A 41836-nucleotide genomic window follows, 5' to 3' on the forward strand; every position below is an offset into this window, starting at 1 on the left:
TTATCCGATAGAACCTTCCATCTCGAACTTGATAAATGACCGTTTTCATTGCGCTTCACCATTTCCTCGAAATGCTGTTATATCAATGTTTTGCTTATCATTCTTTTCATATCATTTCATATCATGTCTATCCATGTCGGCACGAAATCGGCACGTCTATTAGAGGGAGTTCACGCTCCCTCTTTTTACGTTCTAACCTTTTTCTAAACTTTTTTTATTCGGACAGGCATTTTTCGGGATGGTCGCCCATAGGATATACCAAGAAGGTTAGAAACACGTTAGAAAGGAGGAGGCTCACGATGACACTAAAAAAAGAACCAATCCCACAAATCGCTGCCAAATTAAACAGGAAGCATCACGCAGATTTAATCGAAATAATTGAGTCCATCCCAAGTACTGAACGATCCGAAGCTTACCGTGAAGCCGTTCGATTTTACCACAAGTACAAAGAGATAATCGACACTTTGCAAACCTTGTTCAGGTCCTGATTAATGTCCTGGTCGATGTCCTGATGTTGCCTGTTGTACGTTAAATATCCATGAAATTTTACGTCCTGATGGTGGTCCAGATCAATGTCCACCCCGTCCACACATCGGGACATAGCAAATTTAATCGTCACAAGGGGTTAGCTGCTGTTTTCGAAGTCCCGATAAGAACAACTCATACTTCGTATGATAACCCTCTGTGGCGTAACCGACTAAGGAGGATTGATAAAAATGTTGCTCGAAATTTCAACTTCAATTTTGTTTGGAAGTTTGGCGTTAAAAGCTCACATGAGCAGGAAAGGGAATACCTCGAACGATTCCGGAAAGATACAAAAAATAATCAGTCTTAGTGGTCTGAATGTGAAGGACGGGAAAAGGACTCTCACGACTCAACTCATTAGAAAGAAGCGGCATGATTGGGGATGGGAGTACAAATACCGCATTCCGCTTGGACGAAGCTTTAACGACTATCTAAACAAACAACAGATTCTGCAGGACGGTTTGAACAATCGTCGTCACAAGATTACGCTCGCAGACCTCAAAGAACTTTCATGGTCCTGGGATGGCAATATTATTGAAGACATCCAAAATTTGAGGACGAACAAATTACAAGACGAGCGCGAGATCGAACTTTCTTTTGACGGGTTGCTTATTATTCGCGTCTACAACGATCCAATGCCAAAGGAAATTCCATTCAAGCCAGGCAACGCTTGGAGAATACCTGTGGGAGTCGTTAGGGGAAATAATGAATTTAGATACCACGACTTTGAGAAAGTGCCCCACATGGTCTTGGGAGGTTCAAGCGGGTATGGTAAATCAGTGTTTCTAAACTCCATGATTGTCAGCCTTTTGCAAAGCAAACCGGAACACGTCCACTTTTACCTGATCGATTTAAAAGGTGGAGTGGAACTGTGTGACTATGAAAACATTAAACAGACTGTATCGATTGCTTATGAGCCTGAAGAGGCTTTGCAAACATTGCAGGTAGCCTATCAGAAAATGAGAGACATACAGACCAAATTAAGGATGATGGGTAAGAAGAATGTGGTAGAAGGAGGAATTAAGGAAAGACACTTTGTCATCATAGATGAAGCGGGAGAACTCAATCCGAAGGAAGCTGTCACCAGGGAAGAAAGACAATTAAAAGAAGAGTGTCAAAAAATAATGAGCCAAATTGCCAGGATTGGACGCTCTAATGGTTTCCGACAAGTATTGGCCACTCAATATCCTGTGGGTGACTGCCTACCGCGTCAAGTTAAGCAAAATTCAGATGCCAAGCTTTGCTTCCGTGTCCAGTCAGAAACGGCATCAAGGGTTGTATTGGATAACGAAGGGGCCGAACAACTTCCACAGATTAAAGGCAGAGCTATTTTTCAAAACGCTGATCAAAGGGAAATCTTGCAAACTCCACTCATAACTACGGAAATTATTGAGGAAACCATCTCCCGACATGTCGTTAAACCAGTAACGGAAAAAGCTGACCCCAAGAATGTCATCCGCTTTACCCCTTCAAAGGGAGGCGATAAGGTTGTTGAACGAAAGGCAAGAGAGAATCTTGTTACTTTTGAAGAAGTTTGATTTTATGACGCGCGATCAACTCAACCTGTATTTTAGATTCGGCACCAATCGTCACACCAACAGAGTCCTCCACAGTTTGTCAGATTACCTTTCTTCTATTAGAGAGGGCTATCAGTCCATCTACTATCTAAACAGCAAAGGCAAGGCTTATATAGGTTGTGACAAGGTGCGAAAAAAAGGTGGCCATGTAAAACATGTGATAATGCGAAATGACATGTGGGCATTTCATGATTACCCGAAAGACTGGCGAAATGAAGTAAAGGTTTCAGACGGTTCCGCTACCGTCATTGTGGATGCAATGTTCACGGATGGATGGGACAGAAAGCACTTCCTTGAAATCGATCATACGCAAACAATGCAAGAAAACAAGAACAAGATTTATAGGTATAAAAAGTTATTTGAAAATGGTTTAGTGGAAGAAAAGCTCGGCCATTTCCCGACGTTGGTCTGGTTAACTACTTCAGAACACCGAAGAAAGGAGTTAAAGAAAGCGTGTGAGGGGTTGCCGGTTGTCATGGTGTTTACCACGAACGACATTAAATGAATGGAGGAAAATAAGTGTTTAAAAGAAAACCACGTCTTGAAGTTGTTCCGGAAAGTCAGTACACGGATTTTTCAGATCGTTATGAAGAAAAGGAAAAGAAAGGCCCGTCAAATGCTGTACTCATCACTGCTGCCACAGGGGCTACAGCAAGCCTTACGACTATGGCCGTTACAAAATACACTAATCCATACATCAATCACACCCCACCTATCCCACTACCGACCGAAGTAGTAATTGAACCTGCTAACGTTATAACCCTCCCACCTGAACTTAACCCTGTATTTATGCAAGGAATAGCCGGAACGCCTGAAATAATACAAACCAGTTTTATTGGCGATGCAACACTCGCCGCAATGGCAACTGTATTTGATCCAGTCGTTGAGATGATTGTAGCTATAAGCCTCCCCCTTGCATCTGTGGTTGTTGCGGGTGCTGGCTTGCTTATGATATTAGGCAACTCCGATAAAGCGCAATCCATGATTGTCAAGGCGGGAATCGGATATGTAGTAATACAATTATTACCGTTAATAATTACCATCTTTAAGACAATGGGTAAGGCAGTTGCGGTTGGATAAAAAGGAGGAATGACATTGAGGCTTAATCTGACAATTGGAGAATGCTCACTTATCTATTCATCACTAAAATCAGAACATCGTCACCTTATCGGTTTGCAAAGCGAGGAAAAGTGGGTTGTTGAGCGTATCACGGAGATTGAAGATTTGATTGGCAAGTTAGATTCTGTGTAACGACTGCTTCTGCGGTCGTTTATAAAGGGGGGAATATAAGTGACACCATTAATGGCGAATGTTATAGATACGATTGGATGGCTACTTGTCGGTGTGATTGCCTTTTATACGGTGAAAAGGATTTGGCTAAGATCAAGGAGGGGGAATTGACGACTGCTAACGCGGTCGTTTTTCTTTCGCTTGAATGGGGGCTTTTGCATCATTTCATTAAAATGCATATATAACCGTTGACGGTTACAGTTGGTGGTGATATATTAAATTTAACAAATAACCGTTACAGGTTATAAAGGAGGAAGAAATGAACGTACTCGATCAAATTATTAGTGTTCAAGAGGCAGCGGAACTTTGGGGGCTATCACCTGACCACGTGAAGCGTTTATGTAGAGACGGCGATATCATCGCAAAGAAGGTCGGTAACTCGTGGGTCGTATTGAAAGACCAGGACAATCCAAAACAAAGGGAGAGGAAAACCAGTGGAAGTGAACGTATCGGAATTAAAGGTGAATGATAAAGTGTTAGTTGTATACGGAGATGATTTTGTGGATTACGTGGGCTTTGTTAGTTCCATTACCGACAAACATTTAGTGCTACACGAATATGTGCCTGATATTTATAGGACGTTATGTATTGATAATATCGTCGAACTATCAAAACGGTAATGAGATAACAAAAAGCACCCCATCCACAATGGATAGGGTGCTTTTACAGTCATCTTGCTTTTTGGATTTTCATCATATCATTATTTCTGCTGACTATTCAAGTAACGGTCATATCGCTCCAACATCGCCCAAAATTCTTGACGAGTAATTTGTCGGCGTGGGTATGTCCCGTCTGATATCTTAGCGGCCTTAACAAAGTCTTGGCCAGCTTGAAACGATGCATCCGCTCTTGCATTCTTTTCTTTATCTTCACTTGCCACTTTGACATCCTCCTTTTTGGGCACCAATTTAAAATGGAGTGCCAAACCTTCTGCAATTGCCTCGCCTTGTTTCTTTAATAGAACGTCAGACCGCAGAGAATGTATATCAACAGTCGAGTCCATAAATCCGCCCTCAGTTAATACAGCAGGCATCTGACTCTCCCTCAGCATGTGGAAGTCAGCTGTCTTGATACCACGATCACGCAATCCCATCGCGTTTACAATCCGCGGATGAATGCGTTTCGCAATATCTTTCGCTGTTGTGGATGCAGATGGGAATACATACGTTTCCACGCCTCCCCCGCCGTGCCATTTACCTGTCGAAGCGTTATGATGGATAGAAACTAATACGTCAGCCTTCCACTCGTTAGCACGGTCTGTGCGGTCTTTTAACAGGACATCGGCTTTCCCGCTTGAATCGTCAAGGCGTAAAACTTCCACATCCTGATATGTTTGCAGCTTAGCGGCGCAAGCGCGTAGCACCTTGTCATTAAAGGACCATTCACGCTCATCGTCCGGGGTTCGCTTGCCGGGAGTATGCTTTCCATGTCCTGCATCCAGTGCTATTTTGACCATCTACTTCAGCCCCTTTTTGCCTTCCAACTCATCATCAACTTTACTCCCCGTTAACTCTTCGCGTATTTCTTCGTGGATTGATTGCTTTGTCTCAATAACTTTCAATTTCTCTGCCAAATTAGCAGGCACCAGGACACCTAATTCAGCCATGTTTTCCAAGATGCTTAAACCTTCATTTGCAATATAAAAAAGCACCGTAGCAAACGTCAGGGTGCCCTGCAGGTTTAGAATTTGATCAATGACGTTAGCAAGGATGATCATAACCAGCACTAACAGTTTTCTCGCATAACCAAATAGGCTTTTTCGACTCCACAAGTTTTCATTCTTGGCAGCCTTGAAAAGTCCGGTGACGATATCCAACAGCATCAACAACAGCAATAAATGCAAAAACTTTACTCCCCCGAATAGATACATGTGCACTATCTCTAAATTGGTCAAATTAACGCCCTCCATTTTGGCTCACTCCTTGTATTTTGGATAAATAAAAAGAACGCCCGTGTGGACGTTCTAATATGCTTATAGCAACTTCGTAATAACAAGTTTCACAAGGAATAATATCAGGATAAAAACAATAGAGGCAATCCAAGCAATCAACTTTTTTTTAACGCCCGAATAGACACCAGTGCCAATGTCATTTACCTCGGTTAGTATTTTACCCGATATCGTTTCTCTATCCTTTTGAATTAACTTTATTCCTTTATCTTCAATTACAATGTGTTCAGTATAATTAACTATGACATTATTTTTGTATTTTTCATTACGCCATCCGCCTTTTAGAAAGACTTTACTATCTTGGAATGAGATATATCCCAAATTTTTCAGCTTAATTAGATAGCTGGCGAATTCCATCTGCATTATTTTGGGATCTGAATTATCTTTCTCGATCAATTCATAATCTATTGCTTTAGGCGGACTTTTGTGGTTTATACACATTTCGTAAATGTCCGTTAATATCTTTTTTTCAAGTTTATTCAACACATTCTTACCTCCCTCTATCTTCCACAATTCGACAAAGGGGGTAGGAAGTCCTTCTCACAAATGCCTATCCTTCAATCTCTTCAAATTCAGCAGCATAGTTTCAACGATTTCAAGGCTTTCTTCGTCGTCGGTTAGCTTCTTGAAGTTTTCTAACACCGTTTCTGTCATTGCGCAGTTTAACTCGAATTCTCTATCCATGATAATCCCCTCCAGTCATTATGATACGACGAAGGGGATGGATAGTCTTATATTAAAGTTGGGTAGATGGCACAGATTTAATGTCGTATTCGTCACCTTGTGGTGTAGCGAGAATCATATCCGCTTCATGCCTGGTCAAAATTTTAGGCACATAAGACTCAACCTTCTCTTCATCAATCTTCCTCATAATCCACATGTTTAATAGAAATCCGTACATTTTACATTCCTCCCATTAGTGTCATATCAATCAACATCAGTACAGCGTTTTCTGTTTCATCTTGTCGCTTTTTCAGAGATGCTAATTCATCCTGTGTCTTTGGCTGATTCTCTTTCGCTTCCTCAACATCCCGTTCAAAATCTTCAGGTGTCTTTCCCGCATCACGAATAATTTTTTCCTGCAATTCTTTACTAATGTCCATTACAAGCCACCAGCTTTCATTCGAACTAATATTTCATATTGGATTTTCGCCATGACACTAACATCAGTCGCTACATCAGATAACCTTGTAACCGTATCATCCAAAGCTCCTCTGATGTTTTTCGCATATGTTGCTTTGGCTTCTGTGATGTTAGTTGTGAATGCGTGTTTATCAAGGACTTCGTAGGTTACTGTGTATTCGGCTGTTGGGTCATAGTTTGCAGGTGGAATTGAAGCGAATTTACCACCGTATGCATTAGAACTGTTGTCGGATGAAAACGTCCAGTAATCATCCTTTACGCCATTTTTATAGATTGCAATTATCTTATTCGTTTTTTGACTAAGTTGATTTCCGTTAGGAACAGTTGATAGTGCACCATCTCTGATATTTATATAATATAGATTGCCCGAATCGGTTCTTTGTTTAGGGTTAGCTTTCTCCCTCACAATTACCCCACTGCCCACTTCAACCTGCGTAGCACCACTCACAACTAAATCACCTTCAACCGTCACAGGCTCGATAACAGGCTTAGCAAGCTGATAAGTCAATTTATAATGAGAAATCTTACCTTCTGCAATGGTAGGTGCTGGAGCAGTTGGTAGTGTGGAAGTAATCCGTGCATCGTCTGTATCACCAATCGGTCTCCACTTATGAGTCGTACCATCACCACGATAAAACCACCCGTAAAAGTAAGATTTTATTAGGTCAACGGAAGGTGTCATACTCTCCGTCCATCCACTATCTGTATCAGTGATTGAAATATAAAAATAGGTATTTCCATTAGAGCCAATCATAAATTCATCAGCAATTAATGTTGGATTTCCATTAGTCAATAATTTACCATCATGTTTAACTACATTACCTTTTGCACTTGTGTAATTTGTCTCAAGTATATTTGCGTGTACACGTTTAAAACCAGTGTAATCAGTTGTAAAAGCCCAAGTTAACGACCCATCAAGTGTTTTTTGTTCAAACCACTTCGTCTTCTCCCATCTGCCAACCGATTCATTAAAAGATAAAATATCTTTTTTATCGTTATTTCCGGCAAGTGTCGTTTCTGCATAGAGATACGACGGATTTCGTGGGACATATGGCTTTGTTTTATCACCTAATGTAAACATTATCCAATACTTGCCACTCATAAAATCATCATAAGATGATGTTGTATGTCTAATACCTAAATAGATGTTGCCGCTTGAATCAGTTGTGAATGTTCTCGGCTGTCCATCGTGAACTCCGTTTGTGGCTGATACACCGCCTCCGAAATAAAGGTTAGCAGTTGTACCCGGATATGGCATATTTGTAATAACGGTGTATTTAGTGTTAGGAATTAGTTTATAAGTTACGTCATAAGAATTTGATGATTTAGTTGATTTACTTGCAAAATCAACAGGATTGAACAAGTTCTGCCCCTCTACACTCACCACAGGATTCTTAACATGCTGTACGGAATCAACATACGGGAACATTTTTTCCACATCTGCATCAGTCAATGAAACGCCTATTTTATCGTAGGTGGCTTTAGAGATTTCATAGAAACGAACACCACCGAAATAAGCATATTGATTTTCTTCACCCAAAACACGGAGATAAATGTGGTTTTTTTCACCGATATCTGATGGCGATATTTTTACATAGGTAAATCTAAAGTTAACAGTATCACTCGTATTTTCTAAAACGTCTTTGTACGTACTACCATTGTAAAATCTAACTCTTGCACCTGATGTTGCATTACCATTTTTAACATCACCTAATAAAATATAATGCTTAGTTGGATCTAAGGTTAGTTCTTTTCTAATATTCCCATTTGTATCCCCAGTAGGTATCGTTACTTTAATGGAACCTGTACCATACTTGAAATTTGTGTTATCCACCGTTCTTGAAGTTCCGGCTACAGAAGTCCAAACACTTGCGTTTTTGGGATTCCCATCTGTCCCTAATAAATTCACCAACGTATTCCCATAAAATTCAACTTTTAATGGACTATTTCCGTCAGCATTGATTACTTGTGTACCATGTGTGAGAGTTTGGGTTTGTCGTGCTGTGTTATCAATCTGACTTGTAATTTCATTAATAACAGTAGGGTTGTATTCGTCAGTCTTAACCCATCCAGTACCGCTCACGAATCGATACATAGTAGCAGTAGACGTGACCCTTACCGTATCGCCATGCTTTGGATTCGGATATGTGCTATCACGCAGAGCAACAGTTTCGACTGCATTTAAGAAGCGTGTCTTGTTTTCAGATGCCACTTGCAATGCTTCAGCAGTCGCCTTATTTGTTTCTGTGGTTGCAGTTCGTGCCTGTTGGATAACAACAGGACCATCCCCTAAAACTTGTTCAACAATATCCCATTGAGCTGATGCTTTTATCGCCTCGTGCTTATTAATGCTCCTTTGCACGGTAATGGATAGCGTTGTGGTTGTCGTTCGGTCGCCATTTTTATAAATCGTGAATTCGACTTTCACTGTAGAAGCGATGCTTAATATATTCGCATCCAATGTAGCAATGGCGATTCCATCTTCGATTTTACAAGTTTTTTGGATGACAGTCTGATCAGCAAGTTCAAAAAACGCCAGGACTGTCTCATCTTTCAATTGAATCTTTTCACCGTCTTGATAAAACTCAAAACCCAATTTATCCCCATTGTCATATTGCTTATAGACAACCGGTTGTATGGCTTTCGCTTGTACTAAATCAGATGCAATCGTGTATTGTCTCAACTATTTCGCCCTCCTTTTTTGTAATAAAAAAACGGCCTTCTTGGCACGTTAGTTTTGCATTACTAAGCTATAATCATCGCGATTAATGATAGTGTCACCAATTCGGATGAACAGATTGCGATCATTTACCTGCTTTGTTGTTTGTGCTGCATCGTAGTCTTCCACATGAGCTATATAAGGCTCTGGTTCCCTTGGTGAATACACCAACACTTTTTCACCGACAGGTGACTCGCCTTCTTCATAAACGGGTCGAATCCTTTGAATGTTCCTCTTGAGCATCGACACCGTGCCGATTGCTACAGATTCAATTTGTGGATTCAGTAGCGTGCTTAAATACTTGTCTAATTCGAAACCCTCATTCAAAGTGATGTTGACGCCTTGATACGTTTTAATTTGATAATGCATGATAACCCTCCTATGTGATATTGTTTAATGCCCTGACAAGTTCGTTCAATTGTGAAGCTGAAATTATCGTGTTTGATGTAACGAGCGATGGAACGCTTGGATTCATATCCAATATTGCATTTCGTGCCATATTAAAACTGGATGCTAATGGAACCACATAGTTATTTATGATTCCGGATGTTGTTGATCTGTTGAAATCACGAGTAACAAGCCCTTTATATGCTCTAAACTCATTTATCCGATCTAACAATGCACCCCATTCAGCAGCCGTTAGATTGTAAGCAGCTCCCGATGTTTTCGAGTTTGTCCACGTAAAATCCGCCGGTCTTGGTTTAGTATATTTTGCGCTGTCGGATGTTCCAGAGGATGCGCCTGACGTGTTGTAAGCAAAAACCCATATAGTATAGGTAGCGCCCACAACAAGAGGAGAACCTGCTCCATCGCGTGAGCCACTCCAGTACCTTGAACTGCTACTTAAATAACCCTGGAAATGCTGCGTTGTATTATTCGCTCCGGATAAGTAAACGGCTATGCTATTCGAATTTCTTAAATATGCCGAATTACCAACCGAAAACGATACTTCAAGTAGATTATTTGCCGTAAACGATAGACCATGAATATACGGTTCTGGATCAGGTGGAGCAGCAATCGTAAAGCTCCTTGAAACCCAGCTTGATGCTGTGCTGTCAATCCTGGCACGAACATAGATTGTGTAAGTTCCCGGGGTTGATGGAACTGTGAACGATACGGTAATCGTTGAACCACTGGGACAGTATTCTTCCCGGTCATTAGATCCCCCGCCGTTATCAACCCAACTTCTATCAAACTGAATGTGTGAGGTGTTTTGCCCGGCTGTGACGTTAATATTTACGGATGTAGAAGTAACATCAATCCAGTTTATATTAGGAGTGGACGGATTCCCGGCATTCGCATCGTAATCCTCATCAAAAGCTGTCAATCCTATACCCCCTATCCGAACCTTGCATATAAACCGCTGATTGCAGCATTAGAAAAATCAACCTTACCATTGAAGTTCACATCATCCATGAAAAAGGAGCCGCCGTGGAAGAACGTACTCAAAGCATCGATTTTTATCCAATCGCCCGAGGGTGAAGATATGGTAGCTCCCCCATTGGAGCCTCTAAATTGAATAGTCTTCTCCGTACTGCTATCCTGCCAGTTCCCACCGATATACAGTGTATTGGCCACCTCAGTAATCCCTAACATTTCAATCTTGGAGGCCTGTAATTTAATAGTAGTGGCCGTTTGGTTGAACAGAGATGCAATGGTGTTTCCGTTATAATCGGTATAGCTGACCTTGTTGCTAATTTGCCCACTGATACCGTCAATGCTTTGTTCAGCAGTTGTAACCCTTGTACCTAAACTGGACACTGTGGTGGACTCCGCTTTTGCATCGATGCGGCCACTTAAAATATTGAAGTTGGACTCCGCTGTGCTTTCAACTGTATTTTTTACACTATCCGTGTAAGTCTTGGATGTGCTTACAGCCGCCTCAATGCTTCCGCTTAATATATTGAAGTTCGCGGTTGCGGTCTCGTTAACAGATACAATAGAACCTTGTAGTGTTTCAATTTCTGTAGTTAATGTGCCGATGTTATCTGCAAATCGACCTTCGACAGAGGTTAAATCTGCCCTGACACCATCAATTGAAGCGTTAACCAAATCAATCTTAGAATCGGAATACTCCTTGCTTGTAGATACAGCTGCTACAATTTGACCGGCGAGGATACTAAAATTCGAGGACGCTTCTTCGCGTATTACCCCTAAGTCAGCATCCACACGCTCAATCTTCGCATCTACTCCTAAATTAATTGAAATAGCCGTTTGATCAATGTAGCTGCGAGCGTCAGCAATGCCGCCTTCCAATTCGAGCTTAATACTTCCGACAGTCTGATAGATGCCATCAGCCGTTTGCTCGATATGGGAATATGCTTCCACAATATCGCCATCAAGTCTTTCGACTTCTAAATTAATACGTTCATTTGTCCTCTCAAATCTGGATTGAGTTCTTTTCCTGTGGTCATCAATTGCAACTTTTTGAGCAGTCATAACAGCCGCCATTGTCCGTTGAATCGCATTTCCGATTACTACAGATGCTGTGATGAATTTCCCGTTTCGGATGGTCGTCTTCTTCGCCATGACGCGCACTTGAAACTCGATTCCCATAGGTTCATAAATCAACCAGACGCGCTCGCCAATTTCCTTATCCGACAATTCGACTACGTCAAGTTCAAAATTAACTTCTGGATAGTCAATCAAATCCCGTTTGATCTTCGCAAGCAGGTTATCACTAATTGAAAACCTTTCATCAATGATTGGTTCTGCATCCCTAATACCAAATTTGTCAGCATTAGGAGACATGTAGGTCACTTCCAAACCATCTGCACCATAACCTTTTATACGCGTCCTCAGTTTTGACGTATCAACATTTCTTGATAGTGTTTTTACGTTATGCCCGAAACGATATTGGGCATCCTTATCGGGTCCAATTTGTTCCGAGAAATGGATATGATTATTCGGCAATATTTGATATTCACATTCGAATACTGAGCACATTTCCTGTGTCAGCTTAACGATATTGTCATTACCTACGCCGGGGATCAGTTCGCTACCAGTTACTTCAGAAGAATACGTCCATCCCGTTCCTAAAAAGATGAATGAAGCAAATTCATCAAAAGACTTTGTGCCACCCTGAGTATCTTCACGACGCACACCAACCAAATCATAAAAAGTGGAAACGGCAACAATTCTTTTTTGTTTATGGCTCTCCCTAAATTGCTTTATACGGAAATCGTAGCCTTCCACAGTGATGATAGCTTCTTCTTCTAAAAGATCATGCCCCGGGTTGTTCTTACTTGGAAGTGAGATAAATGAAACGACAAAGTTTCCACTCACTTCCTCATTCATCTCGAAATTCCGAATGTCATTTAAAGGTTCAGTATGACCGGATAAGTTTGTAACACTTATCATCCTCATCACCTACCCTCACAAAAAATAAAAGCGTGTGGAAATGGATAGAGTGAACTCCCCACTTACACCGCTTATTTCAAATTCGTTATTACCGACTGTAAAAGAAATGAGTCGTTTATTCGTTTGACCGAATATCGATTGATTGTTTTTTAACGAACGGACACCTTTTAACAATATGACGTCATTTACTGTTGTGCTGCCGTTGTAGATCCACGTATCACCAGTAGTAAGATTTTTAATAGTAAGCCCGTTTGATGCGCCACTGAACAAGATTTCTGTTTCATCCTGCTTCCTCATATCAATCGGCACATCACCGGTATTCCTATAAACAAATGACGGTGTAGAATAAACCCTTTTTTGCGGTAAAACGGATTCAGACAATCCATTTGGAGCTAATAAGGGGATCTCGAACTCCAACGTTCTCGGATTAATTCTGTCAGGACTCCACCCTTCCGGATGTACACGCCACTGTTTGCCCGAATTCTTCGATTCAACTACAAATATTTCTTCACCATCCGAAAACAGACGGTACAATTCGTCTCTCAGCCGCAAAGAATCTTCGTAGCTTCCCGATTTCGTGAAAAAGCGAGCTGAGAGTTGTCTTGGATTAAGTGTTTTGTCAGTGACAACAATCCCACCCCGACCATCCACTTTTTCGGTGATCAAGTCATAGGAGGGAGAAGGTATGCTTAGTTTAAGCCCAAATAAGTTCAGCACTTCCGCTGTTAACCCATAGCCTTCCGAGTTATAGACGTTTATTAATCCACTCATAAGCTTACCCCCCTGATTGTAGCGTTTATGGATTGTCGGTCATACTGCATGGTATCCACAGTATCAAAGACAACTTCACCAATGACGCGCCCGTCAAGGATAACAGGAGCAGGCTTAATGTGAATCATTGTTGGCGGTTGATTTAATCGCCCGATCGTTCTTTCCGCTTCTCCGTTACTACGCGCACCATCTGCATAACCAGGAATCTTATTCATGGCATTCAAAATCTGCTTAGACTCATCATGCGTGAAAACTTCGTAACCTGCAGGACGGTTGTACAATCCGAAATTCAACATTTCCCAACGGTTACCCATACGCCCGAGTTCCCAACCTTCTTCCCCGGCAATAAATGGTCCCCCATCGTGACCACCCAGTGGAGTACCAACCGAGTATCCAATCGGAACTGGACCCGTATTGATGTTAACCGTCTTCCAGACAGGATCGCTCAACTGACTATTCAAAGAGGCGATACTCGGATTTGTCTTGACGTTGACATCCTTATAAACAGTCTTTCCGGCGACAACATTCATTTCTTCGAGCTTTCTACGTGCTTGATCAATCTTTGTCTGTTGCTCGTCCAACTTTCGGTTCTGCTCGTCATATTCCCCACCAACAAGAGCACCAGACTTCCGCATTTCTTCTAACTTTTTACGGGATTCGTCAATGTTTCGTTGTTCTTCCTGGAGTTTTTCGACGCCTTTTCCGCGCTCCGATGTAATGCCAGCTTGATAAAGAATCATCTGTTCATATTCATCAATCAGCAGTCCAAAAGCTTCGAGTTCTTTATTTGTTTCCGCGAGAGATTCTTTTTTCGTGTCGATTTGTTTAGTGATGGTATCGACAAGTTTTTCCGACAAACCAACAGAGCTCTCAATTGCGGATTTGCTCCGTTCTTCACTCTTGATTTTCTTTTCGAGTTCCTTCAGTTCGGCGCCGGTCGCTGTCTTAGCTCGCTCTTTCAAATCGGCGATATTCAGATTTATTTCTCGAATTCTGTCAGTATCATCCGAAATAAATTTGAGTTGCTTGGAGCGACTCTCTTCCCTCTCGATGATTTCCTCATTAATTTTCCGCTGTTTTTCGAGAATCTTTTCTTGCTTGTTCATTTCATCAGTGAGTGCACGATACGTCTTGTCCACAAGTCGCTGACGTTCTTCGGCGTTGAGTTTCTTGAGTTCGCCCGTAACAGCAGCATAGGCGTTACCTTGTTCGGAAATTGCTTTTGCTGTGGAAGGCGCCTTTTCTACAAGCTTCTCATTCATTTCAAGGAAGCGTTCCATTTCTTCGTTTGTTAATCCTGATTTTTCACGAAGTTTTTCCTGTTCCTCGGTTAACGCCAGAATAGCTTCTTCGGTTTTGGCTTTTTTGATTTCGTCAGATATGTCCAAGTAACGAAGCATTTCGTCAGTAGATAGTTTATTTTTCAACTTTAACAATTCAAACGACGCGATTAATTCATCCATTGAATCAAGTTCTTTTTTACGCGACTCAACAAACTGCAATGCTTTTTGTGCGCTATCGTCACTGGCTTTGTTAAATTCATAAATACCGTAGGCAAGTAATCCAACTCCTGCAATCGCCAAACCGACAGGAGTGGCCGCCGCTGGTCCCATCAACCCAATTCGACCAAGTAGACCGGCTCCACCTGCGCCGCCAAGCGTGGACATCAGCTTACCACCGATGCTCGCCACTCCACCCACAGTTGTGGTTAATCCACCAAGAGCGACAGATGCAGGTCCTACAGCCGCGACAAGAGCGATCAACTTGAGAATTGTTTGTTGCTGACTCTCGTCCATATCGGCAAATGCCTTGGCTCCTGATTCGATTTGTTTTATCAACGGCATTGCCGCATCAATAGTAGCCAAGAGGGCAGGGATAAGAGCATCGCCCAACGTGATACCGACATCTTTCACGCGATTCCACAACATTTTCAGTTGGGATTCGGTAGTCTTATAGCGCTCTTCCGCTTCCTTAGTAAGTGCAATATTCTCATCCCAGGCATTGGATGATAAATCGACAGCGTTAGCAAATAGCTCCGCCGCTCCACCTGCACGTAAGAGCGAGTCACGTAACCGGATTTCCGTGATCCCCATTTCTTGCAACATTTCAATTGCTGTCGTCCCGGCTTCTTCAGCATTACCCAATCCATTGATAAAGGCACCAATTGCACCGATAGCATCTTCCTGAAAAGCCTTTTTAAATTGTTCGCCGGTCATTCCGGCTATCTTGGCAAAGTTTTCAAGATCTGATTGAGTTTTTATGACACTATTCAACTCTTTTTTCGTCATACCTAAACTCTCGGCAAACATTCCGAATGCCTTTCCGCCGCTTCCTGCTGCAAGCTGTAATTCTCTCAAGGTCATTCCAGTTGCTTCCGATACCATCCTGAATTTTTCGGTTCCTGTTGAAGCGACTTGCATGTTGACCATAACGCGCGAGATTGCGGACCCACCCATTTCCGCCTGGATACCAACGGATGATAGAGCCGTCGAAAGAGCCAGAATATCCGCTTCGCTCATACCAACCTGGGCGCCGGCACCTGCTAAGCGTAACGCCATATCGACGATTTCGCGCTCGGTTGTAGCGAAGTTGTTTCCGAGATTTACCACGACCGAACCGAGCCGGCCAAAATCCTTTTGGGACATTTGCGTGATGTTAGCAAACCTTGCAAGGGCAGTGGCCGCCTCATCAGAACTCATATTTGTTGCAACACCAAGGTCAATCATCGTTCGTGTGAATCCTTGGATTGCCTCATTTTTAATGCCCAACTGTCCGGCCGCTTCTGCGACTCTTGCAATTTCGGTAGCAGCAGCAGGGATTTCTTTTGACATGTCACGGATAGCACGGGAGAGTTGTTGGAATTCCTCCTCTTGCATGTCTACGGTTTTTCTGACCCCTGCGAACGCACTTTCATAATCCACAGCCGCCTTGAATGCCGCAGCCCCAATGCCCATGATTGGAGCAGTAACTTTCATGGAATATTCTTTTCCGAAATCAGTCATACTCCGCCCGATGGACTGCATTTTGTCGCCGGTTTCCTGCCATTCCTTACCGAGTCGCTTCAATGGGTTGACTTGTTCTTCGATCGCCGCATTGACTTTGCCGAGTTGTTGTTCCGTTCGGTTCATCGCCGCTACAGCACGGTTGTAATCATCGGATAGTTTACGTGTCTGGTCGGAATCCTCACCTTTCACACGTTTCGATTCTTCGTAGCGTTTACGGAGTTCGGCGACTTGTTCTTTTTGAGTCTTTAGAGTGCGGGTTAATATATCAGATTGCTCGCGAAGTCCTTTTAAACTTTGGGAGTATTCCTTCCCGCTTGATTTGGCGACTCCCATTTCAGTCCGGAGGCTTTTTAAGTCGTCACGGAAGCCCTTCAGCGACCTGTCAGCACCTTCGTCCTCCCACGACAACCGCGTTCGGAGCGTCCCTATATCCTTTGATGACATTAATCTCACCTGCCTTCATATAAAGAAAAAGCCGCGTTAACGGACGCGACTAAACCGAGATGTGTGGATCACCGCCTGGCCTATCCCCAAACAGAAGAAAGATAGACCTCTTGTTCTTGTGGAGCATCATCATCAACCTCCATAAGTTCACTGAAAAAGTGGACATCTAACTGGTCGATTTCAGTCATTGTCCACTCTCTTTTTGTAATCATCCTTCCGTCAGGCAGGAAATCTACCTTCGGGAACATCATTTGCTTGTATAATTGTTTAAGGGAAGTGTACGCTTCTGCAAACGTCACTCCCCCGGTTGGTTTCCCTCATTGCTTTCGGCTTCTCTTTTGACACCAAACACGGCTTCATCGAGTTTTTTTCTTACATATTCGCCACTTGCGCCTGCGTACACATCCATGACGGTAAATTGCCCTTGAAATACTACGTCAGCAAGAATCGAAAGGTAAGCATCATCCTCTTCAATGACTTCCGCCCATGTGGATGCATCCTCCGCCGCCTTCAGCTCAAGATACTTCCTTTTTGCCAACATCGGCACGAAGGGAGCCGTAAAAAGCTTTTTCTCACCATCTATGAATAACTCAATTTGCATGATTAACTCCCCTTTACGGCGTTGCTACCCAGTCTTTGTCGATGACAGATTTGAACCATTCGTCAAAGATGCTCTTATCAACGACAGTAGGATCCTTATCCCACAGTTTGAACTTTTCTTCTCCGTCATGTAGACGTGGAATAGCTTCACCAGTCAAGTTAGGAGTTTGATAGTTCGGAGTTTCTTGTTTCGTTTCTTTATTTTCATCGGCAGGGCCAAACTTGATTCGATAAACTACAAAGTATTCATAGCCGCCACGTGCACTTTCTGCGCGCCCGGAAACTGCAACATATGGAGGATCATCGTTAACATTGTCGGAAATGCCGCCATTAGGATGGATTGTTTTTCCTAACAAATCCGCTTCGACTTCTTTTTCCAAATACGCAGTGTTTAACGTTACTGCAATCGGTCCTTTTGACATGTCGGAAAACAACACGCCATCATCAGCTCGAAGATTCCCACGGCTTACAGACGGAACCAAGTTAAACGCCATAGCAGGTCCTAACGGTTTCCAGTCGCCATATACTGTTTCCGTCTTATCCTCTTTCGTGATGACGGCATAGTGTAAATCTTTTAATCCTTTAATCGCCATTTATATCTCTCCAATCGTATTTTCATAATTAAATCGAATTATTTTTCTAAACATTTTCATATCCGTATCATAGGTTTCCGACTCAAACATGCGACCGAATCCAGCTTCTTTCATAAGGCTTTTAACATCCTTTACGAGTTGCAAATAGTTTCCAGTAGAAAAAACGTCCATTTGGAAAAAGTGCTTGGTGATGAGTTCATCATCATCCGCATTCATCCTGGACGCCTGGTTGTATTCCACAAAAACAATGTAGGTATTTGCTGTTTGATTATAGTTTCCGAAAGCCACTGGAACACCGAGAGGTTTAAGGGTATCCATGATTTTACGATTCAGATTCACGACATACCCAGCCCCTTTCTAAATTCCTCCACATACGCAGTAAGGATGTCATCCTTGCTGTTTTCGTAAGCGATAGAGGCAAACGGACGAGGGGCAATGAATCGCCTTGCACGGACGTTGTAGAAGCCAAATTCATGCATGTATAAGTAGAATCCCGGTTGCTTCTTTCCACCTTGAGTTCCTACGAACAATTCATGATTCTTCGGGTCTGTCCTTATGAGTGATTCACGACCTTCTCCTGTCAATTCACGAAGACCGTGCGCATAAACTTCTTCTTTCATTCGATCGCGCAACAAATCTCCGCCTGCAATCAGGGCCTTGTCCTTTAAATCATCAGTTAGACCTTCAATGCGGTCGATTTCTTTGATCAACTCATCGATTCCGCTGAATTCAAGTTCCATGGTCATCACCCTTTCGGTGACAGATCAATTCAGTCAATTCTCCTTTGTTATACGTCCGGGCAATCTCGTATTCAATGTTTTCATACAGCATTCTTTCTTCACCTTCATATTCAAAGGAATGCACCTCGAAAACACAGGATAGGTCTACACCACTTTGCTTTGCTTGCCAATACTCGTTCGAACGAACACTTAATCGATTTGCGAAAATCGGTGTTTTTGGTCGTATTTCATTTACCGGAAATCCATCATCGTCCAACCCTTCAACCAAACCAATTAATTGGATTTGATAATCAAACGTCCTGGTCATTGCTACCACCCTTTTGATGGATGATTAAATTGTGTAATCTGAATTGCAGATGCCGCGGTATGGATAAAGGACGACTTGTGGAGGTCGTTTGCGTTTCGAAAGCTGACTGATAACGCCAAACCGCATAATCTTTTACAAAATCGAGGTGGAGAGGGCTATCGTATTTCAACGTCAGGCCCTTTTCGTCCTCCAGTTCCTCTATGATTGATTCCACGGCATTACGCAAAAGCGCATCCCGGACAGTCGTACTAATTCCGAGACGCGCTTTTGTCAATTCTAATGCAGTTGTGATAAATTCAATCTTGTCCATTTTCTTCAACTTCTTCAATTTCTTCAATCTCTTCAATGAACGGATAACCGTATTTGTTTGATGTGCCGGCCAGTGTTTCGGCGCGCTCTTTATTCAACCGGCCTTTGCGGGGATATTTATCCCCCACTTCATAAATATGGCCCTTGTCCTTCGTGTCTCTGAATCTATTGATCACTTGAAATTTCATGCAATACCATTCCTTTCATTATGGTGTTGGAACATCGTCTGGAGTGAAAGTGACATAGAAGCCTGCATCTGTATCAGTTGCCACAACATCAAAGCGAATAAATCCAGCAAGTAATTGACCATAGATATTGTGGTCAACCCACTTAACAGATGCCTGCTTTCGGTTGAAGAATGTAGCGAATGCTTTCGGGTCTCCAACGAACCCAACCAGATCGCCATCACTTGTTCCGATCATATCGTCATCTAATACAACAACCTCTTTGCCGAATAGGCGTTTGCCTGATGCGACCGTAATATCGTCCTGCAACAAGTAACGACCGTTTGCATCTTTCATCGTATCGAGCTCGTTATACAACGATGCGGAAATGACTGCCTTCGCGTTGTAGACTTTCTTAATATCCTTGTTGAATACTTTTTTGAATCCATCCAGTCCTGTGACAGCTTTTGCAGGCGCGGATTTTAATACAGCTGCAATAGCCGTGTTCGTTGTATTAAGTTCTTGGTCAGCGATTTCATCAGCGATCATTCCTGCAATGTCATAATCTGCATCGTCAATCGCCTCCTGAGAAATCGGGATGTAACCACGGTATGTTTCGATGTCATAGCCAACTTCCGAGATTGTCGGCTTTGCCAATTCTGGATTCTTTTCAAGTTCTGCGACAGAGACCATTTTACTTCCTGACTTCTTGATAACTGGATACTTACCAGAGCCCCTGTTTACCGGACGGACGTTAATAAACTTTTTCAAGTCAACCGTATCTTCTGGAGCCTTTTTCGCTGGAATCAATTCTTCCGGGATAAGCGCACCACCGTCAACTACCTTAAATCCAACCATGTCCCTTACTTGTCCTTTTGAGCGGACGAAAGCGTTAATAGCTTCACGCGCTTCTGTTTGTTTTGGCATATTTTTTCCTCCTGCTTTTGGTTTTTTACGATTGGAAGCTTCAAGTTCACTTTCAAGTCCTTCAATTTCTTCTTCAAGGGTAGACTTTTCTTCTTCTGCAACTGTAATTGCATCATCATTTTCTTTTACACTTGCCTCAATAGCGGTCAAATCTTCTTCTGATTCAACACCATCGATAGATGCTTCAAGTTCAGAGCGTTTCGCTAACAATTCTGCAATTTTATCCTCCACAGATTTGAGTGAAGAACGTTTTAAATTCAACTTTGCTCCGATTAATACTGGATTAGCCAATTTTCATCTTCTCCTTTAACGCTTTTTTGCGTTGTTCTAATTTTTGTTTTTTCATTGTTTCCACATCTCGTTTTCTTGCCTGGACACCAGTATCTGAATATGCGGGAAAAGTCACTACGGAAACCTCATGTAAATCAACCTCCCTTAGTGTCCATTTGATTGAGCCGTCATCACGTTGTTCGGCTGTTTCACCACCCACGGGTATGTTGAAACCAAATGAACACTGGTCAACGTCACCCCGCTTAACACGTTCGTATAAGTTCACAGCATCGCTATCATTCTCATTAATTTTGATAGAACCCCACAAACCACGTTCATCAACCTTTAATTGGAGCGTTCCGGCTTTGGTGCGACCCAACACAAATGCGGAATCATGATTCATAAGTGCGCGAATGTCATTCCCGAGTGTTTTGTTAAAGGCGCTTGAGTTTATTTCTTCGTAAGCCCCCGGCCATAATTCCGTTTCAGAATTAAAGACAGCGAAATAACCTTCGATTACCTTTTCTCCATCATCCTTGTTACGCGTTTTCAAATCGGCAGTAAGGCTTCGGATTTGCCTTTCTTTTTCTCTATTAATCGTCCTCACCACCCTTCAATTTATTTTGACTACCAAGCATTCCGGCAGGGATATAGTTTTCAAGGATGATAAGTTCATTCATTTCCTCGTCCGGATCCAAACCTACCCAATCTCGTAACTCGTTTCTCCGCATTGCGTTTCGGTCAACCATCTGCGTTCCGGCGCCCACCAACTCTTCGAGATTGTAACTGAAAAGGCTTCGAGGATTTAAACGGAAAAACCAATCAGGGTTATACAGTAAGTCCCTTGTCAATGTTTGCGCTATAACTTGACCAATCGAATGGATACGCCCATTTACAAAGTTGTTGTAAGTTTCCTTGTCGAACTCTCCGACACCAAGAAAAAACGCCGGGATATCCAACAGTCCGGCTACCGTCTTTTTATCCAATTCAACGCCTTCATTAATCGCAATATCCTTCAACGATAACGGTTTAACCTGTTCAACTTTCAATAGATCGGCAGGCAACACCCACGGCATAGAACCGTCTTCAGTTTCAGAGACGTACTTGTCGAGAATCTTTTTACGCCCTTCCGGACTGGACAATTCTTCTGTCAACGCATCCACAGAGAGGATGAGAGATGGCATATATTTTCCGCTCATGAATCGATTCTTTGTCTTGTTGGCTTGTGCAAGATTTTTCACGATGTCACGTAAAGCCACACGGTATCCTGTGCCTTTGTATGGATAATTCGGATTGGGATTTATCACGAAATGAATGACTTCATCAGGATGATAATTTTTGCCGTTGTAGCTGATGGAATAACCATCTTCCGAGTCGTCATATCCTACTGCACCCATTTGAAAGGGCGTTAAATCGTCAATCAATCCTGTAGCCGGATCTACTCCGATGTGGACGACGGAATTTCCGTCACCATGCAATAGTAAATCCGAAACGATTTTATAAAGCCAACCTTTTCGAGTCATGTTTTTATGCGGTTCAATGTCAATTTTTCTTGAAAGTCCATTTTTAACGCGCTTATCCCCCTGGTCCGTATTTTCCATCAGGTGGATTGTCATATTAGATACCAAGTCTGCTATTTTGTTGACAGCAATCACGACATCGGGATGTTCCGAGAGCCTGACATACCCAACTGAATCGACATCACCGAACACAAATGGCATATTGACTTGTGAGCGCGTCCTTTTCCTTTTCCAAAATCTCAATTAATTCACCACCTTCAACTGTTCAGCCACTTGGTCGCTGACGTGGATTTTTCCATGTTCTTCAACATTTGCATGCAAGAAAAAACAGCAGCATCAAATACGTCAATGCGCTGTGTTTCTAATACTTTTTCATATTTAATTGCATCGTCTGTTTGCTCAATCGCGCGGACGTTTTGCAGACAATATAAAAAGGCCTCAGAGCCGAGATAATAAAAATTCCCCTCTTTTGCCTTTGTTTCAATGCGCCTAAAGCCTTCTGATTTTAGATAGAAAAGCTGTGGAGTATCCTCAATACGGAAGCCTTCTTTTTTCATCGTAAGGAAGAACTCTCTCCCGAACTTCCGGTCAAAGCCAGTTTGTTTGATTTTGAAATTTCTCTTTTTCATCTTCATAAACCATTTGACGACTTCTTGATATTCCACTATCGGGCTATTTGTCATAGTTAGCCAACCGTCATCCTTCCATCCGAAGAGAGGGATATTATCCACATCTGCTTTTTCGTGTGCTGCCACAAGCGGGAAAAATGCATGTGGAATGACGATATCAATATCTTTGTAGCTCCCATATAATCCAGTTGCGGTCAGGTCATGACGTTTCGATAAATCCGCTCCACCAAACCAATCAATAGGAAGCTTAGAAAGTGCTTTTAACTTATCTCCCAACGACAGTCCGCTAAGCTTTAATTTTTCTTCCACAAGGTCGTTTGATGTCTTAAATTCATCTGGATTGAAATACGCACGCATTGCCGAAGTATAAATATTCAACGACTTCGCCAAAAATGATTTTCTTTGTTGCGGATCGCCTTGTGCTTGCATTGCATCGTTCATCAATTCATCGCCAGACACCGATACGTTATAATTAGGATTCGCTTTTTCATGTTCAATAGGATTTGTGTAATCCACATCGCCGTTTTCATCCTGGTCAGCTTTCGCAATAAATACAAAATACTGTTCATCCTTAACAGTTCCATCAAGTATCTTTTGGCAATAGACCATCCGGTTATAACAAAACGAGTTCATATTGTCGCCGGCTGTAGTGATTCCGATACACAGACTGTTTCGGTAGGCCTTACCAGATTCTTTTATCGTGTTGTACTGACTGGCGCTCTTGTATAGGTGCAACTCATCCAGAATTTGTATAAGTGTATTCAGGGAGTCCATGCGGTCACTGTTACCAGCAATCGTTTCGATGCGCATGTAGCCATTTCCAAGCTCTCCACTGATACTGTGCTCTTGGTTATTATCAAGGATACGGAAACTCTTTTCCTCGCCCATGTTCTTGAGGTTGTAGAGAAGGAAATTAAAACTTTGCATAGCCTGTTTTAGTTGGGCACCTACAATAACAATTTCAGCACCGGATTTCCTTTCCAGCAACCCCAACCCCCACGAGAGAGCAGACATAAATGGTGTTTTCCCTTGCTTACGGGGCAGCATCATGAATGCTTCTTTGTATTTCCGTAGGATTGTCCCTTTATGGAAAAAGCCTAAAATGCTATAAACAACAAATTTCTGCCACGGTTGCAACAAAAAGGGCTTGCCGCGTAATGGGTAGCCCTCCATGTCTTCACCTTTTTGATGGACGAACGTCTTTTCAATTATTTGTATGACGAATTCCGCATCTTTCGGATTAAATTCATACCTTGGATTCTTCAAGTCACGGAAAAACCGCTTACACATTTGAATGGTTTCTTTGTTAGCAACCTTCCGTTTTTCTATGACACTATTGGCATACTCGAAAACAATGTCATAGTTTTTAAACTCTTTATTCAAGGCCGCTCAGCACACTCGCCAACACTGATTTCTTATTGTCCTCCACAGTGACCGACTCCAACGACTTCGGATTCAGACATAGACGATCTGAGTATGCCAGGATGTCTTTTCTCAAATTTTCGAGCGTGGCAACAATAGCCGACTTTTTCGTACCACCTGCCGCCGTCTCCGTTTCATATTTATAGTTGGATGCAACGAATTCCTGCGTAGCTTTATGATATTGAGTAAGCAAATCGCAATATATGCTGATTACAATGTCGTATTCTTTCTTATAGGTGCCGAGTTTCTTCATATCTGCGACAACATTCTTTCTCAAATCAACCGTTTTATGCTCAATGATTTCCGCTTTCTTTTTCACCATGTCCTCACCTCCGATCGTCAAAGCAGGCCAAAAAAAGTTTTCTGGAAGGTCGTTCTATTGGAAACGCCTCCCCTCTTCGCTCCCATTGTGTTAAAATTTCAGATAACTCAAAGGGGGGGAGTCAGTTTTTCCTTTGTTTCGCCGAACAATTGTTTCTTGATGCGCTCGCACCACTGCTTGCCCTTGGCTGTCAGCTCCCCCGTCAACCTATTGTGCATACCTTCATGGCATCCATTGCATAGACTCAATAGGTTAATGTTTGTCAGGCCGAACTCAGGATATAACTCAAGCGGGAATATATGATGGACAGTCGTGGCTGGCGTTGTATTGCCGTACCGTCTACACTCCCTACACCGGTATTCGTCCCGTCTAAAGATAGTCTTCCTTTTTCCGTCCCAAGTTTTTGTGCGGTAGAATTTATCATCGCTTTTATAGCGTCCGTATTTCATAGGTCCGCACGTCCATAGTTGACGAGATTGTATTTAAGTAAAGACATTCGTTCTCCAATTTGTTCAAACAGTAAAACTCGTTCTTCAACAACAGTTGACTTGGCCCGTTTGCGCTGAAGCTGACGAACCTTCTTGTCCGTCACAAACGATGTGTAATGGTAGTAACAGTGTTCGCATGTGAAATACGTCTCACGAATCTCGTTCGGATGTGATTTCTCTTTGAATTCCACATCATTAATCTTCCCGCAGTGGTCGCAGAGTGCTGTTACCATATCCATCCCTCCCCAATAAAAAAGACACCCGCTATGGATGTCTCATTCCCCGGTAACATTCCCGGACTTTATTATATTCTTGATTCCATTGCGTATTTCTTCGTAGTCCTTCTTGTCGCTTTCGAGATAGTCAGTGCCATCGAATGATAGAATGAGCCCACTTGTGTATGAATACACCCTGTCTTCTTCTTCGGTCATTTCGGCCCTGGCATACTTATCAATGTATCGATCAAGTGTCTCTTGCTCTTTTGCGTTGGCTGCTGATTCTTCTTTAACCATTCTGTCCAAGATTGACAGAACCTGTTGAGTATCCTTAGCAATGCCTTCGCCGATGTTTTCATGTGTTTTTGCCTTACTTGAGCAAGCTACGAGTAGCATTGCCATCACTCCGATGATTAGTAGTTTCTTCATCCCATCCCCTCCTGTTATCATCATATCCGAATAAACAGGAAAATAACACCATAAAAAGATAACCACCCACACGCAGAACTAACACAACATGCCGTTGCTGTTTCCGCAGCTGTTCGACAAGTCCGTGCAGGTGGTTAAATTGGGGGAATGGAATCACTACACGGCTCATATGTCCGCAGGTTTTATGCCGCTCTTATGTCGGCAAGCAGGATAAACTCCCGCTAACTTCATTTTCCCCTTGTTAGCACATCAAGTAAACAAATGACCAATGTGGCTAATGTGGTGAAAAGTGTCGGGATTTAAAGTCTGGCGAATTCCCCTTTCAATTCGGTCAGCTTTTCCCTTAATACATCAAGTACCCTATTCTTCATATCTGTATCCATCTCATACTCGCTGCTACCAATCGCACCATAAGCGGTCGATTTGAATATATACGTAGTAGTCCTTTTTATAATCTTTCCCGTCCACACCTTTTCTGCGGAAAGGATGAACCTTTCCAATTTCCTAATTTCCCTTTGGATTTCATTCGCCCGATTCAGTTCTTCGTGAGTCATTAGCTACCCTCCTCATTCATCCAACTTCACCACGATGATATCCCTAATCTGATTCGCCGTATGTCGACTTATATTCAAATGATCCGCAATGGCGCTCATCTTCATTCCATCGAGAATACAGTCTAATATGACCTTTTCCCGTTCATCTGTGATATTTTTCGACTGCCGATTGATATAGTCCACACGAGCAAGGTATTTCGCCATCCTGTCATACTTTTTGTCACGGCGTTCGACTTCTGCCTGGACTGGATTGGAAGGCCCCGAGTTACCCCGAGGCTCGTCCGAATAGGAAGCAACGCCGACTGATTCCGTGATATTCAAATCCGACTTGATGCGGCTAATCTCTCTCACAAGCCAGTGATAGTCCCGTAGTATGCCATATATTTCATGGCGCGAGAACGGTTTTGTTTTAGTCATGCTGCCCCCTCCTTACTGAAAAGCTACTGATTCATACAAATCCAACAACCCAGGTAAAGTTTCTTCATGTCGTAATTTATCGTACACATCCCCCGAAAATGTGATTTCATAGGTCTTTGTTCGAAAGGTTAACAGGCGCGCACTTGGCGAATGGTCAACTTGATAGACCTCTTCCTGTTTATTCATGAAAATCATGGAACTAATCATTTCGATTTTAAACTTTAACCGTGTCAACTTTCTCATCCTCCTTGCGTAGCACATCCCTGATCGCCTTTTCGAAGCACGTATAGCATAAATGTTTCCCCCGTTGCCTCACCGGATTAGAATTGCATTCCACACACTTTACTTTTGTTCCAAACATATCGCGTTTCCCCCTTTTGAATAGTTTGATTGTAAAGCCCCCTGTCATCCCTTGGTGTTAAATAGAGTCATCGTACTGTTGATTATTTTTTATTAATCGTTAACTCCTTTTATTTTTACGCCAAGGATAGCAAGCGTCGTTAAGATTCCTCCACGCTCTCCTTTCGAATATTCTCGGTAATTTTCGCCATATGCGACTTCATCATTTCCCCTTTCGGAAACGCGGTCAAAGTAGGCACGAATTTTTTCTTCTTTTTCAATTTCCAAAGTATTCCCTCCTCATAAACAGTTTGTGTCTACTCCCAAGCCAAACTTCCATTCATCGCCCGTTCGAATTCTGCCTTGAGTTCGCTATCGCTCATAGCCTCATACATTGATTCCGGATACGGCGTCCATATTGCGAGTAAACCGATAATTTGATCGCGTTCGTGGTCGGGTAGTTTATACTTTTCGGTTGATGCTGTCATGAGCAGAAAAGCCTTTCGGATATCTTTGCCGTAACTTCTCGATGTTTGCAGTCGCTATGGATTCAAGTGACAGTCCGAGCATAGTGGTGATACCTGCGATATAATGCAACACGTCACCAAGTTCTTCTTCCACAGCATATAAATCAAGATTGTGGTCGTGATGGAATGACTTTTTGAGAATGTCGATGACTTCCCCTGATTCTCCTGCCAACCCCATTGAATAATTCGAGACGGATCCTTTCAAGTCACCTACGTAGTCTGGCAAGGTGCGTTCGGATAGTTTCTGGTATTCGGATATGTTCAATTCGACTCCTCCAATTCAATCAATTCTTCGAGGAACCTTTCCGCTTTTCGCAAGTCCTCGACACCGTTCTTTTTATTGAACCGAGTAATATATTTGATGATGTTGCCCTTGAAGTAACCACGCAATTCTTCTTTTGAGAAGTTTGCTTTCCCATACTTGAAAACATCAATTCCACCTTCGAGGTAATGGGCAGGACGGATAGGATCGTCGATATATTCTTCAGTTCTCGCATGAACCGTCCCGAATTCGTCTTTGAGTTCAGTTACTATCTTTTCCGTAACCGGTCTTGACGGCTTAGTGGTGAAACTTGGCTTTTCAAAAGGACTCACGCCATCACCTCATCCACTTGTTTATGCAGTCCAACATACTGCTCCATCATCCACAGATTCATGCGTTCCGTATTCTTCAGACGACTCAACATGCGTTTCAGACGTTCATTCTCGCTGTTTAGGTTACGGTAATCTATTTCAAGATTGCGATAGTCAGCTTCGTAATTTTTGAGACGGTTGTTTTCGACTTGTAAGGCTGTGATTTCGGAAACTGCATCGGAAGCGACAAGGCTTTCTTCAAGTTCAGCAACTTTATTTTCCAATCGTGTAATTTCATCGTCTTTACGACCGATTTCTTCCCGATGTTTGTCTTGATAGCTGCCAAAATCTTTCACAGCAGTTTCGAACTTAGACTTTACAGACTTGTATTTTGCCTTGTAATCTATCGTACTGGCGTTCTGTGCATTCGACATAGATTTACCCTCCTTATTCTCTTTCGGCTGTTCAGCATCTTGCAACGGCTTGGTAAGCCCATTGTCACGCTTCCATTGTTGCAACCTGTGCGAACCGATACGTAAATCGGCAGCAATCAGCGCGTCCGAATGCTTCTTATTCTTCCGTGCCTGGTAGTCAGCGAGTGTCATGCCCTTCAGTGGCTTTCCATCATGGGATTCCCTTTCAGGAACGGTTGACGGGCGTGTAGTCAATCCCATCTCCTTTTTCCAATCATAAAAACGGACCGTGGACCAACGAATCTTTTTCATGATATCTTTGTCAATCATGCCCTTGGCTTTCATGGCGTTGTATTCGTCCACAGTTAGGGTGCCTTTCACGTTAGGGGTTTTCTTGATTATTCGTTCAGGTTTTCCATCGGACAGTTTCAACAATCGTTCCCCGAGTGTGCGTATCGCTTGCGCAGCGGAACAATCACATTGAATCGTATTGACATCCTGTTTATTACATTTATCAAAACGTTGCTCTTCCAGTACGTCCAATCTCGCCATGATCGCAAGGCGTTCCTTTTGCTTCCGTTTACGATTGGCCCGAAGTTTTTCCTTATCTGTCTTACTTAATGCCCGTAAAAGTTTTTCTGCGGCGTAATCGTCTGCGTAATTGATTGTCACATTACTCCCTCCGTTCGCAATTTGTTACGTATATCTATCAAAATATGTCCGACCCTTGTCCTGGATATGCCCAAGGTAGGCGCTATTTCCGACTGTGAGTACCCTTCATATAATTTCTGAATGATGTACATTTCACGTGGGTTTAACTTCTTGGTGAATTCCTCGATGAATACGGAAGACAAGTCTTCGTTATATTGCAAAGTGTCAAGAATCGTTAGTCCTCCATCGTCCCCAAGTGGATTTTCAATATTGACGGCGTGCCGGGTATCGAAGTATTTCCTCGCCCCGGCCACCGCGAATTCAGTAGCTTCAAAATGCTTTGCAATCACATCATCAGTTTCTGTCCACATGATCGACCTCTCAATTTGCCAAGCAAGACGAATCACGTGGATTGGCACACGTACAAAATGCGATTTGTCGTGCAGGCGCAGCATATAGCCCCGAATGTACTGTTGAGCAAATGTCACAAACTTGAATCCGCTGTCAGGATCGTATCGGTCGAAAGCGTACAGCAGGCCGATAAACCCTTCTTGCGCCAAGTCATGCATGTAATATTCATAATCGCTCCGACATAAGTTGCGAGCGTGTTTATAAACAAGCGGCGTGTATTGCTTGACGATGGATTCCCGTGTGTGTAGTGTGTCATCGATTAGTTTAGTCATCGGGATCATTCGTGATCGAAATGAAGGATTCGGCAGGGTAGAAACCTTTTAAGGTTCCTCCGTCATAACATTCTTTTATATAGTCTTTTCTAATAACCGAAGTTCCGCTTGCATGTATACCTCTATCCCCATCACGAAACTCCCCAACCTCACGTCCAATCTCCTTCCACACTCTGCGTTCCTTTTCGGCTTTGATCTCTTCGGGAGTTGCATGTCGGAAGAAGCCAAAACTCGGAACCATCCCGTTGTCAACTTCAACAAAATCGTTACCTACTCGCACGACCTTTCCAATCTTCGAAACGTTCAGGATGAATACCCAATCCCCAACCTTGTATTCTTCCTCGACTTCGTAACCTATACGCAAGGCATCTACAAATGTTAGGAGTGGAATCCCATTCAGTTTACTGGCTTGCATTCCTGACCACTCCATCCCCCTTGCATGTTTTTCAATGAGCTGTTCATGCGTCCAATTACCGCTACGCAACATCGCCTCGATTCCCTCCGATTGCTTCTGCGTCAACTTAACCTTCCCACTCATTTCACATTCTCCCTTCTCATAACTACCGAAAACCTTTGATAATCTTCTCGCCTATCAAATGCAGCCTTAGAGCGTCCGATGGATTTAGTTCTTTTATAGATTGCTTTTGTCTCAACAGATTCCGAACGGGAGTGGACTTCAAACCCTCTCCCGATTAGATCGTCAACACGCTTGTCCACTTCCGATTGATTAATGTCTTTGACTTCGATGTAAAAGTACCGCATATATACACCCCTTATATGTCTGTCTGGATACGCAATATTGACTGCAATGCATTGATTTCCACTTTAATCGCATCCATTGCTGAAAATCCGGAACGAAACCTGTTAGCTGCCTTATCCCGCTCGAACTTTAAGCCAGCAACATTGCCGCGGGAAATGTCGCCGATAATCGTAACTGGCATACCTTCCGTTTTTAATATCAGGTGTTCCTTTGATAACGCTTCGCGATATGCATATTCAGCTCTTGCCGCTTCGTCGCCCAATCGATAAACTTCTTTTTCCGCGGCCTTCAATCTGTTTCTTGTTTCATAAAGCTCACTGACGATTGACTGTAATTCCATATCGCCACCTCACAATGTTTGTATTTCCACTACTATTCTTGGATTTTCTTTATCAACCGCAAAGCTGTGGGCGATTTCACCGACTTCGTTCCATCCATCATTTTTCAAAACTCCGCATTCGACTAATCCGTCAAAAATGAATTTTTGCCCTGCGACGATATTATCTTTGTCTTTCCTTCTGTTTACGCAGTGCCAGGTGATGCGGAAGTCTGCCGACTCTATTGACGGCAAACCTTCCGCACATCCCATGACTTTCTGTGTATACTTCTTTTTCATTTTTGAATATGTTCCATAATGACTCTTGGAAGCAGCTACAATTTCGTTCATTGTGGGCAATTGACCAGGTATTTCAAATCTGACTACCTGCATCAAATCGTTTTCCCCGCTTCAATGAATATCGTATAATCGTCAATTTCCGTTTTGCCTTTTTTCAATACGCCTGACACGTACCCGGAGTTGCGACCTAAGAACTCACTTGCCTTTGCCATACTTCTGAACAAGTGCGTTTCCTTTGTACCGTTGTGTAAAAGGACTATTTTTGTGTGGCTGGTCATTAAATCAGTGTCGAAAGCATGGTTATTGTTTTCTGTGTGGTCACACCATTCGAGATTATCAACGTTATTGTTCAGGCGACTCCCGTCAATGTGGTTGATGTATTCCTTGCCTTCTACCCTCGGAATAAATGCTTTGGCAACAATCCGATGAACGAGCCAAGTTCTGTCTTTCCCGTCCTTCCACAACGCCACTCTGCATGAATTATCCTTGCCGACCTTCTGCTTCAAAACACGCTGCTTCCACTTCCTGACGCCATGCCTTTCTGTATACGTGGTCTTTCCTTCCTTAGTTCGAACTTCGCCAGTGTCACTAACTTCGTAAATGCCCTCGTAACCGACAACATCTCTCCATTCCATGTGAATCACCTCGCATTTTTATTTCAAAACGGCAACATATCGTCATCAACTTCAATTGGTCCCGAGTTATTAGAGAACGGATCATTGGATTGTTGCTGATAGTTTTGCTGAGGAGCTTGCCCTGGCTCCCGTTTCTTGTCCGGGAAGTCGAATCCGCTTACTACCACCTCAGTGAAATACTGTCGCTGCCCCTGGTCGTTTTCCCATGTCCGAATTTGGAGCCTGCCATTGATACCGAATTTGTCGCCTTTGCGGATATGGTTCGCCATGACTTCTGCTTGCTTTCCGAAAGTTGTAAAGTTGATGAAATCCGTTTCATATTCGTCCGTTTGCTTGTTTTTAAAATCCCTTCGGACTGCAATAGTGCCGCTACCAATCGCCGTTCCACCTTGGTTATATTTCAGCTCAACGTCCCTTACTGCGTTGCCAGTGAGTGCGATAATGTTCATTTTCTCTCCTCTTTCTGCATGAATGCCTCAAATTTTTGTTCAGTCGGTTCGTCAATCAGGCCCATGTCGTACAAATCGTGCATGTCATGGAAAAAGTGATCTCCGTATGCTTCTTGGCGCATTTCTCTTAGGTGATCAGCGAATTGTCGGTCTGCGTGTGCTTTTGCGTGGCAGGATTTGCACAGTGGCATCAGATTTCGATAGCCGTTTCTCCCTCCTGCGCTTCGAAAGATTACATGGTGCATTTCAATCGGTTTGTTGTTGCAGATTGTGCAGCTATCTCCGAACCAGTCCAGTGCATCCTTGTAGTCTGTTTTGGTAATTCTTCCACGTTGCCCTCTTTTGGGCTTTCGGCGTTTATGATTAGGCTTAGGAAACATCAATCTATATCACCCCTTGCATACCACCCTAAATAAAGCGGGAATTTCAGTGACGTATCTTTGATTTTGCGGATGTACACCATTTCTCCGTTTCGCCAAAGAAACTTGTCCATACCATGGGATACATCATGAACCGGTTCCGGCACCCACCCCAACTCATTCAGCAGTTCGATTTTTGCTTCCCTCACGGATTTGGCGAGAACAAAGTGAAACCCGTCACCCTCTTTGTAGGAATAGAGCCTTATCGCACTGATATTGAGTGGATTGGATTTAATCAGCCCATCTACCGCCACCCAATCTATCTCAATGGTTTTCAATGTTTCATAGCTTTGCGATGAATTATGGCCGTTTTGCGTTGCCCAATATATCGAATAAGCTAACCGAGGCTCGTCATACTGAATAGCATCCGCGAACACTTCACCGAGCTTCATCCCGTCATGACTCCCGTGGTCTTGTCGTAATAAGTCATAACCGTTCCAGTCGCCCCGTTTCGGTGTTTGGCGAATATCATTTCGAGTACCTTGTCATCATCGTTTTTCGAGTAGTAGGAATCCCGATATAGAAACAGAACAACATCGGCATCCTCTTCGATACTCCCCGACTCCCTCAAATCAGACAGCATAGGTCGTTTATCTTGCCGCTGTTCGACTTGGCGAGATAACTGAGCCAAACATATAACAGGGCACTCAAACTCTTTGGCGATCTCTTTAAGTCCCTTGGACGTGGCGCTTACTTGTAAGTGCATATTGCCGCCCATGTGGTCAGCAGGTTTGATTAATGTTAGATAATCGATAAAGATGACTGGACGCTTACCCGGAAACTCGCTCATAGCTTTGCGGATCTTCATCCGCATTTCGGAAAGGGTTTGTCCGGCTCTGTCGAAAATCTGCAAATTTGTGTTATCGGCCTTTCCAACGACAGCAGTCCATCGATTCTTTTCTTCTACCGTCAGGAATCGTTCAAGATTCTTGAATTTCCCGCGGTTGTACATTCCTATCGAACCAAGTAGCCTATCTCTCAATCTTTCGGCTGCCATTTCGAGCGAAAATACGATTGGTAGGAAATCATGCCATCCTGCGTGTTTTGCGAAACTCAACATCACATCGGTTTTCCCCATACTTGGGCGAGCCGCTAATATGATTAGGTCTGACTTTTGCCAACCGCCAACCAACTTGTCTACTTGTTCAATTCCGGACGGAACGCCAGATTGTTTTTCAACCTTTATCCATGGAGCTTCGTACACGGAACCCAGCAAGGAATTTATAGGTTGGTAGTCGCTTGTTTTGTCGTCAATCAATCTATCGAGTTCAGACTTGACTTTATCGATTGACCAGTTTTCATGACTTGCCATGTTCAGCAAGTTTTGCTTTTCTCTCTCCCGCCAGTGATCCATGACCAAATCAACGTGTTCATCGAACTTCTTGGGATTGGCAGCAGCTTGAACCTCTTGCAAATAAGCCGCCGCGCCCCAAGAGTCAGGACTTCCCGATGATAGGAGAGTAATCATATCCACCGACTTTCCCTCGCGCTCAAGATTTCTCATGGCAGTCAAGAGGGCTTTGTTTTGTGATCCAGTTAAGTGGATAGGCTGTAAGTCTGTTTCTTGCAACAAATACGGCTCTTTGACGATCGAGCCAAGAACTGCTTTTTCAGCAATCAATAATCTCCACTCCATTCTTTATAAATGGGTTGCAATGGTGATGAATCGTATTCGTCATTAAAGTGTTCGCCATTCAAAAAGGTGAGAGGATTTTTTTGTTGTGGACAAAATTCATTCCTTGCCAGCAAACCCTTCCGATGTTCCATATACTTCTTGGTTCCAGTCATGATTTGTTCATGTGGGTATTTTTTCAAAAGCGTACGGTATTTCGGAAGGCATTTCGCTCTCCCCTTTTTGTTTGCATACAGCTCCCACCACTGCTCGAAAAGTTCATCCTGATGAACAATGTTTTCTTTCTTATCGTTCTTATCATTCTTTACATTCTTGTTTGTGTTCACTTGTTGTTCATCTGTTGTTCGTTTGTTGTTCACTTGTTGTTCATCTTGTTGATGTTCACACCAGTTGGTTATTGTCACAACGCTGTATTTCGTTGTTTTTTTGATGTTCAACATTCCCCACTTTTCGAAATTGTTCAGCCATCTCCAAAGCGTTATTGGTGAAATGGCTTTTGCTTTGCTGACACCTCTGTTGAACTCTTCTGCAAGTGATTCTCTGCCAGTTACAAACTCGCCTGGCTTCAATTCGACCATCTGATTTCCGATCAATTGATTACGTTCTTTGTGGGAAGCTTTTAAGAGACAGTGAATCCAAAGTTTCAACATGTTGGAATCAGCATACAGTCCGTTATCTTGTATCTTACGGTGCAGCTTGATCCACCCGTTTTGCATTCACCTCACCCCTCTTGAGTGCTTAGGTAATCAATGAACTTGCTTGCTTCCGCCTTAGTCAATTCTCCCGACCGCTTGAAGATGCCGAGTGCCTTTTGAGCGTTCTCCCACACCGCTCCCTGGCCGATAGCATCACGTTGAGCAATGGAATTAGTCTTGGCTTGAATGGCGTTCTTTTGACCCTGTGTAATTCCGTTGCCGCTTTGCGGTTTCGGAGGAGATGCATTGCCTTGCCTCTGGCTTCTCCCCGTGGTGTCTTTTGCGTCTGGATCATCTGAATCTGTTGGCAGATTAAAAAACTTGATAATGAAATATCGTTCGGAATACGTCAGGCCAGAACCAAAAGCTTTTGAAATGTCATCTTGTTGGCCTGTGTAATAGAATGGAATTTCCATAGAATCATTTGGGTTGTCTGCATTCACCCATGTGTAAGCCATCGAACCATGGACGATGAAGTCGAGCTTGTCCTTGTTGTTTTTATCCTTGTACGCATGTTCCTGAAAGTCTTGTGTAATGATTTTGGGAACAAGCAGCACGCCCAACTCATTCATTTTGTCCTGTATTTTAGAGAGGACTTGCGAACCCGATACATATGAATAGTTGAAGCTCTTGGCATCTTTAGTAAATCCACCGATGGACTTCCTGACTTCAACTAACTTCTGGTGGAGATTCAACTTTTCAGTCACTCCGACACCTCCACGCTATAAGTGATGGATTCCGGCTTGATGATGACTCCAGGAACGATCATGCCGTTTTCATCCACCGCAACCCTACCGCCGTCCATTTCGGAGATTTGGAGAGTCTTTTTTAAATCAGCCCATCGGACGTCTTTCTTGATGAAGTCCTGCATATCATTAGTTAGGACATGCTCCAGTAAGGCTTGCTTGTCCACTTGTTCGGGTTGTTCCGCGCTTCTACGGCTTTTCGATTTACCGTATGGAGTGGAAAGTGTTTTTCGTTTCGGATCTCTTAGCAATTCTTCGAAGTGATATTTCTGAATGAGCGATTCCCAATATTCGATATCTGACTTAGGACTTTTCAATTCTGATTCCTTCCATTTGTTCACTCTATCGATTTCAACAGCAGCCATTTCCTCGATTCTCGCTACTTCCTTTTTAAGAGGAGCGAGGATTTCGCGGAATACCCAATTGAGTGCCTGGTCGTCCTTTATTTCAAAGCGTTCTTTTTCTTGAAGTGGCATGTATATTTCCTCCCATTTCGTGATAAGATAGTAGTAGATAGATTTTTTAAGCGTCCTGTTCCAGCAGGGCGTTTTTTCCATTAGTACGATTTTTCATGGCGACATCACATATTTGAGCAATTTCCTCAGCCATATCCATTACCTTAGAAAGTCGGGTGCTTTGAAGTACCGCGTGTTCCATAAAACCTTTGACATTGATAATTCCTTTGATGCCTATGTCTCCTATCAAAGGCAATTCTTTCCCTACAGCCGAACCGGGTTTAATCGGTTCACTGGTTACGGTGATTTTTCCAACTCGTTCCGATTTCCCGAGACATGCATCCACAGCAACCACCAAATGATTTGGGTATTCCCTCTCAATACGCTCGATAGTTTCATGCAAGTTCAGCGCGTGAAGTGGATTGTGCAGTGTCCCTATAACGGTGTAACCTTTCTTGTAAAGCATCGTTCCTACCAACGGGCCTAATGAATCTCCCGTAGAGCGATCCGTACCGATACAGGCGAACAATACTTTCTTATTGATAGGAATTAAGCTTTCTAAAGTTTTCCTGTTAATCTCTATTTCTCTCACCCCTTTCAAAGAATCCCTTTATCAACAAAATGCTTACGGAACGCTTCCACAAACTTTGCTTTTCGATAAGCTTTCACGCGGGCTTTCATCCAACGTTTGCGCCTTTTCCGCTTACTCACCACTGCACCCCCTCACGACTCGTACAGTGTCATCCCCTGCCACCTTGACCTCCGCGTGACCCTCATCAATCATTTGATCGATTAAGCATTCAGCGTTACAGTGTGGCAATCCCGCGTGTTCGATATAATCGGCACCTTCGTGGATTTCGGCGTCACAGCTTACACAGCGGTCAAATACTTTCGGCTCATCGTGGGCGTATGCTTGTCCGATTTGTGGATGTTGAATCATTTGACTCCCTCCATCTGAATCGCTCGGCTGATGTAGTCGAACTTATCAGGGTGTGTATCCCCTAATGCCACAACTTCGGCAGCTGACATGATGGTGAAGATTTTAACGCCGCCGGCTACTGTAGATACTTCGTAAGGGTAGACATCACACTCACGAGAACTGACAGCGAACACTTCAAATGTTTCGAGGAACGTTTCATGCATCATTTGTACACCGTGTTTATGAATTGTCATGTAGTCGAATTCTTCACCGACTGCGACAACCCGCTTTTGCAGTTCTACTATTCTTTGAACTTGTTCGGTTGATAGTTTCACTTTGCAGTCCTCCTACTCATTAATTTGAGATTTATAGAACGAGTTAATCGATTCCCCCGTTCCGTACACCGCCAACACAATTCCTTATGAGTTGGCTCATGACAGATTCCACAGAGACGAATTGACCGCTTACGCATAACTTCCAACGTCCCCACGATAACGATGACCAACTGGCAATAAACGATTGATACCCCGGCTCAACTTGCTTGTCCAGACGATTACTGGACTGATTAACAAAGGCACTTCGAAATATTCTTGTTCAATCCAAAAGTAAATTCCGAAGTGGTCGTAACGTGTAGTTACTTTCCGTTTAAGCAAATCATTTCACCCCTTAGCGTTTTAAGACGCATAAATTTTTACCGGCTTATGATTATTTGGATTTTTTGTTGATTGGTTGCCAACCGTATTCTTCTAACAACCATTCATAGAATTCTTGTTCTTCCACAGTGATTCCCTCCTTATCATTTTTGTGATTTCAAACGCCTTTCCCGCTCCGCCAGGAATTGAATTGTGTGCGGATGTGATTTTGGTCCCGGCACATCTGGTTCCTTGCCTAACGATATCCACAAGGCTGTCATACTGCCTCCCATGATTGCGGCTGTCGGAATTCCGAATACAGCGATCAGTCCCCATTCCGTCATGCTTGTCCCTCCTCCAAGAATTTATTGATGAAGTAAATCTGCCCTTTGCCCGTAACTTTGGTAGTTCGTGTTACCCGCGAACTTCCGTCGGCATTATTTATGACCCGCTTTTTAATGTCCATCAAATCAAGATCAACACTGTATTGGGTGGGAAGATTGTAAAGCTCACCCTTCTTTTTAATCAGGAAGCCGTTCTCCCGCAGCCAATCAAATAAACGATTTTGTCCAATGTCCACGCCGTTCTGCGAAATCAATTTAGCAAGCTCTCCGGCCAGGATTGATGAGTCGCTGGATTCAACCGCATTCGCGAACAAGACTTGTCCTTTTTGTGATTCAATAATTTGTTCGGCCTGCAGCCGTTTCAATCTTTCTTCTTTGAGATTAGTAGCCAGTTTGATTAATGTGTCAGGATTGAGTAGTGCTTCCTCGATTTTTTCCGGCGTTAGATAGCCGCCGTGCTTCCGGATGGACGGAAGAACCTCGCTTGTTATCCACTTGCGAAACTTCTTCGCTTCCGGTTTGCGGCTGTCCAAGATGACGTCATACAGACCGTCTTCATTCACAAAAGAAGCAGTTTGCAGTCTACCCATGCTGTCCAGGATGACCTCATTAGTAATGACCCCATCTTCGATCCTGGCTTTAACCTGCGAAGGATTTCCCAAGCCTAAAATTTTGCAAACATCACTTAGCAAGAATGTAGGTTTAGATGCGTCCCCGCCAATTCGAAGCTCTTGTCCGTCAAACAGCTTCGTCAGTCGATTCATTGTGTTTCCTCCTTTTTTTAGTTTCCTTGTCTTTGCAGCCACTTAATTAAAAATTCTTCGGTTTCCCTTGCCGGAAAATACCACTTTCCTCCAACTTTCATTTTCGGAAAGGCCTTATGGTGAAAAAATGTATCTTGAATGGTATTCCAGCTCATACACGTGCGCCGCTTTAACTCAGCAGAATCCCAGAAAACTTTTTCGGCATCTACAGATTGAATTTTTTTGCCGATTGCTTCCAAATACATTTGCTCCACTTTTGCTTCATCGATAGTTACTGAAATCATTTTGTGTTCACCTCACTTTCCCCGACTGCAATATTATTGCAATCTATAGGTAAAAAAATTTCTTCCATTCTTCTTCCAAAGTAGTTTGCCAGAATGAACATTTCATTCGAATCAAACAGCGTTATACCTCTTTCCTTTTTAGAGTAAGTAGTTAGGCTAACATCTAAGACTTTTGCTACGTCCGCTTGAAATAGTCCCGCTTCTTTGCGCAGTCTGTACAAATTCCACTGCATCTTGATTCACCACCTTCCAAAACTATTAATCTATTAGCTTGTAAATCAATATTAATGCAATTAAATTGCATTGTCAACATTTATTGCAATATAAATGCATATAATATTTAATAAATTGCTTTATTACAATTGAAAATGCATTATAATTAGAGATGAAAGGGTGAAGTGGATGCTGACAAAAAAAGAATTACAGAAATATGTAGGAAAGAAAATAAGGGAGTACAGGGTTAAAAACAAACTTACTCAAGAACAAGTGGGAGAAAAGATAGGGGTAAAGAACAACATGGTGTCAGCTTATGAGAGGGGCGCATCCTCTCCACATTCTGATACATTCTTTGCGCTGGCGGCATTGTTTGGAGTTCGAGTGGATGACTTTTTTCCACCAGTCGAATATAACGAGCCGCACCTTCATTTGGAGAAAACATTAGAGCGTGAGTCGATGAATGTGGAAGAAATGAGGTTTCTTCAAAAATTAATAGAAAAAACCCTTTCTCTTGAAGGAGAGGAAAGGGAAAAGTTTCTTGAAAGCATCAAGCTTTCCGTTGATTTTTACAATCGCTTGTATAAGGATTGATTTTTTGATCTCGCTTTTCAGTGTTGGATTTAGGTTTGTCGCAGTTAATTAATCTCACAAAACTCATCAGTAGCATCATCACATCTTCTGTCATTTCACCGCCGCCTTTAATATGTGATTGAGGGGTGTTTCCTTGGCTTACAAAGTCGGAAAATGCCTACTTCAAGATTTGTTAGATCTCCGCGGAATGGACCAAACGCAATTAGCCTTGAAAATGGGCAGAAAACCTCAACAAATCAATAAGTACATCACCAACAGACAAAGAATGTCTCTTGAGGTCGCCAAAAACATTGCAAGTTTGCTCCATTGTCAAATGGAAGATTTATACGAATGGATTGAAGTAGGCGATAACGAGTAGATTTAGGTCTACTCGCCGACCGAGAACAGCCGAACAGCTTAAATTCATTATAGAACTTTTAAAGAATATTTGCAGTATTATTTATTTCTTGTATATAATATAACATAAGTGGGAACGCATGTTCCACTATTCTTAGAATAATTGCAGAAAGTAGGTTTTACGGATGGCCACATACAGAAAATTAAAAAGCGGCAAGTGGCAAGCGAGGGTTTCAAAAGATGGAAAAGAATTTAGCATTGGCACATTTCGAACAAAAAAAGAAGCTGAAATCGAAGCAGGTAAAGTCGAAGAAAGAATTTATTACGGTCAAACGTTGAATGACCGGAATATGATGTTTGATGAAGTCGTGGATGAGTGGCTGAACGAACACAAAAAATCAAATGTGAAGGAATCTACATTTGAGCAGTTAGAGGTTATTGTGAGACTGCATATCCTGCCGTACTTTGAAAATAAAAAAATTATGCGGATCCGTAGGTCGGATATTAATCGATGGATGAAACTGTATGCTGAAATGAAAAACGAGGATGGCAGCGATAAGTATTCATACGGATCAAGAGTCAAATATCTCTCTGTAATGAAGAGTATATTCCACTACGCTGTTCATGAACTCGAAGTATTGGAGAAGAATCCTACCGATCGATTGACGGTGCCCATACAGGATTCTGTTGCCGCACATGAAAAGGTTAAATATTACTCCTTGGAAGAATTGAACAAACTACTCAGTTTCATGAAATCTTACAAGCACCAACGGTTTGAAGGGTACCAATTATATTATATGCTTATGTACTTTTTAAGTGAGACAGGACTACGGATCAGTGAAGCTCTTGCGTTGAAATGGACAGATATAAAGGATGGGAAAGTGACCGTTGAACGACAGACGAGTAGAAATAACAATAACGGTTTGAAATTAACCACGCTAAAAAATACGTCGTCATATCGGACAATTGGATTAAATGAGGATTTGTTACATGAACTGAAGAAATTTAAGTTAAAACAAAATGAAATGATTTTAGGAATGAAATCCTTTCATAAAAGTGGGGATGGCATCATATTTCAAAATTATATGGGGAACTACCTTACACCGTCCACAGTTCGGGACATGATTCAGAAATATTGTGAGCAAGCTGAAGTCGAGTACAAAGGAACACACGGTTTCAGGCATACGCACGCTGTTCTTTTGTTAGAGTCGGGTGCAAGTATCAAATTTGTAGCGGATCGTCTTGGTCATAAAACAATCAAAACGACATCTGACACGTATCTTGATATCACCGAAAAAATAGAAGAAGACGAACTAAAAAAGTTCGCCTCCTACACCTCGCGGAAAATCTGAATCGGCACGAAATCGGCACGTCCGGTTTTCCGCTCTTTTTTTATCGCCAATAAACGTTGTTGTATCAGTGTTTAAAGGTACTTATCCGATAGAACCTTCCATCTCGAACTTGATAA

At 42.7% G+C, this 41836-nt stretch carries 67 protein-coding genes; 10 read left to right on the plus strand and 57 right to left on the minus strand.

Features of this window, described 5'->3' with window-relative positions:
• Window positions 1-299: 299 nt before the first annotated feature.
• The 7 genes from P5G49_RS16710 to P5G49_RS16740 all read left to right on the plus strand — a co-directional run bounded on the left by P5G49_RS16710 (window position 300) and on the right by P5G49_RS16740 (window position 4012).
• A complete protein-coding gene (locus tag P5G49_RS16710) occupies window positions 300-488 on the plus strand; it encodes a hypothetical protein (protein ID WP_301245672.1) in 189 nt (62 codons plus the stop codon).
• Window positions 489-716: 228 nt separating this feature from the next.
• Entirely contained in the window at window positions 717-2063 is a 1347-nt protein-coding gene (locus P5G49_RS16715) for an FtsK/SpoIIIE domain-containing protein (protein ID WP_301245673.1), read from the plus strand.
• A gap of 4 nt (window positions 2064-2067) precedes the next feature.
• Window positions 2068-2607 (plus strand): replication-relaxation family protein, encoded by a 540-nt coding sequence (locus tag P5G49_RS16720; protein ID WP_301245675.1) that lies wholly within the window; start codon window positions 2068-2070, stop codon window positions 2605-2607.
• Between the two features lie 14 nt (window positions 2608-2621).
• Window positions 2622-3182 carry a hypothetical protein gene (locus P5G49_RS16725; protein ID WP_301245677.1) on the plus strand — a complete coding sequence of 187 codons (561 nt, stop codon included), beginning with the start codon at window positions 2622-2624 and terminating at the stop codon, window positions 3180-3182.
• A 15-nt stretch (window positions 3183-3197) separates the two neighbouring features.
• A complete protein-coding gene (locus P5G49_RS16730) occupies window positions 3198-3353 on the plus strand; it encodes a hypothetical protein (RefSeq protein ID WP_301245679.1) in 156 nt (51 codons plus the stop codon).
• Between the two features lie 298 nt (window positions 3354-3651).
• Window positions 3652-3861 carry a helix-turn-helix domain-containing protein gene (locus tag P5G49_RS16735; RefSeq protein WP_301245681.1) on the plus strand — a complete coding sequence of 70 codons (210 nt, stop codon included), beginning with the start codon at window positions 3652-3654 and terminating at the stop codon, window positions 3859-3861.
• On the plus strand, window positions 3827-4012 hold the full coding sequence (locus P5G49_RS16740; protein WP_301245682.1) for a hypothetical protein: 186 nt from the start codon (window positions 3827-3829) through the stop codon (window positions 4010-4012). The genes P5G49_RS16735 and P5G49_RS16740 overlap by 35 nt, the downstream gene beginning before the upstream one ends.
• 80 nt (window positions 4013-4092) lie before the next feature.
• Here P5G49_RS16740 and P5G49_RS16745 read toward each other — a convergent pair whose 3' ends face one another.
• From P5G49_RS16745 to P5G49_RS17025, 57 genes are all read right to left on the minus strand, one after another.
• Entirely contained in the window at window positions 4093-4848 is a 756-nt protein-coding gene (locus P5G49_RS16745) for an N-acetylmuramoyl-L-alanine amidase (protein ID WP_301245684.1), read from the minus strand.
• Window positions 4849-5301: a phage holin family protein gene (locus P5G49_RS16750; protein ID WP_301245686.1), complete on the minus strand. Its 453-nt coding sequence runs from the start codon at window positions 5299-5301 to the stop codon at window positions 4849-4851.
• 63 nt (window positions 5302-5364) lie between these two features.
• A complete protein-coding gene (locus P5G49_RS16755) occupies window positions 5365-5826 on the minus strand; it encodes a hypothetical protein (protein WP_301245687.1) in 462 nt (153 codons plus the stop codon).
• 54 nt (window positions 5827-5880) lie between these two features.
• Window positions 5881-6024 (minus strand): hypothetical protein, encoded by a 144-nt coding sequence (locus tag P5G49_RS16760; RefSeq protein WP_301245689.1) that lies wholly within the window; start codon window positions 6022-6024, stop codon window positions 5881-5883.
• Between the two features lie 52 nt (window positions 6025-6076).
• Entirely contained in the window at window positions 6077-6241 is a 165-nt protein-coding gene (locus P5G49_RS16765; protein WP_301245690.1) for a hypothetical protein, read from the minus strand.
• A gap of 1 nt (window position 6242) precedes the next feature.
• On the minus strand, window positions 6243-6443 hold the full coding sequence (locus P5G49_RS16770) for a hypothetical protein (protein WP_301245691.1): 201 nt from the start codon (window positions 6441-6443) through the stop codon (window positions 6243-6245).
• Window positions 6443-9166: a hypothetical protein gene (locus P5G49_RS16775; protein WP_301245693.1), complete on the minus strand. Its 2724-nt coding sequence runs from the start codon at window positions 9164-9166 to the stop codon at window positions 6443-6445. The genes P5G49_RS16770 and P5G49_RS16775 overlap by 1 nt, the downstream gene beginning before the upstream one ends.
• 48 nt (window positions 9167-9214) lie before the next feature.
• The gene (locus P5G49_RS16780; protein WP_301245695.1) at window positions 9215-9571 is read right to left on the minus strand and encodes a hypothetical protein; all 357 of its coding nucleotides are present in this window, start codon (window positions 9569-9571) and stop codon (window positions 9215-9217) included.
• A gap of 10 nt (window positions 9572-9581) precedes the next feature.
• The gene (locus P5G49_RS16785) at window positions 9582-10529 is read right to left on the minus strand and encodes a hypothetical protein (RefSeq protein WP_301245696.1); all 948 of its coding nucleotides are present in this window, start codon (window positions 10527-10529) and stop codon (window positions 9582-9584) included.
• Between the two features lie 11 nt (window positions 10530-10540).
• A complete protein-coding gene (locus P5G49_RS16790; protein WP_301245698.1) occupies window positions 10541-12568 on the minus strand; it encodes a phage tail protein in 2028 nt (675 codons plus the stop codon).
• Window positions 12569-12577: 9 nt separating this feature from the next.
• Complete coding sequence (locus P5G49_RS16795; protein ID WP_301245699.1) at window positions 12578-13333, minus strand: phage tail domain-containing protein; 756 nt, start codon at window positions 13331-13333, stop codon at window positions 12578-12580.
• The gene (locus P5G49_RS16800) at window positions 13330-16782 is read right to left on the minus strand and encodes a phage tail tape measure protein (RefSeq protein WP_301245701.1); all 3453 of its coding nucleotides are present in this window, start codon (window positions 16780-16782) and stop codon (window positions 13330-13332) included. Before P5G49_RS16800 ends, P5G49_RS16795 begins: the two co-directional genes overlap by 4 nt.
• A gap of 80 nt (window positions 16783-16862) precedes the next feature.
• Window positions 16863-17081, minus strand: a complete 219-nt coding sequence (locus P5G49_RS16805; RefSeq protein ID WP_301245703.1) for a hypothetical protein — start codon at window positions 17079-17081, stop codon at window positions 16863-16865.
• Window positions 17078-17383 (minus strand): phage tail assembly chaperone G, encoded by a 306-nt coding sequence (gene gpG / locus P5G49_RS16810; RefSeq protein WP_301245705.1) that lies wholly within the window; start codon window positions 17381-17383, stop codon window positions 17078-17080. Before gpG ends, P5G49_RS16805 begins: the two co-directional genes overlap by 4 nt.
• Before the next feature lie 13 nt (window positions 17384-17396).
• Window positions 17397-17975 (minus strand): major tail protein, encoded by a 579-nt coding sequence (locus P5G49_RS16815; protein WP_301245707.1) that lies wholly within the window; start codon window positions 17973-17975, stop codon window positions 17397-17399.
• A complete protein-coding gene (locus P5G49_RS16820) occupies window positions 17976-18314 on the minus strand; it encodes a hypothetical protein (RefSeq protein ID WP_301245709.1) in 339 nt (112 codons plus the stop codon).
• Complete coding sequence (locus tag P5G49_RS16825) at window positions 18311-18715, minus strand: HK97-gp10 family putative phage morphogenesis protein (protein WP_301245711.1); 405 nt, start codon at window positions 18713-18715, stop codon at window positions 18311-18313. Before P5G49_RS16825 ends, P5G49_RS16820 begins: the two co-directional genes overlap by 4 nt.
• Window positions 18705-19022: a phage head closure protein gene (locus P5G49_RS16830; protein WP_301245713.1), complete on the minus strand. Its 318-nt coding sequence runs from the start codon at window positions 19020-19022 to the stop codon at window positions 18705-18707. Before P5G49_RS16830 ends, P5G49_RS16825 begins: the two co-directional genes overlap by 11 nt.
• Window positions 19006-19332, minus strand: coding sequence for a phage head-tail connector protein (locus P5G49_RS16835; protein WP_301245714.1), 327 nt, complete (start codon window positions 19330-19332; stop codon window positions 19006-19008). The genes P5G49_RS16830 and P5G49_RS16835 overlap by 17 nt, the downstream gene beginning before the upstream one ends.
• Window positions 19319-19519, minus strand: coding sequence for a hypothetical protein (locus P5G49_RS16840; RefSeq protein ID WP_301245716.1), 201 nt, complete (start codon window positions 19517-19519; stop codon window positions 19319-19321). The genes P5G49_RS16835 and P5G49_RS16840 overlap by 14 nt, the downstream gene beginning before the upstream one ends.
• Window positions 19520-19537: 18 nt before the next feature.
• Window positions 19538-20713: a phage major capsid protein gene (locus tag P5G49_RS16845; protein WP_301245717.1), complete on the minus strand. Its 1176-nt coding sequence runs from the start codon at window positions 20711-20713 to the stop codon at window positions 19538-19540.
• Entirely contained in the window at window positions 20706-21299 is a 594-nt protein-coding gene (locus tag P5G49_RS16850; RefSeq protein ID WP_363322194.1) for an HK97 family phage prohead protease, read from the minus strand. Before P5G49_RS16850 ends, P5G49_RS16845 begins: the two co-directional genes overlap by 8 nt.
• Window positions 21286-22455, minus strand: coding sequence for a phage portal protein (locus P5G49_RS16855; RefSeq protein ID WP_301245718.1), 1170 nt, complete (start codon window positions 22453-22455; stop codon window positions 21286-21288). The genes P5G49_RS16850 and P5G49_RS16855 overlap by 14 nt, the downstream gene beginning before the upstream one ends.
• Window positions 22456-22469: 14 nt before the next feature.
• Window positions 22470-24224 (minus strand): terminase large subunit, encoded by a 1755-nt coding sequence (locus P5G49_RS16860; protein ID WP_301245720.1) that lies wholly within the window; start codon window positions 24222-24224, stop codon window positions 22470-22472.
• Window positions 24217-24585, minus strand: coding sequence for a P27 family phage terminase small subunit (locus P5G49_RS16865; RefSeq protein ID WP_301245721.1), 369 nt, complete (start codon window positions 24583-24585; stop codon window positions 24217-24219). Before P5G49_RS16865 ends, P5G49_RS16860 begins: the two co-directional genes overlap by 8 nt.
• 107 nt (window positions 24586-24692) lie before the next feature.
• Entirely contained in the window at window positions 24693-25034 is a 342-nt protein-coding gene (locus P5G49_RS16870) for an HNH endonuclease (RefSeq protein WP_301245723.1), read from the minus strand.
• Window positions 25031-25306, minus strand: a complete 276-nt coding sequence (locus P5G49_RS16875; RefSeq protein ID WP_301245726.1) for a hypothetical protein — start codon at window positions 25304-25306, stop codon at window positions 25031-25033. The genes P5G49_RS16870 and P5G49_RS16875 overlap by 4 nt, the downstream gene beginning before the upstream one ends.
• Before the next feature lie 42 nt (window positions 25307-25348).
• Window positions 25349-25717, minus strand: a complete 369-nt coding sequence (locus P5G49_RS16880; protein WP_301245728.1) for a hypothetical protein — start codon at window positions 25715-25717, stop codon at window positions 25349-25351.
• A gap of 299 nt (window positions 25718-26016) precedes the next feature.
• Window positions 26017-26271 carry a hypothetical protein gene (locus P5G49_RS16885; RefSeq protein WP_301245730.1) on the minus strand — a complete coding sequence of 85 codons (255 nt, stop codon included), beginning with the start codon at window positions 26269-26271 and terminating at the stop codon, window positions 26017-26019.
• A 12-nt stretch (window positions 26272-26283) separates the two neighbouring features.
• Window positions 26284-26688, minus strand: coding sequence for a helix-turn-helix domain-containing protein (locus tag P5G49_RS16890; protein WP_301245732.1), 405 nt, complete (start codon window positions 26686-26688; stop codon window positions 26284-26286).
• 12 nt (window positions 26689-26700) lie between these two features.
• Entirely contained in the window at window positions 26701-26922 is a 222-nt protein-coding gene (locus P5G49_RS16895) for a hypothetical protein (protein WP_301245733.1), read from the minus strand.
• Between the two features lie 219 nt (window positions 26923-27141).
• On the minus strand, window positions 27142-27315 hold the full coding sequence (locus P5G49_RS16900) for a hypothetical protein (RefSeq protein WP_301245734.1): 174 nt from the start codon (window positions 27313-27315) through the stop codon (window positions 27142-27144).
• A gap of 29 nt (window positions 27316-27344) precedes the next feature.
• Window positions 27345-27515 (minus strand): hypothetical protein, encoded by a 171-nt coding sequence (locus P5G49_RS16905; RefSeq protein ID WP_301245735.1) that lies wholly within the window; start codon window positions 27513-27515, stop codon window positions 27345-27347.
• Window positions 27490-27819 carry a nucleoside triphosphate pyrophosphohydrolase family protein gene (locus P5G49_RS16910; protein WP_301245737.1) on the minus strand — a complete coding sequence of 110 codons (330 nt, stop codon included), beginning with the start codon at window positions 27817-27819 and terminating at the stop codon, window positions 27490-27492. Before P5G49_RS16910 ends, P5G49_RS16905 begins: the two co-directional genes overlap by 26 nt.
• Window positions 27816-28148 (minus strand): DUF3310 domain-containing protein, encoded by a 333-nt coding sequence (locus tag P5G49_RS16915; protein ID WP_301245739.1) that lies wholly within the window; start codon window positions 28146-28148, stop codon window positions 27816-27818. The genes P5G49_RS16910 and P5G49_RS16915 overlap by 4 nt, the downstream gene beginning before the upstream one ends.
• Window positions 28145-29212 (minus strand): hypothetical protein, encoded by a 1068-nt coding sequence (locus tag P5G49_RS16920; RefSeq protein ID WP_301245741.1) that lies wholly within the window; start codon window positions 29210-29212, stop codon window positions 28145-28147. Before P5G49_RS16920 ends, P5G49_RS16915 begins: the two co-directional genes overlap by 4 nt.
• The gene (locus P5G49_RS16925) at window positions 29209-29874 is read right to left on the minus strand and encodes a sigma-70 family RNA polymerase sigma factor (protein ID WP_301245743.1); all 666 of its coding nucleotides are present in this window, start codon (window positions 29872-29874) and stop codon (window positions 29209-29211) included. The genes P5G49_RS16920 and P5G49_RS16925 overlap by 4 nt, the downstream gene beginning before the upstream one ends.
• A complete protein-coding gene (locus P5G49_RS16930; protein WP_301245745.1) occupies window positions 29867-30412 on the minus strand; it encodes a hypothetical protein in 546 nt (181 codons plus the stop codon). Before P5G49_RS16930 ends, P5G49_RS16925 begins: the two co-directional genes overlap by 8 nt.
• Window positions 30409-30636 carry a hypothetical protein gene (locus P5G49_RS16935; protein ID WP_301245747.1) on the minus strand — a complete coding sequence of 76 codons (228 nt, stop codon included), beginning with the start codon at window positions 30634-30636 and terminating at the stop codon, window positions 30409-30411. Before P5G49_RS16935 ends, P5G49_RS16930 begins: the two co-directional genes overlap by 4 nt.
• Before the next feature lie 11 nt (window positions 30637-30647).
• Window positions 30648-30974, minus strand: coding sequence for a hypothetical protein (locus P5G49_RS16940; protein ID WP_301245749.1), 327 nt, complete (start codon window positions 30972-30974; stop codon window positions 30648-30650).
• Window positions 30975-30983: 9 nt separating this feature from the next.
• On the minus strand, window positions 30984-31343 hold the full coding sequence (locus tag P5G49_RS16945) for a RusA family crossover junction endodeoxyribonuclease (RefSeq protein ID WP_301245785.1): 360 nt from the start codon (window positions 31341-31343) through the stop codon (window positions 30984-30986).
• On the minus strand, window positions 31343-31885 hold the full coding sequence (locus P5G49_RS16950; RefSeq protein WP_301245751.1) for an NUMOD4 motif-containing HNH endonuclease: 543 nt from the start codon (window positions 31883-31885) through the stop codon (window positions 31343-31345). The genes P5G49_RS16945 and P5G49_RS16950 overlap by 1 nt, the downstream gene beginning before the upstream one ends.
• A 23-nt stretch (window positions 31886-31908) precedes the next feature.
• Window positions 31909-32334 carry a single-stranded DNA-binding protein gene (locus P5G49_RS16955; protein ID WP_301245753.1) on the minus strand — a complete coding sequence of 142 codons (426 nt, stop codon included), beginning with the start codon at window positions 32332-32334 and terminating at the stop codon, window positions 31909-31911.
• Window positions 32331-32714 carry an HNH endonuclease gene (locus P5G49_RS16960; protein ID WP_301245787.1) on the minus strand — a complete coding sequence of 128 codons (384 nt, stop codon included), beginning with the start codon at window positions 32712-32714 and terminating at the stop codon, window positions 32331-32333. Before P5G49_RS16960 ends, P5G49_RS16955 begins: the two co-directional genes overlap by 4 nt.
• Window positions 32714-33145 (minus strand): hypothetical protein, encoded by a 432-nt coding sequence (locus P5G49_RS16965; protein ID WP_301245755.1) that lies wholly within the window; start codon window positions 33143-33145, stop codon window positions 32714-32716. Before P5G49_RS16965 ends, P5G49_RS16960 begins: the two co-directional genes overlap by 1 nt.
• The gene (locus P5G49_RS16970) at window positions 33142-34374 is read right to left on the minus strand and encodes a replicative DNA helicase (RefSeq protein ID WP_301245757.1); all 1233 of its coding nucleotides are present in this window, start codon (window positions 34372-34374) and stop codon (window positions 33142-33144) included. The genes P5G49_RS16965 and P5G49_RS16970 overlap by 4 nt, the downstream gene beginning before the upstream one ends.
• Window positions 34371-35102 carry a hypothetical protein gene (locus P5G49_RS16975; RefSeq protein ID WP_301245759.1) on the minus strand — a complete coding sequence of 244 codons (732 nt, stop codon included), beginning with the start codon at window positions 35100-35102 and terminating at the stop codon, window positions 34371-34373. Before P5G49_RS16975 ends, P5G49_RS16970 begins: the two co-directional genes overlap by 4 nt.
• A 5-nt stretch (window positions 35103-35107) precedes the next feature.
• The gene (locus P5G49_RS16980; RefSeq protein ID WP_301245761.1) at window positions 35108-35788 is read right to left on the minus strand and encodes an ERF family protein; all 681 of its coding nucleotides are present in this window, start codon (window positions 35786-35788) and stop codon (window positions 35108-35110) included.
• Window positions 35785-36303, minus strand: a complete 519-nt coding sequence (locus P5G49_RS16985; RefSeq protein WP_301245763.1) for a host-nuclease inhibitor Gam family protein — start codon at window positions 36301-36303, stop codon at window positions 35785-35787. The genes P5G49_RS16980 and P5G49_RS16985 overlap by 4 nt, the downstream gene beginning before the upstream one ends.
• Before the next feature lie 46 nt (window positions 36304-36349).
• Window positions 36350-36874: a spore protease YyaC gene (gene yyaC / locus P5G49_RS16990; RefSeq protein WP_301245765.1), complete on the minus strand. Its 525-nt coding sequence runs from the start codon at window positions 36872-36874 to the stop codon at window positions 36350-36352.
• Window positions 36875-36985: 111 nt separating this feature from the next.
• Window positions 36986-37222 carry a hypothetical protein gene (locus tag P5G49_RS16995; RefSeq protein WP_301245768.1) on the minus strand — a complete coding sequence of 79 codons (237 nt, stop codon included), beginning with the start codon at window positions 37220-37222 and terminating at the stop codon, window positions 36986-36988.
• Window positions 37219-37536 carry a hypothetical protein gene (locus tag P5G49_RS17000; protein WP_301245770.1) on the minus strand — a complete coding sequence of 106 codons (318 nt, stop codon included), beginning with the start codon at window positions 37534-37536 and terminating at the stop codon, window positions 37219-37221. Before P5G49_RS17000 ends, P5G49_RS16995 begins: the two co-directional genes overlap by 4 nt.
• Window positions 37537-37665: 129 nt before the next feature.
• The gene (locus P5G49_RS17005) at window positions 37666-37854 is read right to left on the minus strand and encodes a hypothetical protein (protein WP_301245772.1); all 189 of its coding nucleotides are present in this window, start codon (window positions 37852-37854) and stop codon (window positions 37666-37668) included.
• 143 nt (window positions 37855-37997) lie between these two features.
• Window positions 37998-38177, minus strand: coding sequence for a hypothetical protein (locus P5G49_RS17010; protein WP_301245774.1), 180 nt, complete (start codon window positions 38175-38177; stop codon window positions 37998-38000).
• A complete protein-coding gene (locus P5G49_RS17015; RefSeq protein ID WP_301245775.1) occupies window positions 38174-38941 on the minus strand; it encodes a phage antirepressor in 768 nt (255 codons plus the stop codon). The genes P5G49_RS17010 and P5G49_RS17015 overlap by 4 nt, the downstream gene beginning before the upstream one ends.
• A gap of 17 nt (window positions 38942-38958) precedes the next feature.
• The gene (locus P5G49_RS17020; RefSeq protein WP_301245776.1) at window positions 38959-39225 is read right to left on the minus strand and encodes a group-specific protein; all 267 of its coding nucleotides are present in this window, start codon (window positions 39223-39225) and stop codon (window positions 38959-38961) included.
• Entirely contained in the window at window positions 39222-39458 is a 237-nt protein-coding gene (locus P5G49_RS17025) for a helix-turn-helix transcriptional regulator (RefSeq protein ID WP_301245777.1), read from the minus strand. The genes P5G49_RS17020 and P5G49_RS17025 overlap by 4 nt, the downstream gene beginning before the upstream one ends.
• A gap of 169 nt (window positions 39459-39627) precedes the next feature.
• Between P5G49_RS17025 and P5G49_RS17030 the strand changes: the two genes are divergently transcribed.
• The 3 genes from P5G49_RS17030 to P5G49_RS17040 all read left to right on the plus strand — a co-directional run bounded on the left by P5G49_RS17030 (window position 39628) and on the right by P5G49_RS17040 (window position 41720).
• Window positions 39628-40032, plus strand: coding sequence for a helix-turn-helix domain-containing protein (locus P5G49_RS17030; protein ID WP_301245778.1), 405 nt, complete (start codon window positions 39628-39630; stop codon window positions 40030-40032).
• 133 nt (window positions 40033-40165) lie between these two features.
• Window positions 40166-40390 carry a helix-turn-helix domain-containing protein gene (locus tag P5G49_RS17035; RefSeq protein WP_301245780.1) on the plus strand — a complete coding sequence of 75 codons (225 nt, stop codon included), beginning with the start codon at window positions 40166-40168 and terminating at the stop codon, window positions 40388-40390.
• A 163-nt stretch (window positions 40391-40553) separates the two neighbouring features.
• Window positions 40554-41720 (plus strand): tyrosine-type recombinase/integrase, encoded by a 1167-nt coding sequence (locus tag P5G49_RS17040; RefSeq protein ID WP_301245782.1) that lies wholly within the window; start codon window positions 40554-40556, stop codon window positions 41718-41720.
• Window positions 41721-41836 lie beyond the last annotated feature (116 nt).

The sequence above is a fragment of the Sporosarcina highlanderae genome, assembly GCF_030433715.1.
GTDB classification, from domain to species: Bacteria; Bacillota; Bacilli; order Bacillales_A; family Planococcaceae; genus Sporosarcina; species Sporosarcina highlanderae.

Bases quoted from the DNA above. Each gene is read 5' to 3' on its own strand.
- P5G49_RS16885 (WP_301245730.1), bottom strand. From the start codon at position 26,271: ATGACTCACGAAGAACTGAATCGGGCGAATGAAATCCAAAGGGAAATT.
- P5G49_RS16800 (WP_301245701.1), bottom strand. From the start codon at position 16,782: ATGTCATCAAAGGATATAGGGACGCTCCGAACGCGGTTGTCGTGGGAG.
- P5G49_RS16770 (WP_301245691.1), bottom strand. From the start codon at position 6,443: ATGGACATTAGTAAAGAATTGCAGGAAAAAATTATTCGTGATGCGGGA.
- P5G49_RS16865 (WP_301245721.1), bottom strand. From the start codon at position 24,585: ATGGTGAAAAAGAAAGCGGAAATCATTGAGCATAAAACGGTTGATTTG.
- P5G49_RS16815 (WP_301245707.1), bottom strand. From the start codon at position 17,975: ATGGCGATTAAAGGATTAAAAGATTTACACTATGCCGTCATCACGAAA.
- P5G49_RS16790 (WP_301245698.1), bottom strand. From the start codon at position 12,568: ATGAGGATGATAAGTGTTACAAACTTATCCGGTCATACTGAACCTTTA.
- P5G49_RS16955 (WP_301245753.1), bottom strand. From the start codon at position 32,334: ATGAACATTATCGCACTCACTGGCAACGCAGTAAGGGACGTTGAGCTG.
- P5G49_RS16975 (WP_301245759.1), bottom strand. From the start codon at position 35,102: ATGCAAAACGGGTGGATCAAGCTGCACCGTAAGATACAAGATAACGGA.
- P5G49_RS16935 (WP_301245747.1), bottom strand. From the start codon at position 30,636: ATGCGGTACTTTTACATCGAAGTCAAAGACATTAATCAATCGGAAGTG.
- P5G49_RS16925 (WP_301245743.1), bottom strand. From the start codon at position 29,874: ATGACTAAACTAATCGATGACACACTACACACACGGGAATCCATCGTC.
- P5G49_RS16965 (WP_301245755.1), bottom strand. From the start codon at position 33,145: ATGAAGCTCGGTGAAGTGTTCGCGGATGCTATTCAGTATGACGAGCCT.
- P5G49_RS16765 (WP_301245690.1), bottom strand. From the start codon at position 6,241: ATGTACGGATTTCTATTAAACATGTGGATTATGAGGAAGATTGATGAA.
- P5G49_RS16715 (WP_301245673.1), top strand. From the start codon at position 717: ATGTTGCTCGAAATTTCAACTTCAATTTTGTTTGGAAGTTTGGCGTTA.
- P5G49_RS16870 (WP_301245723.1), bottom strand. From the start codon at position 25,034: ATGAAATACGGACGCTATAAAAGCGATGATAAATTCTACCGCACAAAA.
- gpG (WP_301245705.1), bottom strand. From the start codon at position 17,383: ATGCAAATTGAGTTATTCATAGATGGTGAGAAAAAGCTTTTTACGGCT.
- P5G49_RS16995 (WP_301245768.1), bottom strand. From the start codon at position 37,222: ATGATTCAACATCCACAAATCGGACAAGCATACGCCCACGATGAGCCG.
- P5G49_RS17040 (WP_301245782.1), top strand. From the start codon at position 40,554: ATGGCCACATACAGAAAATTAAAAAGCGGCAAGTGGCAAGCGAGGGTT.
- P5G49_RS17020 (WP_301245776.1), bottom strand. From the start codon at position 39,225: ATGATTTCAGTAACTATCGATGAAGCAAAAGTGGAGCAAATGTATTTG.
- P5G49_RS17010 (WP_301245774.1), bottom strand. From the start codon at position 38,177: ATGACGGAATGGGGACTGATCGCTGTATTCGGAATTCCGACAGCCGCA.
- P5G49_RS16735 (WP_301245681.1), top strand. From the start codon at position 3,652: ATGAACGTACTCGATCAAATTATTAGTGTTCAAGAGGCAGCGGAACTT.
- P5G49_RS16835 (WP_301245714.1), bottom strand. From the start codon at position 19,332: ATGGACAAGATTGAATTTATCACAACTGCATTAGAATTGACAAAAGCG.
- P5G49_RS16780 (WP_301245695.1), bottom strand. From the start codon at position 9,571: ATGCATTATCAAATTAAAACGTATCAAGGCGTCAACATCACTTTGAAT.
- P5G49_RS16720 (WP_301245675.1), top strand. From the start codon at position 2,068: ATGACGCGCGATCAACTCAACCTGTATTTTAGATTCGGCACCAATCGT.
- P5G49_RS16840 (WP_301245716.1), bottom strand. From the start codon at position 19,519: ATGAAATTTCAAGTGATCAATAGATTCAGAGACACGAAGGACAAGGGC.
- P5G49_RS16960 (WP_301245787.1), bottom strand. From the start codon at position 32,714: ATGTTTCCTAAGCCTAATCATAAACGCCGAAAGCCCAAAAGAGGGCAA.
- P5G49_RS16745 (WP_301245684.1), bottom strand. From the start codon at position 4,848: ATGGTCAAAATAGCACTGGATGCAGGACATGGAAAGCATACTCCCGGC.
- P5G49_RS16710 (WP_301245672.1), top strand. From the start codon at position 300: ATGACACTAAAAAAAGAACCAATCCCACAAATCGCTGCCAAATTAAAC.
- P5G49_RS16830 (WP_301245713.1), bottom strand. From the start codon at position 19,022: ATGACCAGGACGTTTGATTATCAAATCCAATTAATTGGTTTGGTTGAA.
- P5G49_RS16760 (WP_301245689.1), bottom strand. From the start codon at position 6,024: ATGGATAGAGAATTCGAGTTAAACTGCGCAATGACAGAAACGGTGTTA.
- P5G49_RS17015 (WP_301245775.1), bottom strand. From the start codon at position 38,941: ATGAATCGACTGACGAAGCTGTTTGACGGACAAGAGCTTCGAATTGGC.
- P5G49_RS16795 (WP_301245699.1), bottom strand. From the start codon at position 13,333: ATGAGTGGATTAATAAACGTCTATAACTCGGAAGGCTATGGGTTAACA.
- P5G49_RS16825 (WP_301245711.1), bottom strand. From the start codon at position 18,715: ATGGAACTTGAATTCAGCGGAATCGATGAGTTGATCAAAGAAATCGAC.
- P5G49_RS16880 (WP_301245728.1), bottom strand. From the start codon at position 25,717: ATGAAGAAACTACTAATCATCGGAGTGATGGCAATGCTACTCGTAGCT.
- P5G49_RS16905 (WP_301245735.1), bottom strand. From the start codon at position 27,515: ATGACAGCATCAACCGAAAAGTATAAACTACCCGACCACGAACGCGAT.
- P5G49_RS16930 (WP_301245745.1), bottom strand. From the start codon at position 30,412: ATGAGTGGGAAGGTTAAGTTGACGCAGAAGCAATCGGAGGGAATCGAG.
- P5G49_RS16950 (WP_301245751.1), bottom strand. From the start codon at position 31,885: ATGGAATGGAGAGATGTTGTCGGTTACGAGGGCATTTACGAAGTTAGT.
- P5G49_RS16750 (WP_301245686.1), bottom strand. From the start codon at position 5,301: ATGGAGGGCGTTAATTTGACCAATTTAGAGATAGTGCACATGTATCTA.
- P5G49_RS16875 (WP_301245726.1), bottom strand. From the start codon at position 25,306: ATGGTAACAGCACTCTGCGACCACTGCGGGAAGATTAATGATGTGGAA.
- P5G49_RS17030 (WP_301245778.1), top strand. From the start codon at position 39,628: ATGCTGACAAAAAAAGAATTACAGAAATATGTAGGAAAGAAAATAAGG.
- P5G49_RS16940 (WP_301245749.1), bottom strand. From the start codon at position 30,974: ATGGAATTACAGTCAATCGTCAGTGAGCTTTATGAAACAAGAAACAGA.
- P5G49_RS16985 (WP_301245763.1), bottom strand. From the start codon at position 36,303: ATGCCACTTCAAGAAAAAGAACGCTTTGAAATAAAGGACGACCAGGCA.
- P5G49_RS17025 (WP_301245777.1), bottom strand. From the start codon at position 39,458: ATGCAGTGGAATTTGTACAGACTGCGCAAAGAAGCGGGACTATTTCAA.
- P5G49_RS16945 (WP_301245785.1), bottom strand. From the start codon at position 31,343: ATGCAGGTAGTCAGATTTGAAATACCTGGTCAATTGCCCACAATGAAC.
- P5G49_RS16890 (WP_301245732.1), bottom strand. From the start codon at position 26,688: ATGACTAAAACAAAACCGTTCTCGCGCCATGAAATATATGGCATACTA.